The 54,295-nt window shown below is 72.1% G+C and carries 55 protein-coding genes and 1 pseudogene (1 of these 56 cut by a window edge); 27 read left to right on the top strand and 29 right to left on the bottom strand.

The features are described from left to right. Positions 1 to 30 carry the final stretch of an ABC transporter permease gene (locus ABZX61_RS62265; RefSeq protein ID WP_355211829.1) on the top strand. Its footprint begins 1,296 nt before the window's first position, so only the last 30 of its 1,326 coding nucleotides appear in the window; its start codon lies beyond the left edge, outside the window; the stop codon is at positions 28 to 30. Here ABZX61_RS62265 and ABZX61_RS62260 read toward each other — a convergent pair. Then, positions 14 to 3,205: a BTAD domain-containing putative transcriptional regulator gene (locus tag ABZX61_RS62260; RefSeq protein WP_355211826.1), complete on the bottom strand. Its 3,192-nt coding sequence runs from the start codon at positions 3,203 to 3,205 to the stop codon at positions 14 to 16. The genes ABZX61_RS62265 and ABZX61_RS62260 overlap by 17 nt on opposite strands. 173 nt (positions 3,206 to 3,378) lie before the next feature. Here ABZX61_RS62260 and ABZX61_RS62255 point away from each other — a divergent pair, with 173 nt between their 5' ends. After that, the gene (locus ABZX61_RS62255) at positions 3,379 to 3,867 is read left to right on the top strand and encodes a hypothetical protein (protein WP_355211823.1); all 489 of its coding nucleotides are present in this window, start codon (positions 3,379 to 3,381) and stop codon (positions 3,865 to 3,867) included. A gap of 119 nt (positions 3,868 to 3,986) precedes the next feature. Here ABZX61_RS62255 and ABZX61_RS62250 read toward each other — a convergent pair whose 3' ends face one another. Beyond that, positions 3,987 to 4,133: a hypothetical protein gene (locus tag ABZX61_RS62250; RefSeq protein WP_355211820.1), complete on the bottom strand. Its 147-nt coding sequence runs from the start codon at positions 4,131 to 4,133 to the stop codon at positions 3,987 to 3,989. A gap of 155 nt (positions 4,134 to 4,288) precedes the next feature. Between ABZX61_RS62250 and ABZX61_RS62245 the strand changes: the two genes are divergently transcribed. The 3 genes from ABZX61_RS62245 to mltG all read left to right on the top strand — a co-directional run bounded on the left by ABZX61_RS62245 (position 4,289) and on the right by mltG (position 6,057). Continuing rightward, a complete protein-coding gene (locus ABZX61_RS62245; protein ID WP_355211817.1) occupies positions 4,289 to 4,465 on the top strand; it encodes a hypothetical protein in 177 nt (58 codons plus the stop codon). A 150-nt stretch (positions 4,466 to 4,615) separates the two neighbouring features. Further along, complete coding sequence (locus tag ABZX61_RS62240; protein ID WP_355211815.1) at positions 4,616 to 5,128, top strand: SigE family RNA polymerase sigma factor; 513 nt, start codon at positions 4,616 to 4,618, stop codon at positions 5,126 to 5,128. Further along, complete coding sequence (gene mltG, locus ABZX61_RS62235; protein WP_355211812.1) at positions 5,125 to 6,057, top strand: endolytic transglycosylase MltG; 933 nt, start codon at positions 5,125 to 5,127, stop codon at positions 6,055 to 6,057. The genes ABZX61_RS62240 and mltG overlap by 4 nt, the downstream gene beginning before the upstream one ends. Here mltG and ABZX61_RS62230 read toward each other — a convergent pair. From ABZX61_RS62230 to ABZX61_RS62210, 5 genes are read right to left on the bottom strand one after another with little or no spacing between them, the layout of a single operon-like run. After that, positions 6,044 to 6,586, bottom strand: a complete 543-nt coding sequence (locus ABZX61_RS62230; protein WP_355211809.1) for a hypothetical protein — start codon at positions 6,584 to 6,586, stop codon at positions 6,044 to 6,046. The two genes, mltG and ABZX61_RS62230, sit on opposite strands and share 14 nt — an antisense overlap. Positions 6,587 to 6,610: 24 nt before the next feature. Further along, positions 6,611 to 7,795 carry an FAD-dependent monooxygenase gene (locus ABZX61_RS62225; RefSeq protein ID WP_355211806.1) on the bottom strand — a complete coding sequence of 395 codons (1,185 nt, stop codon included), beginning with the start codon at positions 7,793 to 7,795 and terminating at the stop codon, positions 6,611 to 6,613. Then, entirely contained in the window at positions 7,792 to 8,622 is an 831-nt protein-coding gene (locus ABZX61_RS62220) for an SDR family NAD(P)-dependent oxidoreductase (RefSeq protein ID WP_350741383.1), read from the bottom strand. The genes ABZX61_RS62225 and ABZX61_RS62220 overlap by 4 nt, the downstream gene beginning before the upstream one ends. Beyond that, complete coding sequence (locus ABZX61_RS62215) at positions 8,609 to 10,042, bottom strand: AMP-binding protein (protein WP_355211804.1); 1,434 nt, start codon at positions 10,040 to 10,042, stop codon at positions 8,609 to 8,611. Before ABZX61_RS62215 ends, ABZX61_RS62220 begins: the two co-directional genes overlap by 14 nt. A gap of 35 nt (positions 10,043 to 10,077) precedes the next feature. Beyond that, positions 10,078 to 10,581, bottom strand: a complete 504-nt coding sequence (locus ABZX61_RS62210) for an EF-hand domain-containing protein (protein ID WP_350741386.1) — start codon at positions 10,579 to 10,581, stop codon at positions 10,078 to 10,080. A gap of 217 nt (positions 10,582 to 10,798) precedes the next feature. On the opposite strand from ABZX61_RS62210, the gene ABZX61_RS62205 reads away from it, so the two are divergent. Continuing rightward, the gene (locus ABZX61_RS62205; RefSeq protein WP_355211801.1) at positions 10,799 to 11,857 is read left to right on the top strand and encodes a histidine kinase; all 1,059 of its coding nucleotides are present in this window, start codon (positions 10,799 to 10,801) and stop codon (positions 11,855 to 11,857) included. Beyond that, positions 11,854 to 12,492, top strand: coding sequence for a response regulator transcription factor (locus tag ABZX61_RS62200; RefSeq protein WP_350741390.1), 639 nt, complete (start codon positions 11,854 to 11,856; stop codon positions 12,490 to 12,492). The genes ABZX61_RS62205 and ABZX61_RS62200 overlap by 4 nt, the downstream gene beginning before the upstream one ends. A gap of 10 nt (positions 12,493 to 12,502) precedes the next feature. Here ABZX61_RS62200 and ABZX61_RS62195 read toward each other — a convergent pair whose 3' ends face one another. Beyond that, positions 12,503 to 13,321, bottom strand: coding sequence for a lipase family protein (locus tag ABZX61_RS62195; protein ID WP_355211798.1), 819 nt, complete (start codon positions 13,319 to 13,321; stop codon positions 12,503 to 12,505). A gap of 198 nt (positions 13,322 to 13,519) precedes the next feature. Here ABZX61_RS62195 and ABZX61_RS62190 point away from each other — a divergent pair, with 198 nt between their 5' ends. The 3 genes from ABZX61_RS62190 to ABZX61_RS62180 all read left to right on the top strand — a co-directional run bounded on the left by ABZX61_RS62190 (position 13,520) and on the right by ABZX61_RS62180 (position 19,953). Then, positions 13,520 to 16,618: a hypothetical protein gene (locus ABZX61_RS62190; protein ID WP_355211795.1), complete on the top strand. Its 3,099-nt coding sequence runs from the start codon at positions 13,520 to 13,522 to the stop codon at positions 16,616 to 16,618. A 3-nt stretch (positions 16,619 to 16,621) separates the two neighbouring features. Then, positions 16,622 to 18,661 (top strand): hypothetical protein, encoded by a 2,040-nt coding sequence (locus ABZX61_RS62185; RefSeq protein WP_355211793.1) that lies wholly within the window; start codon positions 16,622 to 16,624, stop codon positions 18,659 to 18,661. A gap of 68 nt (positions 18,662 to 18,729) precedes the next feature. Further along, entirely contained in the window at positions 18,730 to 19,953 is a 1,224-nt protein-coding gene (locus ABZX61_RS62180; protein ID WP_355211790.1) for an aldehyde dehydrogenase family protein, read from the top strand. Here the strand turns inward: ABZX61_RS62180 and ABZX61_RS62175 are convergent. From ABZX61_RS62175 to ABZX61_RS62165, 3 genes are all read right to left on the bottom strand, one after another. Beyond that, positions 19,943 to 20,830, bottom strand: coding sequence for an alpha/beta fold hydrolase (locus ABZX61_RS62175; protein WP_355211787.1), 888 nt, complete (start codon positions 20,828 to 20,830; stop codon positions 19,943 to 19,945). The two genes, ABZX61_RS62180 and ABZX61_RS62175, sit on opposite strands and share 11 nt — an antisense overlap. 3 nt (positions 20,831 to 20,833) lie before the next feature. After that, complete coding sequence (locus tag ABZX61_RS62170) at positions 20,834 to 23,545, bottom strand: AAA family ATPase (RefSeq protein WP_355211784.1); 2,712 nt, start codon at positions 23,543 to 23,545, stop codon at positions 20,834 to 20,836. 66 nt (positions 23,546 to 23,611) lie between these two features. Next, a complete protein-coding gene (locus tag ABZX61_RS62165; protein WP_355211781.1) occupies positions 23,612 to 23,833 on the bottom strand; it encodes a hypothetical protein in 222 nt (73 codons plus the stop codon). A gap of 187 nt (positions 23,834 to 24,020) precedes the next feature. Here ABZX61_RS62165 and ABZX61_RS62160 point away from each other — a divergent pair, with 187 nt between their 5' ends. Beyond that, complete coding sequence (locus tag ABZX61_RS62160; protein ID WP_355211778.1) at positions 24,021 to 24,479, top strand: hypothetical protein; 459 nt, start codon at positions 24,021 to 24,023, stop codon at positions 24,477 to 24,479. A 7-nt stretch (positions 24,480 to 24,486) separates the two neighbouring features. Here the strand turns inward: ABZX61_RS62160 and ABZX61_RS62155 are convergent, their stop codons facing one another. The 6 genes from ABZX61_RS62155 to ABZX61_RS62130 form a co-directional block, all read right to left on the bottom strand. Next, a complete protein-coding gene (locus ABZX61_RS62155; RefSeq protein WP_355211776.1) occupies positions 24,487 to 26,058 on the bottom strand; it encodes an ABC transporter permease in 1,572 nt (523 codons plus the stop codon). Further along, a complete protein-coding gene (locus ABZX61_RS62150; protein ID WP_350741410.1) occupies positions 26,055 to 26,945 on the bottom strand; it encodes an ABC transporter ATP-binding protein in 891 nt (296 codons plus the stop codon). Before ABZX61_RS62150 ends, ABZX61_RS62155 begins: the two co-directional genes overlap by 4 nt. Beyond that, positions 26,942 to 27,571, bottom strand: a complete 630-nt coding sequence (locus tag ABZX61_RS62145) for a TetR/AcrR family transcriptional regulator (protein ID WP_192783476.1) — start codon at positions 27,569 to 27,571, stop codon at positions 26,942 to 26,944. The genes ABZX61_RS62150 and ABZX61_RS62145 overlap by 4 nt, the downstream gene beginning before the upstream one ends. A gap of 178 nt (positions 27,572 to 27,749) precedes the next feature. Further along, positions 27,750 to 28,379: a Rid family hydrolase gene (locus ABZX61_RS62140; protein ID WP_355211773.1), complete on the bottom strand. Its 630-nt coding sequence runs from the start codon at positions 28,377 to 28,379 to the stop codon at positions 27,750 to 27,752. 14 nt (positions 28,380 to 28,393) lie between these two features. Continuing rightward, positions 28,394 to 29,983 (bottom strand): flavin monoamine oxidase family protein, encoded by a 1,590-nt coding sequence (locus ABZX61_RS62135; protein ID WP_355211771.1) that lies wholly within the window; start codon positions 29,981 to 29,983, stop codon positions 28,394 to 28,396. A 122-nt stretch (positions 29,984 to 30,105) separates the two neighbouring features. Next, complete coding sequence (locus ABZX61_RS62130) at positions 30,106 to 30,567, bottom strand: hypothetical protein (protein WP_350741416.1); 462 nt, start codon at positions 30,565 to 30,567, stop codon at positions 30,106 to 30,108. A 175-nt stretch (positions 30,568 to 30,742) separates the two neighbouring features. On the opposite strand from ABZX61_RS62130, the gene ABZX61_RS62125 reads away from it, so the two are divergent. Then, on the top strand, positions 30,743 to 31,462 hold the full coding sequence (locus tag ABZX61_RS62125; protein ID WP_355211768.1) for a hypothetical protein: 720 nt from the start codon (positions 30,743 to 30,745) through the stop codon (positions 31,460 to 31,462). A gap of 145 nt (positions 31,463 to 31,607) precedes the next feature. Here the strand turns inward: ABZX61_RS62125 and ABZX61_RS62120 are convergent, their stop codons facing one another. After that, positions 31,608 to 32,078, bottom strand: a complete 471-nt coding sequence (locus ABZX61_RS62120; protein ID WP_355211766.1) for a MarR family winged helix-turn-helix transcriptional regulator — start codon at positions 32,076 to 32,078, stop codon at positions 31,608 to 31,610. A gap of 141 nt (positions 32,079 to 32,219) precedes the next feature. On the opposite strand from ABZX61_RS62120, the gene ABZX61_RS62115 reads away from it, so the two are divergent. Beyond that, entirely contained in the window at positions 32,220 to 33,185 is a 966-nt protein-coding gene (locus ABZX61_RS62115) for a nitronate monooxygenase (protein ID WP_355211764.1), read from the top strand. 13 nt (positions 33,186 to 33,198) lie between these two features. Here the strand turns inward: ABZX61_RS62115 and ABZX61_RS62110 are convergent, their stop codons facing one another. Then, positions 33,199 to 34,884 (bottom strand): aromatic amino acid ammonia-lyase, encoded by a 1,686-nt coding sequence (locus ABZX61_RS62110; protein WP_355211761.1) that lies wholly within the window; start codon positions 34,882 to 34,884, stop codon positions 33,199 to 33,201. 186 nt (positions 34,885 to 35,070) lie between these two features. Between ABZX61_RS62110 and ABZX61_RS62105 the strand changes: the two genes are divergently transcribed. From ABZX61_RS62105 to ABZX61_RS62090, 4 genes are read left to right on the top strand one after another with little or no spacing between them, the layout of a single operon-like run. After that, on the top strand, positions 35,071 to 35,457 hold the full coding sequence (locus ABZX61_RS62105; RefSeq protein ID WP_355211758.1) for a PadR family transcriptional regulator: 387 nt from the start codon (positions 35,071 to 35,073) through the stop codon (positions 35,455 to 35,457). Beyond that, complete coding sequence (locus ABZX61_RS62100; protein ID WP_355211756.1) at positions 35,454 to 36,188, top strand: RDD family protein; 735 nt, start codon at positions 35,454 to 35,456, stop codon at positions 36,186 to 36,188. The genes ABZX61_RS62105 and ABZX61_RS62100 overlap by 4 nt, the downstream gene beginning before the upstream one ends. After that, positions 36,185 to 36,556: a hypothetical protein gene (locus tag ABZX61_RS62095; protein ID WP_355211753.1), complete on the top strand. Its 372-nt coding sequence runs from the start codon at positions 36,185 to 36,187 to the stop codon at positions 36,554 to 36,556. The genes ABZX61_RS62100 and ABZX61_RS62095 overlap by 4 nt, the downstream gene beginning before the upstream one ends. 8 nt (positions 36,557 to 36,564) lie before the next feature. Then, entirely contained in the window at positions 36,565 to 36,879 is a 315-nt protein-coding gene (locus tag ABZX61_RS62090; protein WP_355211750.1) for a hypothetical protein, read from the top strand. 16 nt (positions 36,880 to 36,895) lie between these two features. On the opposite strand, the gene ABZX61_RS62085 is transcribed toward ABZX61_RS62090, so the two are convergent. Further along, the gene (locus ABZX61_RS62085; protein WP_355211748.1) at positions 36,896 to 37,867 is read right to left on the bottom strand and encodes a hypothetical protein; all 972 of its coding nucleotides are present in this window, start codon (positions 37,865 to 37,867) and stop codon (positions 36,896 to 36,898) included. A gap of 2 nt (positions 37,868 to 37,869) precedes the next feature. Further along, positions 37,870 to 38,073 carry a hypothetical protein gene (locus ABZX61_RS62080; protein WP_355211745.1) on the bottom strand — a complete coding sequence of 68 codons (204 nt, stop codon included), beginning with the start codon at positions 38,071 to 38,073 and terminating at the stop codon, positions 37,870 to 37,872. A gap of 144 nt (positions 38,074 to 38,217) precedes the next feature. Between ABZX61_RS62080 and ABZX61_RS62075 the strand changes: the two genes are divergently transcribed. The 3 genes from ABZX61_RS62075 to ABZX61_RS62065 all read left to right on the top strand — a co-directional run bounded on the left by ABZX61_RS62075 (position 38,218) and on the right by ABZX61_RS62065 (position 41,055). Next, positions 38,218 to 38,649 carry a hypothetical protein gene (locus tag ABZX61_RS62075; protein ID WP_355211742.1) on the top strand — a complete coding sequence of 144 codons (432 nt, stop codon included), beginning with the start codon at positions 38,218 to 38,220 and terminating at the stop codon, positions 38,647 to 38,649. A gap of 76 nt (positions 38,650 to 38,725) precedes the next feature. Continuing rightward, positions 38,726 to 40,240 (top strand): helicase HerA-like domain-containing protein, encoded by a 1,515-nt coding sequence (locus ABZX61_RS62070; protein WP_355211739.1) that lies wholly within the window; start codon positions 38,726 to 38,728, stop codon positions 40,238 to 40,240. A 164-nt stretch (positions 40,241 to 40,404) separates the two neighbouring features. Further along, entirely contained in the window at positions 40,405 to 41,055 is a 651-nt protein-coding gene (locus ABZX61_RS62065) for a DUF6069 family protein (RefSeq protein WP_355211736.1), read from the top strand. A 57-nt stretch (positions 41,056 to 41,112) separates the two neighbouring features. Here ABZX61_RS62065 and ABZX61_RS62060 read toward each other — a convergent pair whose 3' ends face one another. Beyond that, positions 41,113 to 42,180 carry an alkene reductase gene (locus tag ABZX61_RS62060; protein WP_355211734.1) on the bottom strand — a complete coding sequence of 356 codons (1,068 nt, stop codon included), beginning with the start codon at positions 42,178 to 42,180 and terminating at the stop codon, positions 41,113 to 41,115. Positions 42,181 to 42,342: 162 nt separating this feature from the next. Here ABZX61_RS62060 and ABZX61_RS62055 point away from each other — a divergent pair, with 162 nt between their 5' ends. Further along, positions 42,343 to 42,876: a MarR family winged helix-turn-helix transcriptional regulator gene (locus ABZX61_RS62055; RefSeq protein ID WP_355211731.1), complete on the top strand. Its 534-nt coding sequence runs from the start codon at positions 42,343 to 42,345 to the stop codon at positions 42,874 to 42,876. Here ABZX61_RS62055 and ABZX61_RS62050 read toward each other — a convergent pair. Further along, the gene (locus tag ABZX61_RS62050) at positions 42,842 to 43,312 is read right to left on the bottom strand and encodes a nitroreductase/quinone reductase family protein (protein WP_355211728.1); all 471 of its coding nucleotides are present in this window, start codon (positions 43,310 to 43,312) and stop codon (positions 42,842 to 42,844) included. The two genes, ABZX61_RS62055 and ABZX61_RS62050, sit on opposite strands and share 35 nt — an antisense overlap. Next, a complete protein-coding gene (locus tag ABZX61_RS62045) occupies positions 43,309 to 43,737 on the bottom strand; it encodes a PPOX class F420-dependent oxidoreductase (RefSeq protein WP_350741448.1) in 429 nt (142 codons plus the stop codon). Before ABZX61_RS62045 ends, ABZX61_RS62050 begins: the two co-directional genes overlap by 4 nt. Before the next feature lie 69 nt (positions 43,738 to 43,806). On the opposite strand from ABZX61_RS62045, the gene ABZX61_RS62040 reads away from it, so the two are divergent. Then, on the top strand, positions 43,807 to 44,304 hold the full coding sequence (locus ABZX61_RS62040; RefSeq protein ID WP_355211725.1) for a MarR family transcriptional regulator: 498 nt from the start codon (positions 43,807 to 43,809) through the stop codon (positions 44,302 to 44,304). A gap of 21 nt (positions 44,305 to 44,325) precedes the next feature. Here ABZX61_RS62040 and ABZX61_RS62035 read toward each other — a convergent pair whose 3' ends face one another. Continuing rightward, positions 44,326 to 45,276 carry a helix-turn-helix domain-containing protein gene (locus ABZX61_RS62035; protein WP_350741451.1) on the bottom strand — a complete coding sequence of 317 codons (951 nt, stop codon included), beginning with the start codon at positions 45,274 to 45,276 and terminating at the stop codon, positions 44,326 to 44,328. Positions 45,277 to 45,427: 151 nt separating this feature from the next. On the opposite strand from ABZX61_RS62035, the gene ABZX61_RS62030 reads away from it, so the two are divergent. Further along, the gene (locus ABZX61_RS62030) at positions 45,428 to 45,835 is read left to right on the top strand and encodes a DUF6010 family protein (protein ID WP_355211722.1); all 408 of its coding nucleotides are present in this window, start codon (positions 45,428 to 45,430) and stop codon (positions 45,833 to 45,835) included. Positions 45,836 to 45,843: 8 nt separating this feature from the next. Here ABZX61_RS62030 and ABZX61_RS62025 read toward each other — a convergent pair whose 3' ends face one another. Then, positions 45,844 to 46,992, bottom strand: coding sequence for an acyl-CoA dehydrogenase family protein (locus ABZX61_RS62025; RefSeq protein ID WP_355211719.1), 1,149 nt, complete (start codon positions 46,990 to 46,992; stop codon positions 45,844 to 45,846). Between the two features lie 84 nt (positions 46,993 to 47,076). On the opposite strand from ABZX61_RS62025, the gene ABZX61_RS62020 reads away from it, so the two are divergent. The 4 genes from ABZX61_RS62020 (at position 47,077) to ABZX61_RS62005 (ending at position 52,686) form a co-directional block, all read left to right on the top strand. After that, positions 47,077 to 50,649 (top strand): serine/threonine-protein kinase, encoded by a 3,573-nt coding sequence (locus tag ABZX61_RS62020; RefSeq protein ID WP_355211716.1) that lies wholly within the window; start codon positions 47,077 to 47,079, stop codon positions 50,647 to 50,649. Between the two features lie 129 nt (positions 50,650 to 50,778). Further along, complete coding sequence (locus ABZX61_RS62015) at positions 50,779 to 50,946, top strand: hypothetical protein (RefSeq protein WP_355211713.1); 168 nt, start codon at positions 50,779 to 50,781, stop codon at positions 50,944 to 50,946. 90 nt (positions 50,947 to 51,036) lie between these two features. Then, entirely contained in the window at positions 51,037 to 51,375 is a 339-nt protein-coding gene (locus tag ABZX61_RS62010) for a hypothetical protein (protein ID WP_355211711.1), read from the top strand. 69 nt (positions 51,376 to 51,444) lie between these two features. Beyond that, entirely contained in the window at positions 51,445 to 52,686 is a 1,242-nt protein-coding gene (locus ABZX61_RS62005) for an MFS transporter (protein WP_355211708.1), read from the top strand. Between the two features lie 180 nt (positions 52,687 to 52,866). Here the strand turns inward: ABZX61_RS62005 and ABZX61_RS62000 are convergent, their stop codons facing one another. From ABZX61_RS62000 to ABZX61_RS61990, 3 genes and pseudogenes are all read right to left on the bottom strand, one after another. Further along, positions 52,867 to 53,397, bottom strand: coding sequence for a hypothetical protein (locus tag ABZX61_RS62000; RefSeq protein WP_355211705.1), 531 nt, complete (start codon positions 53,395 to 53,397; stop codon positions 52,867 to 52,869). Between the two features lie 82 nt (positions 53,398 to 53,479). Next, positions 53,480 to 53,980: an NUDIX domain-containing protein gene (locus tag ABZX61_RS61995; RefSeq protein WP_355211702.1), complete on the bottom strand. Its 501-nt coding sequence runs from the start codon at positions 53,978 to 53,980 to the stop codon at positions 53,480 to 53,482. Between the two features lie 93 nt (positions 53,981 to 54,073). Next, a pseudogene (locus ABZX61_RS61990) lies at positions 54,074 to 54,295 on the bottom strand (transcriptional regulator); the annotation flags it as partial.

Genomic DNA, 54,295 nt, shown 5'->3' with positions numbered 1-54,295 from the left:
GTCGGAAGGCGCGTCATCCGCGCGGCGTGAGGCCGTAACGGGCCGGGGAGCGCTCGGTCAGCTCCTTCACCCTGCGGTGATCGTACGGTGCGCAGAGCCGTTCGGCCGTCCTCATGGCCTGTTCCGCCGCTTTCCTCGCGGCCTTCCGCCGCCCCCCGTGGGCCAGGACGAGGGCGCGGGCCCAGCCGATGCGGGCCGCGGCGCCGGGGTGGCGGGACTGGAACCCGGCCAGGTGCCGGTCGAGCCGACGCGCCGTGGCGGCGTCCGGGGGCAGGGACACGAGCAGTTCGGCCAGCCCGGACCAGCATTCCAGCAGGCCGCGCCGGCCCGCCGGCAGGCGGGCGGCCAGCTCCAGCACCGTGGTCAGCGCCTGTCCCGGGCCGATCCGCCCGAGGCGGGCCGTGGCCGTGAGCAGGCGCATCTCCTGGATCACCGGCATGACCGTGCCGTCACGCAGGCCGAGTCGCTGCTCGTGGGCGCGGCGGCGGTCGGTCGACGCGCGGGCCGCCGCCAGCACCTGCCCGATCCGCTCCGCGCTCGTCCCGTCGAGGCGCAGCAGCGCCTCGGCCTGGCCGATCAGGCACCAGTGGCGGCCGATGTCGTCGCCGCCCACCCGCCTGGCCGCCTGCTCCGCCGTGGCGGCGAACAGCTCCGCCGCCTGCTCGAAGTCGCCGCGCCACAGGGCCGTCTCGGCGAGCATCCCCGCGCAGTTCTCCGCCACCCGGGGGTCGACCGTCCTGGCCCGGCACTCGGTGAACGACGCGCACGCCGCCTCGAAGTCCCCGGCCGCGAGCAGATCCAGGCCCCTGGCCAGGCGGGCGCGGCTCGCCGGCTCCGTCGGGTGGTCGATGTCGCTCAGCGATCGATCGGCGAGGGCGCCGTAGCGGGTGGCCAGGCGATGTCGTCCGGCGACGCGGGCGATGGTGGCGAAGTTCGCGTACGCCTCCGCGCGCAGGGCCGCATCCGGCGTCCGATCGGCGGCGTTGAGCTGGCGTAACGACGCGGCCAGCATGGTGAGCAGGTCCTGCTGGTGGTAGGCCAGCCGCGCCAGGAACGTCAGTGCCTGCGCCGCCTCGGCCTGTGCCGAGGCCCCTGAGCGACGGATCGGCAGGACGCGGTGGAGGACCTGGCGGGCGGCGGCCGCCAGGACGGCGGCGGCGAGGCCGGGGCGGGATGTCGGGAGCGGCTCGCCTATCGTGTCGAGCGCCGCCCTGGCCAGGCGGGTGGACTCGCGCTCCCTGGCCAGCTGGTGCTCGCTGACGCCCGCCATCCGCAACCAACGCGCCCGAAGGTACGGGGCCTCGCGCGTACGGGCGAGGTGCCGCAGGACGATGGCGCCGGACTCCTCGTACAGACGCAGGCGCAGGCACAGCACCCAGTAGCGGTCGAGGAAGCCGGGCCGGCCGGACACCGCCCAGGCCAGCCGGATGTTGTCCAGCTCCACGCCCAGCACGCGGGTGACCTCGGCGTCGGAGGCGTCCTGGAGGGCGGCGGCGTGCCGGTCGAGCAGGCGGGTGAAGTGGGCGGCGTGCCGTTCCCGCACCGCGCGGCGCTCCCGGGGGTTCAGGTGTCCGGCGGCGAACTGCCGGATGACGGGGTGCAGGACGTAGCGGCCGGATGGGGTGAGCTGGATCATGCTGTGATCCACCAGGTGGACCAGGACGCGCGGCGTGGTCCCGGCCACCTCCAGCGCGGCCCGGAGCGTGCAGCCGCCGCTGAAGACCGACAACGCCGCCAGCGCCGCTCGCCCGGCCGGGTCGAGCAGCCGCCAGGAGGTCTCGAAGACCGTACGCATGCAGGCGTGCCGCGACCGGGCGGCCGGCCCGTCGGCCGACAGCAGGCCGGCGTCCACGCCGAGGCGCTGGGCCAGCTCCGCGAGCGGCACCGCGCGCAGCAGGCCGGCCGCCAGCTCGATGGCCAGGGGCAGGCCGCCGATGGCGGCGCAGATCGCGGCGACCGGGACGGCGTGCGGGCGGGGGTCGAAGGCCGGTTGCGCCCGGACGGCCCTGGACGCGAACAACGCCTCAGCCTCCGGGCCCGGCAGGCCCGCCACCTCGAACGTCACCTGTCCGGGCACGTCCAGGCGGCGTCTGCTGGTCGCGAGGATCCGCACCCCCGGAGCGGTGCGCATGATGCGGGCGATGACCGGGTCGACGGCCGGCAGGTGTTCGAGGTTGTCCAGTACGAGGAGCTGATCGCGGCCGGACAAGGCGGCCAGCAGCAGGTCAAGGGCAGGGCGCTGCAGGGAGAGGTCCACGCCGAGACGCCGGGCCAGCGTCGTGACGGCCGCCTCCGGGCCCACCCCGGCGAAGGACACGAACGCGCACGACGACGTGGCGGCGGCGATGGCCAGGCGGGTCTTGCCGACGCCGCCGGGGCCGAGCAGGGTCACGAGGCGTTCGCGGGCCAGCAGCGCGCGCAGTTCGCGGATCTCCGTCTCCCGGCCGAACAGGTCGGTGCGGGGCACGGGCGGCGCGGCGCGGACCTGCCGGTCGACGGGCGCCGCCTGCAGCGCTCGTACGGAGGTGACGAGCCGGCGGCGGACGGCCGCCGTCTCCGGCGCGGGCTCCACCCCCAGCTCGTCGGCCAGGCGCCGCCGCAGGTCGTCGTAGCAGGCCAGCGCCGCGCCCCGGTTCCCGCCCCGGGCCAGCGCCGTGATCAGCAGCCGGTGCGCCTCCTCGTCGTACGGATCCAGCCCGGCCACCAGCCGCGCCAGCCGTACGAACTGGTCGGGCGGCGCGGAGCCGGCCCGCAGCAGGAGGTCGCGCAGCAGGAGCCGGGTCCGCCCGCGCTCCGACTCCACCCAGCCGCCGAACGCCGGGGCGTCGCAGAACCACACGCCGTCCATGAAGTCGCCGCGCCACAAGCGCAGCGCCTCGGCCACGGTCGGCGTCTGGGCCAGGCGCCCGTGGTCGACGAAGCAGCCGTCGCCGGCGCGGAAGCGTACGTGGTCGCGGGTGATGTCCAGCCACCCGCCCACCTCCTTGCGCAGCTCCGACAGCGCCAGGCGCAGGCTGCCCCGGGCGTTGGCGTCGGGCCGCTCGCCCCACAACAACGCGGCCAGCTCCGAGCGCGGTCGCGGCCCCGGCGTGGCGGCGAGGTAGCAGAGCAGGGCGCGCGTCTTGGCGGCGCGGATGTCCACCGGCCGCCCCGCGACGGCCAGCTCCGGCGGACCGAGCAGCAGCAGGGTCAGCGACTCTCCCATAGAAGCAGCACAGTAGGCGCGCCCCGGCCGCGCGGCTGTGCCAAAAGGCGCATATGGAACGTGCTCTGCATCACTGACCTGGGCTCTCACGATCCGCTCACGCTGCCGGCCCCACTCTGATGACGCGTTTCGCGACAGCAGCGGAGCACACCTCACACCGTAGGAGAAACAGGATGCGCACTCAGAAACTGATCCCCGCGCTCGCCCTGACGGCGACCCTGGCCGTGCCGACGGCGCTGGCCGTCGCACCGCCCGCCGGCGCGACGGCCAGGGCCGCGACCTGCCGGGTGGAACTGGACTACATCGACTCGAACAACGTGGACGAGTCCGACAACGTGGACGAGATCCGGATCAACCTGGGCGGGATCATGTATCCCGCCGGCAACAACTGGGTCAACATGTGGGCCGGCTCCCGTGCCTACACCGCTTCCTTCGGGAGCCCGAGCGCCACGATCAGCTCCTCCGGCTCGGCGCTCTACAGCCTGCGCGAGGTCACCCCGCCGTGGGTCTCCGGCGGCACCACCCTCGGCACGATCACCGCGCAGGGCTCGGTCTGCGCCACGCTCTCCACGGGGCAGTCGGTCGGCCTGGTGAAGACCATCACCGGCACCGACGACACCTACTACTCCTACTACATCAGGCTCGTGATGACCGGCCTCTAGCCTCCCAGCGGTGACGGGTCAGGCGTGAACGTGAATGGTCGTACCGGCAGATACATAGTGATCCACTGTCGACGATCAGGAGCTTCACCGTGCGTAGAGGAGCCAGAGCGGCCGGGGTGTTACTGCTGACCGCGGCCGCGCAGGCGGGGCAGCAGCGCGGCCGGGGCGGAGGCCCGGAGCGTCACCTTGATCACGGGCGACCGGGTGACCGTCGTGGGCCCGGACACCGCGCTCGTCGAGCGGGGCGAGGGCCGCGACGAGGTCATGTTCCACACCCGCCGGGACGCGGGCCGTGGTGACGTTCACCCCTGCGCTGGACGCGGAGAGCGCCGCGCCCGCGGGCCGGCTCTTCACCGTGCCGTTCTCCGTGCGCCCGCAGCCGGGCGGCTCGGGGTGACGCCCTCGGGAGACGACCGTCGAGGTGTCCTACGATGACGGCGCCATCTGGACGAAGGCGGAGGTGAGAGGCTCACGGGTGGTGCTGCGGCATCCCGTGGGCGACGGATTCGTGTCGCTGCGAGCCAGGTCCGGCGACACGGCGGGGAATGCGGTGGAGCAGACAGTGATCAGGGCTTACCGGATCGTCGCGACGGGCTGAGCCCATAGGGACCACGTTCAGAGCTCGCCGCCCCGACGCCATCGGGGTGGGCGAGCCCTTGGGCGTCGGGACGGCGAGAAACCTGGGCCGTACCGGCATAGATCGACACGCCGCTCGCGTCCTTGCCCGTGAACGTCGCGAGGAGGACGGGTGGATCCAGGATTTGAGGCGGACTTCCGAAAGTTCGTCGTCGACCGATCAGGGGCGTTGTTCCGCACCGCTTACCTGCTGACCGGTGACCGGCACGCCGCCGAGGATCTGGTGCAGTCGGCCCTGGTCAAGACGGCCGCGAAATGGCGCAGTCTGCGCGATCCGGCCGCCATCGAGGGATATGTCCGCCGTACCATGTACCACGAACAGGTGAGCTGGTGGCGGCGGCGGTCACGCGTCGCGGAGGTGTCCACCGGACGGCCGCCCGAGCGGATCGACGCCGGGCACGCCGACGTCGCGGACCTTCGCCTGGTGATGCGCGCGGCCCTGGCCCGGCTCACCCCCCGGCAGCGGACCATGCTCGTGCTCCGCTACTTCGAGGACCTCTCCGAGACCGAGATCGCGCGCCTGCTCGGCGTCCGCGTGGGGTCGGTACGCAGCCAGATCTACCGCTCGCTGGAGCGCCTGAAGAAGACGGCACCTGAGCTGACCACCGTGAGGGAGTTCGGATGAACATCGAGAACCTGCTGCGCGAAACCCTCTCCGACATGGCCGACGAGGAGCGGCCGCCCGCGCCGGACCGGTTCCTGCGGCCCCGCGAGCGCCGCCCCCGTCGCCGCGGCCTCGCATTGGCGGCGGCGACGGCCGTCGCCGCGCTGGCGGCGGGATCCACCCTCGTGGTCCAGCAGCTGTCGGCGCGGGCCCCCGGTGACGACGTGCCGCGCCCGGCCGTCTCGATCCAGGCGGGGGTCACCGTCAACGTGGCGGCGGGGATGCGGCTCTCGCAGCTCTTCAAGCAGCTGTCGCAGCTCACCGGCAGGCCGGTGGCGGAGTTCGAGCGGGCCGCCAAGGACGGTACGGCGCTCGGCCTGCCGTCCTATGCCGGGCGGACGCTCGAAGGGTTCGCCTTCCCCGGCACCTACGAGTTCGCCCCTGCCGCGAGCCCGGCCGAGATCCTGCGGCCGATGGTGGCCCGGTTCGAGGACGCCGCCGAGGCCGCCGACCTGGTCGACGGCGCCAGGCGGGCCGGCAGGACGCCGCTGGAGATCGTGACCATCGCCGGCATCGTCGAGGCCGAGGCGGGCAGGGACGAGGACATGCCCAAGATCGCCCGGGTCATCCACAACCGGCTGGACCGGAAAATGCTCCTGCAGGTCGACAGCACGGTCCTGTACGGCCTGAACAAATACGGCCCCGAGGCGACGCTCAAGGATGTCCGGAGCTCGTCGCCATACAACACCTACCGGCGTCCGGGCCTGCCGCCCGGCCCCATCGGCAACCCCGGGGCCGAGGCCATCAGGGCCGCGCTGCACCCGGCCCGCGGCTCCTGGCTCTATTTCGTGGCGATCGACCCGAAGAGTCGCATCCTGAAGTTCGCCACCACCGAATCGGAGTACGCCGCACTGGTCGAGGAGCGCCGCAAAAATCTCAAGGGCAGCTGACCGGCCCGCCGGTCGTCGCGGGGTCGAAAAGGTCGGGATTGAAGGTTTCCCGGATGAAGAGCGCCGGCTGAGCGCTGTCGGGGTCGATGATGAGGTACCACCTGGAGACGGCGGCGCGTCCGGGGCCCCACGTGTCCAGTCCGAGTCCCAGCGGATGGCGCTCGTGCGGCTGGGGCAGGTGCCGTCCCAGCGGAGCGGCGCACGAGCTCAGCAGGTGCTCGGCCCAGGGCAACCGGCCGAGCGGGGCCAGGACGAGGTTGCGGGAGACCTGGTGGCGCGCGACAGCGAGCGTGGTGCGGCGGACCAGGACGGGAGCCGCGGCGGGCAGGCCGAGCGGCGCGGCGGCCTCGGGGCAGGTCCGGTCCACAGCCGCGCGGGACACCTCCACGGTGTGGACGTCCACGCGCTCGTCCAGGAGGCGTTCTAGCTGGCAGGTGGTGCTGCCGGTGTGGGAGAGGAGGGCCTGGGTCCGGGGGTCGGTGAAGATCTCGACGCTGACGGACTGCGGCGTGATCGTTCGGGGCATCATGGGGAACCTCGCAGGGACGAACGTTCAGTAGAGGCTGCCGGGGATCCCGGCGTCGCGCGGTCCGAAAGGTTTGCGGTCGAGCCAGGTCCCGGCGCGGGGCAGCACCCGGGCGGCGAGGGCGGCGGCCCGCTGCGCGGCCTGGCGGTGCGGGCCGGCGGCGGTCAGGTGGGCCAGCGCCTTGCCCGCGGCCGCGCGGTTGCGCTGGGCGGCGGCCCGCCTCACCCGGTCGTACTCGGCGAGTGCGCCGAGGGCGGCCTCATGACCGATGCCGGCTTCGACGATCGCGTCGACGGCGGCGGCCGCGTCGGCGACGCCGGAGTTGAGCCCGCGCGCGCCGAAGGGCGCATAAAGGTGCGCGGCCTCCCCGGCCAGCAGGACCCGGCCTTTGGTGAAGGTCTCCGCGACCGCCTGGCGGAACAGGTAGTGGGAGGACCAGGTGACCTCGCAGGCATGGCCGGACGGCAGCAGGGGCCGGAGCCAGGCGCAGGGGTCGGCGGCGAGCGCCGCGGGATCGTCACGGGCGCGGCACTGCAGGTCCACGCGGTGGCCGCCGGTGAAGGGGATGATGAGCACGTTGCGGCCCGCGGCCCGCGGATGGCGGTAGTGGAAGATCCGCTCGGCGGGCAGCGGCCGGTCGGGATCGTCGGCGACGTCCGCGACGACGAACGCGTTGCCGCCGGCGTCGCCGTCCATCAGGATGCCCAGCCGGCGCCGCACGATCGATCCGGCCCCGTCCGCCGCGACGACGAACGCGGAGTGCCACTGCCTGCCGTCGGCCGCGCGGATCAGGACGGAGGTGTCCAGGAGGGTCACCTCTTCGGCCGGCGCGCCCCAGGAGAAGCTGACGCCGGCCCGCACGGCCGCCTCGCGGAGCAGCTCTTCCACTCTGGGCTGCGGGAGGCTGACGAACGGCGCGAGCCTGGGATGCACCGGTTCGTAGCGGCGATGATGGACCCTTCGCCCGGCCCAGTACGTCCGGCGTCCCGGCCACACCAGGCCCTCCCTCACCAAGTGGTCGGCGAGGACGGGCGAGGCCGTCGCGAGGGTCTGGATCGTCTGCCGGTGCAGGAAGATCGCCCGGCTGCCGGGCTTGGGCGCGGTTTCGGGCAGGCGTTCCAGCACGTGGGCGGGCAGTCCCCGGGCGCGCGCCAGCAGGGCGGCCGACAGCCCCACCGGGCCCGCGCCCACGATGAGCGGTCCGTCGATCATGACATTGCCCCCTCGGGCGGACGTACCCTGCTCAGCGCGGCCCGCGCACGTGCGGGCATGGCCACCGCGAAGCCTCCGTCGACGGGTATGTCGGCCCCGGTGACGAAGGAGGCCGCCGGCGAGGCCAGCCACGTCACCACGGTCGCGACCTCGTCCGGGCTCGCCCAGCGGCCCAGCGGCACCAGGTCCAGGGCCGACTCCGACAGCGCGGGGTCGGCGACGTAGGCGCGGTTGACCGCGGTGTCGATCCACGCCGGGCTGACCGCGTTCACCCGCACCCCCTGGGGCCCGAGCTCGCCCGCGAGGGCCTGGGTGAGGTGCCGCAGGCCGGCCTTGGCCGCTCCGTAGGCGGCGATCTCGGGCCAGGGCCGGGCCACCGCGATCGACCCGATGTTGACGATGACCCCCTGGCCCCGTTCGGCCATCGCCGGCGCCAGCCGCCGGACGAAACGGAAGGCGCTGGTGAGATTGAGGTTGTGCACCCGCTCCCAGCCGTCGTCGCGGACGTCCAGCACCGACGCCTGGAAGACGGGCCCGCCCGCGTTGTTCACCAGGATGTCCACCGTGCCGAGCCGTTCCTCGACGGCGGCGCACGAGGTCTCGATCTGGGCCGCGTCGGTGACGTCGCACTCGGCCACCACGGCCCGGCGGCCGTGTGACCGTACGGTCGCGGCGACCCCTTCAAGGTCCTGGCGAGAGCGCCCCAGCACGGCCACGTCCGCCCCCGCGTCGGCGAACATCCGGGCGACGGCCGCGCCGATGCCCCGCGAGGCCCCGGTGACGAGCGCGGTTCGGCCGTGCAGCCGGAGCCGGTCATTCAGCGACATGCGGATGTCCTCCGGAGGTCGTCAAGGTCAGGGCACGCTTGTCGACCTTGCCGTTCGCGGTGAGCGGCAGGCCGGGGACGAGGACCACCCGGCGTGGCAGCTTGTGGGCGGCCAGCAGTGCCCGGCAGTGCCGGATGATCTCTTCGGAGGCGGGGGCGGCCCCGTGCTCCGCCACCACCCACGCGCACGGGATCTCGCCCAGGACCGGATCGGGCACCCCGGCGACCGCGACGTCACGAACCGCCGGATGCCCGCGGATGGCACGTTCCAATTCGGCGGGGAACACCGAGTAGCCGCCGCACAGGACGACGTCCTTGATCCGGTCGACGATCCGGACGCGCCCGTCGGCGGCGATGACGCCGACGTCGCCGGTCCGCAGCCACCCGTCCACGCCGATCGCCGCGGCGGTCTGCCGGGGCGCGTTCCAGTAGCCGGGGGTGACGATCGGGCCGTGCACCTGGAGTTCGCCCTGCACGCCGGGCGGCGCCACGTGCCCGCCCGCCTCCACCCGCAGCCGGACGCCGGGCAGCGCCGTTCCGGCCGTGCCGTGGCGGCCGGCCAGCTCCGGCGCGGCCAGCGTGGCCATGCCGCCCAGCTCCGTCATCCCCCATCCCTCCACGTACGGGGCGCCGGTGCGGTCCTCCCAGGCCATGGCCAGCTCCTCCCCCGCGCATTGGCCGGCCGAAAGGCCGCACCGCAGCGAGCGGGGCATCCGTCCCGCCGGCTCGGACAGCAGCCGCCGGTACATCGTCGGCACGCCCGCCACCACCGTCGCCGCGTGCCGGGCCGACCGCTCCAGCATCGTCTCCACGTCGAAGCGCTCCAGCAGGATCAGGCCCGCGCCGCTGCCCAGCGCCGCGTTCATGACGTTCGTCCCATAGGTGTGCGCCAGCGGCAGCGCCGTCACCACCCGATCCCGCGGCCCGAGGCGCAGGCGTGCCGCCAGGTTGTCGCCACCCGCGCGAACCGCCCGCCGCGTCTGGATCACCCCCTTGGGCGACCCCGTCGTCCCCGAGGTGTAGGCCAGGCATGCGGCACCGGCCGGCGCCGCATGCCTGGGCCCGCGCTCCGGTGCCATCCAGTCCCGGGGGATCGCGCCGTCCGGGCAGAGCAGCACCTGGTCCGCATACGTATCGGCCAGCGCCTCGGCCCGGTCGGCGGACACGAACAGCGCGCGCATCCCGCTGTCGCGGACCACATGGGTGATCTCCGCGACGGCCGACGCCGCGTTGAGCGGCACGCAGCACGACTGGAGCCGGGCCAGCGCCAGGTACGTCACCACCCACTCGCAGCCGTTGGGCAGGCACAGCCCGACGAGATCGCCTCGTCCGATCCCGCAGGCCGCGAGCCTGGCCGCCCGTCCGTCCGCCAGCGCGGTCAACTCGGCACGGCTCACCGTACGATCGCTGCACACCAGCATGAGAGCACGGTCCTGTCTCTACCGGGATCAGCTCGTCAGATCAGGTCGTCGGCGCTGGTGTAGAACTTCCGCAGGAACTCGGCGAAACTGCCCGTACTCACCTGGCCGGTCCCGCCGCCGTCCAGGTCGTCGAAGAGCTTCGTCGAGTACGTCAGCGGGAAACCCCCGGCGCTGTGGAGGCCGAGGAAGTGGTCGCGCTCGATGAGGCCGTCGTCATCCAGGTCGCAGACGGTGGACACCGCCGCCGCGTACGCCTCGCCGTGCTCGTCGAACCAGGAGTCGGCGTGGGAGAACGCGCGATATTCCTCGAAGGTCACCTGCCCGTCCTGGTTGCGGTCGGCGGCTTCGGCCAGCCCTTCCCAGAAGAGCCGGCACCCTTCGGAAAGCGCCTCGGCCTTGGGGGAGCCGGCGGGCACGCCCAGCACGCGGCAGACGCGCGAGGCGAAGAGCTCGAAATCGGCGGACGTCAGCGTGGTGCTGCCGTTGACGTCGAGGAGGTCGAAGCGCATCCGCAGGCGGTGCGTGGCGGAAAGGGACATGGGGGTTCTCCCTTCGGTTCGTGATCCCGGTGATCACGTGATCGACTGGTCTGCCGGTCCTGCCCCGACGTGGCGCCGCGACAGGTGAGGGATGGGGACCGTCGACTGGGGGTCGACAACCCTGCAACTACCCTAAGCCACGATCACACAACCCTGTGTAGCAGATCGAGATTGGCGGCGAAGTTGACGACGGCGGCGATGAGTAAGGTGAGGACTCATGTCGAGGTATGCGCTTGTCGCCGCGGTCGTGGCCGCGGACACGGCGCTGTTGTGGCTGGACGGGACGCAGGGGCTGCCGCTGGCCGCGTACGCCGCGGCGTACGTGCTCACCATGGCGGCGGCGGACCGCCTGCCGTTCGCGTCCTTCCTCGCGGCGCTGGCGCTGGCGGTGCTCACGGGCGCGTCGCTGGCCCTGCTCGCCTGCACCGGTTTCCAGGCCGGGCAGCGCATCTCCACCCGCCGGGACGTCGTCGTGACGGCCGGCGCCTTCACCGCGTACGTGTGCGTGCTCCTGCTGGTCGAGGAGCGCTCCCCCGGCGACCAGGATCCGTGGATCACCCTGGCCCGCGTCGCCCTGCTGACCGCGCTGCCGCTGCTGGCCGGCCGGTACATGGCCCAGGAGCGCGAGCACCTGCGCCGGGAGAAGGCCCTCGTCGCCGAGCAGGAACGGCTCCGCGAACGGCTGCGCATCGCCCACGACATGCACGACTCGCTCGGTCACCTGCTCAGCCTGGTCTCCGTGCAGGCCGCCGCGCTGGAGGTGGGCCAGTTGCCCACGGAGCAGCGGCGGGCGGTGTGCGGCCTGGCCGACACCGCACGCGCCGCCGCGGCCGAGTTGCACGAGGTGGTCAACGCGCTGCGCGGCCATGACGTCCTCGGCCTGGAGGAGATCGAGGGCCTCGTCGCACGGTCCCGGGCGGCGGGCGCGTCGGTGGCGTTCGAGACGTCTGGCGAGGCCGTCCCGCTCATCGACCCGAGGGCCGCCCACGCCGCCTACCGGGTCGTCCAGGAAGGGCTGACCAACGCGGTCAAGCACGCGTCCGGCCTGCCGATCACCGTGTCGCTCGACTGGCAGCCCGACGCCCTCCTGATCTCGGTGGCCAACCCGGTGCCCCATCGTCGGCCCGCTGCCGGCGGCGGCGGGAGCGGCCTGCGCGGGCTGACCGAACGCGTCACCGCGGCCGGGGGCCTGCTGCGCGTCCACGCGGAGCCGCGCGAGTTCCGGCTCGTGGCGATGCTCCCGCTGGTGCCGGCCCTCGCGGGGGCCGCCGCGTGATCAGGACGCTGATCGCCGACGACGAGCCCCTCATCACCGCCGGGATCCGTACCGTCCTGGAATCGGCCGGGGACATCGAGGTGGTGGCCGTCGCGGGAGACGGACGCGAGGCGGTGCGGGCCGCCCACCGGCACCGCGTCGACGTCGCGCTCCTGGACATCGCGATGCCGGTGCTGGACGGCCTGGCCGCGGCGGCCGAGCTGACGGGGCCGCGCGTGGTGCTCCTCACCGCCTTCGGCGACGAGGCCAACGTACGGCGGGCGGTACGGCAGGGCGTGGCCGGCTTCGTCCTGAAGACGTGCACCCCGGACGAGCTGATCCGGGCGGTCCGCGCCGCTCATGCCGGGCATGCGTACCTGTCGCCGGCCGTGGCGCGCCAGGTGCTCGACATGGCGGCGCCGGGCGCCGGCGAGCGCGAACGCGACGCCGCAGGCCGGCTGGCCGCGCTCACGGCGCGCGAGGCCGACGTCCTCGCCCTGGTGGCGCAGGGCCTGTCCAACGCCGAGGTCGCCCGGCACGTCCACATGACCGAGGCCAGCGTGAAGACCTACGTCAGCCGCATCCTCGCCAAACTGAACTGCGCCAACCGGGTGCAGGCGGCCCTGCTGCTACGCGATGCGCAGCTCCCTGGCTGAGGCTCGGGGCTCAGCGTAGGTTGGCGTCGAAGTTCGCCAGGTAGGCGTTGATGAAGTGGTCGCGGACGCCGTCGCCGCCGGGCGCCAGCAGGTCTGCGGTGCGGCCCTTCAGCCGGTCGGCGAGCCCCGCCGCCAGGGGCATCTTCTCCCGCAGCTTGCCGTTGGCGTCGAAGTAGCGTTCCTCGGCCACGTGCTGGAACAGCGGCGGGGGCGGGAGCTGGGCGACGACGTCGTTGTTGTTGACGAAGCGGAACATCCGGCCCCGGAACGCCTCGTCATAGGCGGCGGCCAGCAGCGGGCAGCAGGTGCGGGGCTGGCCGAAGGTGTAGACGCCGTCGGCGAGCAGGCTCGGGTCCTCGAAGTAGGTGCGCGCCGCCGCCAGCATGGCCAGGGCGCCGCCCAGGCTGTGCCCGGTGAACCAGAGCGACTGCCCGTCGGCGCGCCAGTTCTCCAGCGTGTCCAGCATGCCGGAATGCACGACGTCCAGGGCGCGGTAGAAGCCGGAGTGGATCATGCCGGTCCCGGCGGCGTACGGCGTCAGCAGCGTGCCGGCGTCCGACAGCCAGTCACGCAGTTCCTCGGGCTGGGTGCCGCGGAACGCCACGACCATCATGCGGCCGTTGGCCGCGATGTAGGCCTGCGTGTCCACCAGCGGGAACGGCGGGGTGTGCGGCACGCGGAAAAAGGTCACCCGGTCGAAACCCCAGTCGTTCGCCGTGGCCCTGACCCGCTCCTCGTCCTTGTAGGCCAGCTCGGCGGCGTAGGCCAGACAGCGCGCCTGCGCCAGGCTGTAGCCGGTGGCCCTGTGATCGAAGCTGATCATGGTCATGTGTCCCCCTCGCCGCTGGTGGGGGGAGGTGTCAGCTCACATCTATCACGCGGTGTCGGACGGGTTTGCGGTGCCACGCCCGATCCGGCCCACCCGTCCTGTCCCCGGCCGGAACGGCATGGAACGCCTTAGTCAGCACAGGCGAGACGCCGCGCGGACGCGGCGCCTCGAAACACGGGGGCGGAGGAAAACAAGCCCATGGAAAATCTCTTCCGATTGATGCTCACCCGGCCGGCCGTGGCCCAGGACCCGGAGACTCCCAGCGTCCCGCTGGCCCAGGACACGCCGTTCCAGGAGGCGCTGCGCGAGGCCGTCGGGGCGGCCCAGCGGCGTACCGCCGTCGAAGCGGCCGCCACCGCGTACGTGGCGGGGCCGGAGTTCATCGGCGACCCGGCGGACACCCCGCTGGGCGCCGAGCTCGACCAGCTCGCCGGACGCCTCGACGAGATGGAGGACGTCGACGTGTCCGCCTCACCGGAGATGGTGCGGCAGGCCATCGACGACGTGTTCGGGATGAGCCCGAACCAGGTGACCGGCCTGGAGGACTTCCAGAACGCGGTCAGGAGGCTCAAGGACAGCCTCGTGGCGATCAAGGTGCTGCAGGAGGAGCACGCGCGGCCCATCGAGCAGCTCGCCCGCCAGCTTCGTACGGCCGAGGTCATCGTGCGCCACGCCGACGACGACAAGTTCCCCAAGGACCTGCAGGAGCTGCGCCGCTGGCGGCGGCGCTCGCTCCGCCTGCCGTTCGACCTCGGCCTGACCTCCAGGCTGTCGACCCGCGAGGCTGAGGAGGCGGTACGGGGCCGGCGAGAGGAGGCGGTGGCCGCGCGCCGCCAGGAGGTCGACGACCTGCTGGCCCGGCACGCGGACCTGCGGACGGCGCTGGGCGAGCTGGCCCAGCTGAACGCCGAGCACTTCCACGTCACGTCCCAGACGACCAGCGCCCTCGTGCAGCCGCCGGACCAGGTACGGCTGACGAACGTGGCCACCGCGCTGAGCGCCTTCCACGGCAACCTGCGCGAGCTGGTGGCCCCGACCCCGATCATCGGCGAGGCGGAGACGGGCACGGACACGCCGGAGACCTCCGACGTGGTCAGCGCGCCGGTGGCGCAGTCCCTGCTGCAGACGCCCGCTCCCGTGCTGCGCGGCCGCACGGAGTTCCGGCCGACCCCGACGCCCGAGGTCGGGTTCGTGCTCCTGCCGACGGCCGGCGGGCAGCTGTCCGAGGCCACCCGTACGGTGCTCACCGAACGCGGCCTCGACCTGACCGCGGTGCCGCTCGACCGGCTCAGCAACCGCCTCGAAGCCGACCTGGCGGCGACGGTGAACCAGCTGGAGGCGCTCGCCGGACATCCGGTGCGGCAGTCGTTCCTGCGCGTCGGCGAGGCGCTCGTGACCGTGCAGACCCCCGTCACGACCGGCTGGGGAACGCTCGGGACCGGCGGCACCGTCCCGCTGCCGCCGATCCCGCTGGACGGCCGCGTCCCGCACACCAAGGGCGAGGTCGCCCCGGCCGGCATCGCCGACCTGCTCGTGATCAAGCAGCAGCTGACGGGCTACGAGTCGGCCGACGTCGCGCACATCGAGAACGTGCTGCGCGGCGAGCACAAGGTGCGCGACCACAGCCGCCGCGACACCACCGAGCTGATCACGATCAACGAGCAGGAGACCAACACCAGCGAGGACCGGGACCTGCAGACCACCGACCGCTTCGAGATGACCAGGGAGACCGAGCAGACGGTCAAGGAGGACGTCGCGCTCAAGGCCGGGCTGAACATCTCCGGCAGGTACGGCCCGGTCGTGGAGTTCTCCGCCAGCGCCGAGGGCTCCATCGCGCGCAGCAAGCAGGAGGCCACCCGGTCGGCCGCCACGTTCTCCCAGGACGTCACCGAGCGGACCTCGCGCAAGATCGCCGAAAGGGTGCTGACCCGTACCCAGCTGACCACCACGACCGAGACCATCGAGAAGAACACCCACGAACTGGACAACACCCGCAGCTCCCAGAACGTCTCGGGCGTCTACCAGTGGGTCAACAAGGTCTACCAGGCCCAGATGTTCAACTACGGGCTGCGGGCGATGTTCGACTTCATGGTGCCCGAGCCCGCCGCCTTCCTCATCGCGGCCATGCGGCAGACCAACGCCGCCGCCCGCAACCTGATCAAGCCGCCGGACTTCCCGCTCAACCCCGGCCAGATCACCGAGAGCAACTACCAGTACTGGGTCAAGCAGACCGGCGCGACCGACGTCGCGCCGCCGCCCGAGCTGTTCAAGACCAAGTCGCTGGACTTCAAGGCCGGCGGCGGCGACAGCGACACCAACTACAACCACTCGGGCCAGATCAGCATCGACGAGGGCTACCGGGCCGTGTACGCCAGCGTGGGCGTCGTGCGCAACATCTGGGAGAGCGACAACTCCGTGGACGTCGTGGTCGGGCGGCGTACGCACCGGATGCCCGACGGCAACTGGCTGTGGACCACCGCGCTGGACGACGAACGCGACTCGGTCGCCGTGGGCATCGACACCTTCCACCTCTCGCAGGTCGCGGTGGCCGTCGAGGTCAAGTGCCAGCGCACCGACCGGGCCATGGACAAGTGGCGGCTGGAGACCCACGCCAAGCTGGAGACGGCGCACAAGGCGGCCGTGGCCGACTACGAGGAGAAACTGGCGGCGCTGCAGCTGCGGGCAGGCGTGGACATCCAGGGCCGCAACCCGGCCGCCAACCTCGCCCTCATGCAGACGGAGCTGAAGAAGAACTGCGTCAGCATCCTGACCGACCAGCACTACGACCTGTTCGACTCCATCGAGATCTCCCCCGCCAACGGGCTCCCGGAGATCAACGTGTTCGAGGCCGCCGGCGAGGGCCCGTACGTGCGCTTCTTCGAGCAGGCCTTCGAGTGGGAGCACATGACGTTCGTGACCTACCCCTACTTCTGGGGACGCAAGGACCAGTGGGAGGAGCGGCTCGGGTTCGACGACCCGGATCCGGCGTTCGCCGACTTCCTCCGTGCCGGGTTCTGCCGGGTCTCGGTGCCGGCCCGGCCGGGCTTCGAGGGCGCCATCGACCACTTCCTCACCTTCGGCGAGATCTGGAACGGCGGCCCGCTGCCGACCATCTCCAACCCGCTGTACCTGCCCATCGCCGACGAGATCGCCGAGCGTCTCGACCGTCCGGGCACCGAGGTCCCCCAGGGGGACCCGTGGCTGGTGCGGGTGCCGACCTCGCTGCTGAAGCTGCGCCAGGACGACCAGCTGCCCCGCTGGGAGCAGGACTCCGACGGGGAGTGGGTCGAGGTCTAGGACATGGCAGATCCCGTAGTGCCGGCCATCCTGGCCGGCCCCCTGCTCACCGGGTACGTCGAGCCGGGAAAGGGGCGCGGCGTCCTGACCTTCCACGCCGACATCGCCGACCCGGTCCGCGGCGCCACCTTGGAGATCACGCTCACCGCGCCGCCCTGGAACCGGACCGGCCACCAGCCCTTCACCTGGCGATACCTGCCGCCCGCCGGGGAACGGACCTTCCCCGTCATCTGGCTCGCGCTCGCCCGGCAGGTCACCGTGACCACCAGACGCATGGGCGGCACGGCCGCCGACCTCCTGGGGGTGCTCGGCCCGCGCTCTCCCCTGGTCGAGATCGTCCGCCCCCAGGACGACGACCTGATCCCCCAGCCCGACCAGTCCGTCATCGAGCTGTGGCGGCTGCTCCCCCAGCCGTTCACGGTCGGCCCCTTCGCCGACGACGAGGCCGGCCGCCGGGGCGACTTCTTCGCCCAGGCGATCACGGTCAACGTGACGACGAAGCCGCTCGGCGTGGTCATCAGGAACGTGCTCAACGGCTACGTGGTCACCATCGACATCGACAACCGGCAGGCCGGCAGGCCGGCGGCCTTCGTCTACGACATCGTCGTCCATTCGCACGAGGACGAGGACAACGTCTTCGGCGACCGGGTCGTCGTGCGCGTCGTGCACACGCACAACGTGATCGTGCACGCGGCGGCCTCGCCGGACATGGCCGGGTTCATCGATGTGCAGACCCTGCGGCTGGACGACTCGTTCATCCCGCGCTTCCCGCCGCAGGGAACCGTGCTCGACAACACCACCTTCCAGCCCAAGGAGGTCGAGGTCCACTTCGCCCCGGAACACCAGGGGCTCATCTTCCTCTTCGAGCTGGCCATCCAGTTCGTCCCGTACATCAACGTCCTGTACGACCTGTCGCAGATCGCCTTCCAGCTCGCGACCGGCAAGGACTTCTGGGGCAACGAGGTGACCGGCACGCAGATCCTCGCCTACGGCGTGCTGTCGGCGCTGCCCTTCGCCAAGGCGCTGCCCCGCGCGGTCCTGCAGTCCGTACGAACCGAGCTCAAAGCGACCAAGCTCGCCAAGGTGCTCGAAGAAGACGTGATCCGCGAAGTCGGGCGCGTCGCCGAACGCGAGTTCCTCGAGGCCGTCGGGAGCATCGACGTCAAAGGCGCGACCGACCTCGCCCGGACGCTCACCCGCTTCGCGGCGGGCAAGCTCTCGATGGATCAGGTGCTCAGGCGCTTCCACGACCTCGTCGGCAACGCCTACCTGCGAGAGCTGGACCGGCGCATCGTGGAACGGCTCCTGACCAGCAACTTCAAGACCTTCCGCAACCCCCGCCTGGCGGCCGGCTTCAACGCCTTCACCAACAGGAAACTGTCCCGGGGAATCGCGCAGAGCCTCGACCCGGTCTCGTGGGCGCTCAGCCAGCGAGGCAAGTCCCGCTTCATCAAAGAACTGGAGAGCGAACTCGGCACCGACTGGGCCGAAACACTCAAACGAGCCAAGCAGACCGACAGCCGGCTGCGCCAGCTCAGCGCCGCCGACATCGCACACTACGACCGGCTCGCCGGACGCGTCGAGGACTACCGGACCCTGGCCAAGCTCAACCGCGGCCGGGGCGACCTGTACGAGGTGGACCACATCCTCGAACAGCGCTTCTGGCGCAACGACCCGCGCGTGCAGACCGCGTTCAACGAAAAGGGCGAGGGCATGGCCATGGTCATCCCCAAGAACCCGGCGATCGCCGCCAAGATGCCCGGCAACGCCATCGCCTATGTCCACTCCCTCAAGACCCGCCTGCTCACCGAGCTGATCCCGAACGGACGGGAGGCGGAGTTCACCGTCCAGCAGATCTTCGACGCCCACATGTGGGTGCTGGAGTCGTTACGGGTCGACCGCTCCGTGACGGTGGGCGATCGCCTCCTCGGCGACTTCCGCCTCTTGGCCAGGTCCCGGGGAGAACGGCTCGAACTCCGTATGCCCACCGCCGCGACCTTCACCCGGCAGGGCGGGTGGCCGGTGCTCGTAGGCGTTCAATAAGGGGATTGTTGAACGATGCTACGATCGACTCCACCTCGCCCCCGCGCCCCACCGGCGAAAGGACACCCTTGGCCAGCTCCACCGACAACGCGGTGCGCACCTGCGCGATCCGGGCCCGACAGAGCTCCCCGGCTCTCGAACGCGCGACGGACACCGACATCGACACCGCGCTACGCGGCATGGCCGAGCGGCTGCGCACCGCACGAGGCACCCTCGTCTCCGCCAACGAGGAGGATCTCGCCGCAGCCGTCTCCGCCGGAATGTCACCCGCCCTCCAGGACCGCCTGCGCCTCACCGGCGCACGGCTGGACGGCATGGCGGCGGAACTCCACACCCTGGCGGACGTGCCGCACGAGCCCCGCGACAAGGTCCTCGAAGAACGCCCGGATCACCTGACCCTGCTGGAACGCCGCCGGCCCGTCGGCGTGATCGGCGCGAACTTCGAAGCGCGTCCCAACGTCACCCTCGACATCGCCTCCCAGTTCCTCAAATCACGCAACGCGGGCGTCCTGCGCACCGGCTCGGCCGCGCTGCGCTCGTCCCGGGCCATCGTGGAGCACGTGATCGCGCCGGCCCTCGCCGACGCCGGCCTCGACCCGGACGCCGTCCAGCTGGTGCCGAGCGAGGACCGCTCGGCGGCGTACGCGCTGGTGTCGCTGCCCGAGCTCATCCCGCTGGTCATCCTGCGCGGCAGCGGCGACAGCACCCGCGACCTCGGCCGCGAGGCCGCCCGGCACGGCGTGCGCACCCTCGCGCACGCCGACGGCGGCGGCGTCCTCTACATCCACTCGGCCGCCGACGACGACACCGTCCACCGGCTCATCGCCGGCAGCCTCGACCGGCTGGGCGTGTGCAACCGGCTCAACCTGCTGCTCATCGACCGGTCCTGCTACGACGAGCGGCTGCCCGGCGTCCTCGAGGCCCTGAACCGCCTGGGCATCGGCGCGTCCCTGCCCCCGCACGCCCACCCGCGCGGGTACGAGTGGTCGCTCGACCCGGAGCGCGCGGCCACCGTGACCGTCGACGCCACCGACGGCCCGCTGCACGCGGCCAGGATCGCCAACGAGGAGACCTCCGGGCTGGCGGCCGCCGCGGAGTTCATCGACGCCTACGCCGGCTCCGGGGTGTTCTGGAACTCCACCACCCGGCTCCTCGACGGCTTCAAGCTGCTGCGGCTGCCGGAGACCGGCATCAACATCGACCGGGTGCCCGGCCCGCGCGGCCCGGTGAGCTTCCGGGACCTGTACCTGCGGCAGTACGTGGTCGTGCCGAGCGGGCGGCTCACGTCCTGACTTCGGAGGTGTGCGCGAGGATGGCGTCCGCCAGTTCCTCGTGCACCTCCGGCGGCAGCGTGTGTCCCATGCCCTCGACCATCATCAACCGCGCTCCCGGGATCCCCTCGGCGATGATCACACCATGACCCGGCTTGGCCGGCTCATGAGTGCCCTCGATCACCAACGTCGGCACCTTCACCCGATCCAGCACACCCACCGGCTCGAAATCCGGCTGAGCCATCGCAGCCAAGCGGTGATTCACCACCGCATCCAGATCCCGGGCGCGGTCAAAGATGCGCTCCTGCAGACGACGAGCAGCGTCCTCGTCGAACGGCAACCCCGTGCCATGCAGCACCCGCTGCTCAGCGATCATCGCCTCGATCCGCTCACGCCGATCGGCCGGCGGCGGACTCGCCATCAGCCCCTGGTAGTGGGCCACGAACTCCGGCGCCGGCCCCGGCAGGCTCCCCTCCGGCTGAGGCCGGCCCATCAACGCCCGCATGATCACCATCCCCTCACCCCCACCGAGCGGCGAAGAACCGATAACCGTCAGCGAACGCACCCGCCCCGGCCGCTCCACCGCGATCAACTGCCCCAGCAACCCACCCGCCGAATGACACACCAGATGCGCACTCTCCAGACCGTGCGCGTCCATCACCCGCAGCACGTCGTCCTTGATGTCGCCCCAGGTGTACGGCTCCCTCTCGAAATCCACGGTCGCCGACCTGCCGGTGTCGCGGTGGTCGTACCGGACCACCCGACGGCCTCCAGCGCTCAGCCGACCCACGAACTCATCCGGCCACAGGATCCCCTGCGACATCGACCCCATCACCAGCAGAATCGGCTCGTCAGCAGCCGCGCCGAACTCTTCACTCCAGATCTCCACGTTTTGCATGACTCAGAGCATGCCGCCTCCGGCTACGGGCGCCTTCTGTAGAACTACCAGCCGTGCCAGATCCGTACGGGTACCGATGCCCAGCTTCGGATAGATCTTGTACAGGTGGTACTCAACCGTGCGCGGGCTCAGGAACAGCTGCGCGGCGATCTCCTTGCTGGACAGGCCGTCGGCGACCAGGCCCGCGATGCGCAGCTCCTGCGGGGTCAGCACGTCCAGCGCCGGGCCGCGGGCGGGCTCGGCGCTCTCGCCCGCCGCCCGCAGCTCGCCGTGCGCGCGCCGCGCCCACGGCTCCGCGCCCGCCCGCCGGAACGTCTCCAGCGCCGCCCGCAGATGCGGCCGCGCCTCGCCGGGCCGGTGCGCGCGGCGCAGCCGCTCGCCCAGCAGCAGGGCGGTCCTGGCCGCCTCGTACGGGTTCGCGTGCAGCCGCAGCGCCTCCTCCAGCTCCTTTTCCGGCAGCTCCTTTTCCGGGCCGGCGCCGACCAGGGCGCGGCACCGGGTCAGCAGGGCGCGCGACTCCGCGGTGGCCGCCTGTGCCGACCAGCGCTCGTACGCCTCCAGCGCCGCCCGCGCCGCCTCCAGGTCGCCCGCGCCCACGGCCGCCTCGATGCGATCCGGCGCCGAGCGCCACACCACCGTCGGATGCCCGGCCCCCGGCCCGGCGGCCGTGATCGCGGTGAACCGGTCGTGCGCCGCGGCGAAACGGCCCGTCCCCAGGTCCAGCATGGCCAGCGCGTACGCGGCCACGCCCGCGCGCAGGCCCACGCGGTGCGGGATCGCGATGGCCAGCGCCTCCTGGGCGTGCCTGCGGCACGTCTCCTCCTCGCCACGCAGCGCCGCCAGCACCGCGAGGTTGGCCAGGTGCGCGGCCACCGTGTTGGCGTACCCGGCCTCGCGGGCCAGCTCCAGCCCTTCCTCGGAGATGGCCTGGCTCTCCGCCAGCCGCCCGGCGATCCGCTCGCCGGTGGCCACGAACTCCAGCACCACCGGCAGCTGCCCCACCATCCCCGACACCCTGGCCACCCGGCCCGCCCGGGCTACCAGGTCGACCGCCAGATCGGCCTCACCCAGGTAACTGGCCGCCGCCGTCGCCCACAGGAACCCGGCCGCCTCCGTCAGCTCCCCGGTCCTGCCCAGCGCCCGCCTGAGCATCCCGTGCCCGGTGCCGTCGGAGAGCATCAGGCCGATGCCGGCCAGCACGTCGCGCAGGAATCCTTCGGGGAAGGCCGCGGCCCGCCGGCCGATCTCGGCGATGGCGGCGGTGTCGCCCACGTACGAGGCCGCCTCGGCGGCGTCGGCCAGCATGTCCAGGCTGTCGCCCGTGGCCAGGATCCGCACCGCCTCGGCGGCGCTTCCGGAGTTCAGCTCGAACCTGCCCCGCAGCTGGGCGATCTCCATCTCCAGCGCGCGGTCCCCGCCCGCGTGGTCGCGGGCCTCGGCCAGCAGGGACTCCGCCTGCCCCGGACGGCCTCCGAGCCAGGCGGCCATGGCGGCGTCCTTGAGCCTGACCGCCCGGGTGTGCGGCGCCGGGGTCAGCTCGGCGGCCCTGGCCAGGGCAGTGGCGGCGTCGCCGTACCCGCCGCGGTCGCGGGCCCGGGCGGCGGTCTCGGTGAGCGCGGCGGCGACGCTCTCGTCCTGGCCGAGCACGGCCGCCGCCAGGTGCCAGGCGCGGCGGTCCCCTTCGGACAGCCCGGCCAGCGCCTCGTGCGCCGCCCGGCGGGACGCCGGCGCCGCGGCCTCGTGCACGGCCGAGCGGATGAGGGGGTGACGGAATCGTACGGACGCGCCCTCGACCCGCACCAACCCGGCGACCTCCAGCTCATGCAACGCCGCCCGCCCTGTCTCCGCCGCCCCGGCAGCCCCCAGCCCGTGCGGCGCCGGCCTGCCCGCGCCGATCCGCGCGGCGGCGCGCAGCACCAGGTCGAGGTCGCTTTCCACGGCGGCGAGCAGGGCCACCAGCCGGGCGTCGTCCGGCAGCGCGGCCACCTGCTCACCGAACAACTGCGTGCCCCCGGGCAGCGGATCGGGCAGCGGCTCACGGCCGGCGAGCTGTCCGGGGCCCAACCGCCGTACGATCTCGCGCAGGGCCAGCGGGTTGCCACCGGTGGCCGCCACGAGCTCCCGCTTGACGGCGGGCGGCATCGCGGCGTCGAGCAGTTCGGCCGCCGCCGGCTCCGGCAGGCCGCCGAGCCGCAACGGCCGCACCCCCTTCACCGGCGCGTCCCCGCGCACGGCCAGCAGCATCGCGATCCGCTCCGTGGCGAGCCGTCTGGCGGCGAACAGCAGCGCGTCCGCCGAGGCCCGATCCACCCACTGGAAGTCGTCGACCACGCAGACCAGCCCGTCCGGCGCGGCGGCCTCGGCCAGCAGCGACAGCACCCCGGCCGCCAGCAGGAACCGGTCCCCCGACGCGCCCCCGCCCAGCCCGAGCGCCCCGCGCACGGCCTCGCGCTGCGGCTCCGGCAGCGTGTCCAGCAGCCCGGCGACCGGCCGCAGCAACTGGTGCAGCGCGGCGAAGGCCAGGTCGGACTCGGGCTCGACGCCGGTCGTCCTGAGCACCCGCATGGAGCCGCCCCGGGAGGCCGCCAGGTCGAGCAGGGCCGTCTTGCCCACGCCTGCCTCGCCCCGCAGTACCAGAGCATCGCCCGCGCCCTCGCGGGCCCGGGAGATCACGTCATCGATGGCGGCGATCTCCGCCGATCTGCCAAACAGCACAAGCGCCCACTGTATGCCCAAATCCGGACATCCTCGGCGGGCCTGCCGCGCGCCGCTGCCCGGGCCTCAGGGAGCGAGGGACGCGGGCGTCGGCTGGTCGGAGGACGATGATGCCGTGCTCTCGGCAGGTTCGTCGCGCGCGAGCTCGGGCGAGGTATCGGAGCACTGTCCCCGGCAGTAACCGTTGGTGACGATCAGCCGCCCCCGGGCGGGCGTGTAGGCGCTGTCATGCGCCGTGACGATCACGCCCTGGCAAGTGGAGCAGATGAGCGGCTGGTCGGCTGTCATGAAAGCCCTTCCGGAGGTCCTCGAGCGAACGGTGGACCCGAGACTCCTGCCGGCAGGACCGTCTCGGTCGTGGGACCTACCCTGCCCGACGCCACCGACAATATTCTGGCCGCCACATTCGGCCCGGAATGGGTGTGTACTTGAGACGCCCCGAAACCGGCACCCCGACCGCCCTGGAGAAGTCGTCATGACCACGCCCGAGCCCATCACGACCTGGCGCGACGCTCGCTTCGACATGCCCGTCAGCCGGCAGCTGGAGCGCTACGACGCGTTGGCCGCCAAGGACGCGGCGGCTCGCGCCCGGGTCGAGCTGGTGACCCGGGGGATCTACGACCCCGACCGGCACGGCGCCGACGACCGGCCCGCGCTCACCGTGGCCGAGCACCTCGAGCTGCTGGCGCTGGCGGAGTGCATCGCGCGCACCGTACGCCATCCCGCCCACGTCCATCACGCGCTGCAGGCGGGCGCCACCTGGGCCGACATCGCGCGGATCGTCGACTCCGACGAGCTGACCGTCCGGCGGGACTACCAGCAGTGGGCCGACGACCAGCACGACCTCCACCAGAGCTACCCCCACCTCGGCATGACCGCCGACGAGTACGCCGCCGCGACCGCCAGGGCCGGCCAGGGCGCGACGGGCGCCTGAGAGGGGATCAGGCGGACGGCACCAGGTTGCGGCGGCGCAGGAACGCCAGCCCCGCCGCGGCCAGGGCGACGGCCACCGCGGTCAGCCCCAGCAGCGGCGCCACCGCCGACGAGGTGCCGCCCAGCAATATTGCCGGCACGTGCACGAACGGCGACAGGTTCAGGACGATCCCGGTGGCCAGCTTGAACTCCGCCAGCAGATCCACGACCAGGAAGAGGCCGAGCGCGGTCCAGCTCACGGCCACCGCCAGCCGGGGCAGCAGGCCGAACAGCAGCGTCGCGATCCCGACCACGGTCCAGACCGCGGGCAGGTACGCCAGCGTGGCCCCGGCGACGCGGGCCACGTCGCCGTCGTAGGTGAGCCCGGCCGCCGCGCCCAGCACGGCCAGCAGCAGCGCCGGGCTCACCACAGCGAACACCAGGTGGCTCAGCGCCCAGCGCAGCCGGCCGACGGGGGTGGACAGCAGGAGCTCGGCCCGGCCCGCCGCCTCCTCGCCGCGGGCGCGCAGCGCCGACACCAGCGCCGCCCCTGTGACGAGCTGGCTGAGCACGTACATCACGAAGGTGAAGAACACGTCCGAGATGCGGGCACCGGCGCCGCCGACGGTCGCGGCCAGCTGCTGGAACTGCGGCGTGTCCAGCTGGCTGTCCAGGCCGCGCGCCGACACGCCGAGCAGCGCCCCCAGCAGGCCGAACCCGATCGCGAAGCCCGCGAGCGTGCTCCGGTGCAGCCGTCCGGCCAGGCCGAACGCGCCCGGCAGCCCTCCGGTGGCGGGCCCCTGGCGGATGGGCATCAGGCCGCCGGCCACGTCGCGCCGGGTGGACAGGACGAAGGCGGCCGTCGCCACGGCGGCGACGGCCACCGCGATCAGCCCCAGCACCCACCAGTGGTCGCCGGCGTAGGGCTTGGTCAGCCGGACCCAGCCGAACGGCGTCAGCCACGCCAGCCAGCCGATGCCGCCGGTGTCGGCCAGCGAACGCAGCGCGAACAGCAGGCCGCCGACGGCGATCGCGATGCCGCGCGCCGTACCGGATGACGCGGTGAGCTGCGCGGTGACCGCCGCCACGGCCGCGAACGCCCAGCCGCCCCCGGCGGTGGACAGCCCGAACAGCAGCGAGGAACCCGCGGGCAGGCCGCTCGCGATCAGAGGGACCACCGACAGCAGGCCCAGCAGCAGGTTGGCGGCCAGCACGACCGCGAGCGTGGCGGCCAGCGGGGCGTGGCGGCCGATGACGCCCGACGACAGCAGCTCGCGCCGGCCGGTCTCCTCCTCGACCCGGGTGTGCCTGGTCACCAGCAGGATGCTGACCAGGCCGCCGATCAGCGCGAGGGACGAGCCGAGCGTCCAGGCGGTCAGGCCGCCGACGCTCGCGTCGTAGATGTGGCCGCGCATGGCCAGCTGCGCGGGGTTGCTCGCCGAGGCCGCCGCGAAGGCGTCGCGGGCGGCCTGGTCGGCGTACAGGTCGCCGGTGGCGGAGGCGATACTCGCCGGCAGCAGCGCGCTGATCGCGATCCACACCGGCAGCAGCACGCGGTCCCTGCGCAGGATGAGCCGGATCAGGGTCAGGGTGCCGGTCATGCGGCGGCCCCCTCGTAGTGGCGCAGGAACAGCTCCTCCAGCGTCGGCGGCTGCGTGGTCAACGTCCGCACGCCCGCCCTGGCCAGCTCGGCGAGCACGGCGGTCAGCGCGTCGCCGTCCACCTGGCAGCGCAGCCGGGCGCCGTCCACGGTCAGGTCGTGCACGCCGGGCAGCGCGGCCAGCCCCGGCGCGGGCCCGATCAGCTCGGCCGTCACCGAGGTGCGGGTGAGGTGGCGCAGGTCGGCCAGGCTGCCGGACTCGACGGTACGGCCGGCGCGGATGATGCTGACGCGGTCGCACAGGGTCTCGACCTCCGACAGGATGTGGCTGGACAGCAGCACGGTGCGGCCGTCGCGCTTCTCCCGCAGGACGCAGTCGTTGAAGACCGCCTCCATCAGCGGGTCCAGGCCCGAGGTCGGCTCGTCCAGCACCAGGAGTTCCACGTCGGAGGCGAAGGCGGCCACCAGCGCCACCTTCTGCCGGTTGCCCTTGGAGTAGGTGCGGCACTTCTTGCGCGGGTCGAGCTCGAAGTGCTCGAGCAGCTCGGCGCGCCGCCGCGGGTCGAGGCCGCCGCGTACCCTGCCCAGCAGGTCGATGACCTCGCCGCCGGTCAGCGAGGGCCACAGGGTGACGTCGCCGGGCACGTAGGCGAGCCTTCGGTGCAGCTCGGTGGCGTCGTGCCACGGGTCGCCGCCGAGTAATTCGATCCGGCCGCCGTCGGCGCGCATCTGGCCCAGCAGGATGCGGATCGTGGTGGTCTTGCCCGCGCCGTTGGGGCCGAGGAAGCCGTGCACCTCCCCCGTGCTGACGGTGAGGTCGAGCCCGTCCAGGGCCCTTGCCTGGCCGAAGGTCTTGACCAGGCCGTCGGCGCGCACTGCGGCGTTCATTGTTGTCCCTCGAACTTCTCCAGCCCGGTCCGCGCCTGTTCGAACAGCTCGCGGCCGAGGAATTCGGGTCTGATCAGGTCGAGCTGGGCCTTGCCGACGCGCAGCGCGCCCTGCGGGGCGTAGAGGTCCGTGCCGAGCGCGCGGGAGACGTGCTCGTGCAGCACCGTGATGCCGAGCTTCATCGCCGTCAGCACGGTCGCGCGGGCGCGGTGGTCGGCCTCGGAGTGCTGGTCCTCGTTGGCGAGATGCTGCTCCGTCACGGTCACGAGGTCGTCGAACATGGTGGCCGCCGCCGGGGAGCCCTCCACGAGCGCGCGGCCGAGGTACTTCATCAGGGGCGGCGCGGTGCGGTGGACGTTCTCGATGAACTCGGGCTTCTCGAGGTTGCGGTCGGTGACGCCGGCGGTGACCTGCTCGCGCACGTAGCTGAGGACGTACTCGTCGCAGGCCTGCCTCAGCGCTTCCTTGGTGCCGAAGTGGTGCTGCACCAGGCCGGGCGAGACTCTGGCCGCCTCGGCGATCCCGCGGATCGTGGTGGCCTTGACCCCCTGCTCGGCGAACAACGCCATCGCGGCGTCGCGGATGCGGGCACGCGTGGTCAGGTCCTCTTCAGAAATTGGTCGCACGTCCAGCATTCTATACAGTTGTATTGGTTGCCATGCAAGCGTTCAACCAATCGGGCGTCGGAGGCCGGTGGCGGGAACGATGAAGGCGCCGCCTCTCTTCAGTGCGTGAGCAGAGGCGGCGCCTTCATGTTTCTTCCCTTGGACAACAGAGCCCACACCAGCCTCGGCAGCGCCGAGGTCAGTGCTTGTAGGCGGCGACGACCTCCACTTCGACGAGCCAGCCCGCGACCGGGAGGTTGGCGATCTCGATCGTCACGCGGGCCGGGCGGGCCGGGTTGACCTCCATGGGCGGGGCGGGCGGCGCGGTGCCGAGCGGGACGGGTACGGGCCGGCCGGTGGCCAGATCCGTGTTGGCGAAGAACTGGCGGTAGGCGCGGTTCCAGCCGGCGAAGTCCGCCGACTCGGCTCCGGGCGGCTTCTCCAGGTAGGCGCGCATGGAGACGACGTCGGCCAGGCCAAGCCCGGCCGCGGTGAGGTTGGCCTTGACGCGTTTGAGCACGTTGAGGGCCTGGGCCTCGGTGAGGGTGACGCCTGGAGGAAGGGTTCCGCCGGGGAGGTCGACGTAGCGTTCGGGAGAGTCGGCGGGGGCCGCGGGGTTGCCCGCCGCCGGTCCCAGGCCGCTGGCGGTGTACGTGGCCACCTGCTTCCCGAGCGCCACTCCGTCGGCGATCGCCGGGTTGGTGCTGCCCTCGGGGAGGAACGGCCTGACCTCCTGCGGCCGGGGCGACCAGGTGGGGGTGGCGGCGGCCGTACCCGTGCCGAGGACGAGGACGACGGCCGCGGGGAGGGCGATGGTGCGGATCTTCATGCGGAGGTGTCCTCTCAGGAGGTGCTCAGGACGCGCTGGTGCAGCTCGGTGACGACCTTGCGGGCGGACTCCAGGGCTCCCGACTGCCAGGCGATCATGTAGCTCAGCCAGTCACCCGCGAAGTACACGTGCCCGGCGGGCTTGCCGAGCAGCTGGTACGCGCCCTGCCGGGACGGCCAGCCCACCCACGCACCCTCGATGTGCGGCTGGAGTTTCCAGGCTATGGACACCGACGACGCCAGTTCGTCGCGATATTTCGCACCATGGATCTTCATGCCCTGCTCGATCGCGCGGCGCTCGCGCTCGGCCGGCTTCAGCGCGGCGTACGCGTCGGCCTGGGCGCCGAAGTTGTAGTAGCCGACGACCATGCCGCGCGAGCCGCCGTACCCGTAGGAGGGATACCAGATCGTGCCCAGGTCGAGGTCGGTGGCGGTGACGCCGCCGTAGATGTCCTCGTCGACCTCCCACCAGCGGCGGCGGTACTCCAGGCCGATCTTGCCCGCGTTCGCGGCGGTCGGGGTGGCGAGGGCGGCCTGGACCTCCGGGCCGAGGTTGTGCGCGGTTCTGGCCAGGATGTGCGGGGGCATCGCCGCGACGCACAGGTCCGCCTTGATCTTCTGGGTACGGCCGTGGCGGTCCTCGTACTCCACCTCCACGCCGTCCGGCAGATCGGTGATCCTGGTGACCTTGGCGCGCAGCCGGATCCGCTGCCGCCCGATCTTGCCGGCGAAGGCCCGCGGGATCGCGTCCATGCCGCCCACCGGCTGGAACATCAGCATCGCCTGGTCGTAGCCGAACTCGAACGCGAACCGCTGCCCGACTCCGCTGGCCAGCACCTCCGACAGAGACGGCACCGGCCCGAGGGCCGTGCCCGGCTGCTCGCCCGCGCCCGGGTTCACGCTGTGGCCGCGGCGGGTGCCTCCGGAGTACTTGAACCCGCTCGCCTTGTCCCCCACCGCCCCGAAGCCCGACAGGAAGGAGATCAGCCGCTCCTTGTCCTGCGCCGTGAGCGCGGCGTCCAGCGCCCCCGCGTCGGTCGCCCGCGACAGCAGTTCCGAGACGTACCCGTACACGTCGGCCTTGGCGGTGCGCCAGCGGACGGGGGCCCGCATGTTCTGGTGGTAGATGTACGCCTGGGCGTTGGAGTTGGTGAAGACCTCCAGGTCCACGCCGAGCTCGCGGCAGTAGTCCATGGTGACCATCCACTGCGCCAGCCGGGCCGGCCCCGCGTTGAGGTAGACGCCGTCACCGAACTTCGAGACCTGCGTGGAGCCGTCCAGCTCGGTCACGCGGTCGCCGCCGCGGATGGTCCAGTTGCGGCCGCCCACCCGGTCGAGCGCCTCCAGAATCGTGCAGTCGTAGCCCGCCTTGCCCAGCTCGTACGCCGTGGCGAGGCCGGCTATCCCGGCGCCGAGGATCACGACCTTCTTCGCAGAGCGCCCGGTGAGGGAGAAGTCGGACTGCTGCGGCGGGTCGAAGGTCCCCTTCGCGGACGCCTCGGCGGTCGGCGCGAGCCCGAGCGCGCCCATGGTCGCGAAGAGCGCGCCTGCCCCACCGGAGACACCGACGGCGGACAGGAAATCGCGTCTGCTGTACCCCAACACATACCTCCAAGATTTTGCTGGAGGTGAGTCTTGATGCGTTTTGTTGCCGTTCATCCGTCGGTGTGTTGTTTGTGCGTTGCAAGCAGATCATCGGGTTTGTAGTGAAAAGTGAGGTTTCAGGGTCAGCCTCGGCTGGAACAGCGGGCGTAGAGGTCACGGGCGCTGGCGTGCAGGAGCTGGCCGGACTCGCGCCGCATGCCGCCGACCGGCCAGGCCGTGCCGAGCACTTCGACGGACATGAGGTCCGCGTACAGGCGTCGTCCCTGTGCCCGTACGTCCTTGGCGACCGCGGGGTCGACGAGAGCGATCATGGCGGCGGCGTACATCCATCGGGATCGCCACCGCGCCAGGGCGACGCCGCGCTCGTGCCGCGTCGTCGCGTCGCGCATGCCGGTACGGACGTCCTCGACCGCCGCGGCCAGATCCAGGGCGGCCCGGCGAGCTCGTTCCCGGCGGACGGTGCGCCGCCGGGTCCGCCCCCGGATCAGCGCCGAGCAGGCTCCCAGCACCACGATGCCGATCAACGATATCCCCGCAGCGCCCCACGGTGCGGCCGCGTCCGCCCCAGCGGTGTCTCCAAGCATGTCCGGACCATATGGGCCGCGAGCCCAACAGCCGATCAAGCCCGGCACTTGCCGCGCCCAAGATGCTCATAGCGGCATTGACCATGAACACCATCCCCAACACTGGGGAATGCCCGGGCCGCCGCCCCGCCCGACCATGAAGGAGTTCGCACCACTAACAGGGGGAGGCAAACCCGTGACAAGCATCTCGACCCCGGCCCGCCGCCAGATCGAGCGGTTCCTGGAGTTCTCCGACCACGTCGGCGGCCTGAACGAGGGCGACGTGCTGGCGCTGCTCCGCGACCGGGGCATCACCACGCTGGAGGCGCTCGTCAGCAAGGCCGTCAACGCGCCCCGCTCCGCCCCGCCCATCCAGATGGACGCCGCCCAGGCGCTGAGCAGGCCCGCGGCCGTCTCGACCCAGCCCATCACCCACCCTGCGCCCGCCATGGCGGTGGTCGTGGACGGCGTCGAACACGACCCTCGCGACCTGTCGCGGTTCGACGGCCGTCCGCTGACCTACATCTACGGCACCGAGCGCCTGGTCGCGCTGACCGACGACAGCGCGCTCAACGGCGCGGCGTGGGCGGCCTCGCAACTGCGCGCGGCCGACCCCCGCCCTGCGACGCAGGGCCAGGTCCAGATGTTCGAGCACGTGGACTACGGCGGCGACTGGTTCTGGTGCGGCGCCCGGCAGGCGCACAACGACCTGACCAGCGTCCACCACGGCCCGCTCCACCTGCACGACTGGAACGACGTCATCAGCTCCATGGGCAGCACGAACAACTCCGTCCGCTACTACGAGCACATCAACTTCAGCGGCAGCTCCCTGTTCGTCCAGCCCTTCGCCGACATCCCGACCCTCGTCCCCAGCGGATGGAACGATCGCATCTCCTCCGTCTGGAACCTGGGCTGACCACCCGGCCGCGGCAGCAGGACGGCACCACCACCTGCCCGCGGCCGACCGAACCCCTCCGCCCCGGTGAGCCGTAGCGAGAACGCCGCCGGGACCCGCGAGCCCGCTCTGCGCGAGCGGGCTCGCGGCTTTCCTCAGCAAGGTCCTACTGGCGCTGCTGCCCCAGCAGTTTGGCGAGGATCGCGCTCAGCTGGTCGCGCTCGTCGCCGGTGAGAGCGTGGAAGGTGTCGTCGAGGAACGCCGGGATCGAAGCCTGGGCGGCGGCGAGCCGTCGCCGCCCAGAGTCGGTGATGGTGACGGCGTAGGAGCGCCGGTCACGCGGGTTGCGCTCCCTGCGGACGTGGCCCTCCCGCTCCAGGTCGTCGCAGACGCCGACCATGACGCTGCGGTCGATCCGCAGCTCCTCGCTGAGCGTCTGCTGGGAGCAGGGGCCGACGGCGTCGAGCATCTGGAGCACGAGATGCTGACCGACCCCGAGCCCTTCCTCGGCGGCGTGCGCGTCGGCGGCGCGGGCCACGGCGGACGAGGCCCGGCACAGCGCGATGTCCAGCCGCTCGGCGGCGAGTCGCGGGAAATACGCCGCCCCACGGTCCGTCGTCCTGGTCGTCGCCGCCATCGCTCTCCTTCCGAGTGAGCCGCCAGTCTAGCGCACATCCATCTCCTCTCAGATCGTTTGACATAAGATGATTGGCTGGCAAACGGTCTGCCTGCCGCCCGCTGTCGCCGCCGATGAGCGATGATGGCGATCATGGCATTGATGACGGAGTTCACGGAGCTGTTCGGGGTACGGCATCCGATCGCGCTGGCCCCGATGGGCGGCTCGGCCGGCGGGGCGCTGACCGCGGCCGTCTCCAACGGCGGCGGGCTGGGGCTGCTGGGCTCCGGAAACGGAGACCCGGACTGGCTGGCCCGTGAGCTGCCGATCGTCACGCGGAGCACCGACCAGCCGTGGGGTGTCGGTTTCCAGGTCTGGGCGACCGACGCCGGCGCGGTCGAGCGGGTGCTGGAGCACGGCCCCAGGGCGGTGATGCTGTCCTTCGGCGATCCGCGTCCGTTCGCCGAGCGCGTCCGGGCCTCCGGCACGATGCTGATCATTCAGGTCACCGACCTGGAGGAGGCCCGGCAGGCGATGGACGCGGGCGCCGATGTCATCGTGGCGCAGGGCACCGAGAGCGGCGGGCACGGGGCCCGGCATGGACGGTCGACGCTGCCGTTCGTACCGGTCGTGGTGGACCTGGTGGCTCCGGTGCCCGTGCTGGCCGCGGGCGGGATCGCCGACGGTCGCGGCGTGGCCGCGGCGCTGGCTCTGGGCGCCGCCGGGGCGCTCATCGGCACCCGATTCCAGGCCACCGCCGAGGCCCTGGTCGACCCTTCGGCCGCCAGGTCGATCGTCGAAGGCCGCGGGCAGGACACCAGCCGCAGCCGGGTGCTGGACATCGCCCGCGGCTCCAAGTGGCCCTCGAAGTACACCGCCCGCACTCTCGGCCACCCGTTCATCGATCGATGGCTGGGCCGGGAAGCGGACCTGGCCGGGGATCCCCAGGCCAGGCAGGACTACCAGGACGCCGTGGCACGCGGGGATGTGCCCGCGTTGCCGGTGTGGGCCGGCGAGGCCGTCGATCTCATCACCGACCTGCCGCCCGCGGCCGACCTCGTCGCCCGCCTGGCCGCGCAGGCCGAGAACGCGCTGGCCCGCGCGGGGAGAAAGCAGCCGGAAAGCTGAGCGGCTTCCGGCGTCAGGCGGCGGCGGTCGGTACGAGGCGGCGGTTGCGCACGAGCCAGATGGCGCGCTCCAGGTCGGGAGTCATGTAGCGGTCGTCGCCCAGAGGGGTGATGTGCTGCCGGATCTCCGCGTGCAGGGACCGCGTGACGGCGCCGAGCGGCAGGCCCTCCATCTTCTGCGCGATGAGGTCGATGCCCTGGGCCGCCATCATGTACTGGACGGCCAGGACGACCCCGAGCCGGTCCAGGTTCTGCTGCAGGTTCCTGACCGAGGCCATCGCCATCGTGTTGTGGTCCTCCTGCCCGTCCTTGACCGGCCGGGACAGCGTTCCCGCCGGCGTGGCCCTCACCTGCATCTCCGGGACCAGCGCGGCGGCCACCGTCTGCACCTGCACCATGCCGGAGTTGAGGCCGACGGTCCCGCCGGCGAGGTTGGCGGGCAGGCCGTAGCTCCACTTGGGCGACAGCAGCCGCCCCGACAGCTCCTGCGACAGCACCCCGACGTCGGTGATCTCCGCGTTCAGGGTGTCGGCCAGGTGCCCCATGATGGAGGCGTCCCAGTTGCCGCCCATCACGAACTCGTACCCCTGACCGTCCCCGCGCAGGAAGACCAGTGGGTTGGAGGTCGAGGAGTTGGCCTCCCGCACGAGTGCGCGGCGCGCCTCGGCCAGCGCGTGCCGCAGGCCGGCCAGGATGTGCGGCGCTGCCCGCACCGACACCGCGTCCTGGATGCGCGGCTCGTAGTTCGCCGGGTCGAGGCGCTTGCGGCCCTCCTCCGTCATCCAGCCCGAGCCCGCGACCATCGCGCGCAGCCGCGTGGCCACCGCGTCCTGCTCGGGGATGTGGCGTTCCTTGTGGGTACGCGCGTCGAGCGAGCCCTGCTCGGCCCTGGTCGCCTCCATGAACAGGGCGAAGGCTCCCTCCGCCTGGTCGGCGAGCGTGGTGGCCCGGTAGACGGCGTTCATCAGCACGGCGGCCACGACGGTGCTGCCGCTGATGATGGGCAGCGCCTCCCCCGCCTGGAAGACGAAGTCCCTGGGCAGCCCGGCCTGCGGCAGGATCTCGGAGGCGGGCCCCTCCCTGCCCAGGTAGCGTACGGGCGCGTTCTCGCCGGCCGCCGCGAGTCCCGCGGCGGCCTGCGGCTGGAGGTCCCCGGTGCCCAGCGACCCGATCTGCGGCATCCGCGGGATGACTCCGGCGTTGACCATGGACAGCAGGCGCTGCGGCACCTCGGGCCGCACCCCGTACGTTCCCCTGGCCATCTGGTTCGCCTTGAGGATCAGGGCCAGCTTGGCCACGTTGTCGGGCAGCGGCTCGCCGACGCCCGCGGCGTGGGAGCGCAGGACGTTGTGCTGGAACTGCTCGGCCTGTTCGGGCGTGAGGGGGCGGTCCTTCAATGGCCCGAGCGCCTGGTTCCAGCCGTACACGCGCTGGTTGGCCAGGGCGGCCAGCGCCCCCTGCCGGGTCTGGTTCATGGTCGCCGGCACGGTCGCCGCGAGCTGTGCGGTGACGGGGCGGCCCGAGAGAACCGCGAAGGCGTCCCGCAGCGAGAAGGAGCTTCCGTCCAGAACCAGGCTCAGCGGCCGCGGCGGCGGCGCCGCCGCGGGTGGGCGTTCGGGGGTGGCGACGGCCTGGCCCGGTACGAACATGGCGACGAGCAGGGCCGCACCCGCGGCTGCTCGTCCGACTCTGGTGGTCAACGTGTCCCCCGGCCTTCGCGACGCGGATCAGCAACGCTCCCTTTTAGACACGGCACGGGACGGCGTAGAAGACGGCTCGGCAATGGCGGGACAAATGCTGACTCACCCTCGACCGGTCCGTGACAGGCCGTCTTCGAGGTGACCCGATACCTTGCCACGCAAGGTATCGGGTCGTACTTTGGTCATATGCCTGAGGACACCGGGGCGACGCCGGGCTCGTCCACCGTCGCCCGTCTCCGCCGCGAGCTCGCGCGGGGCACGACCGAGCTGGCCGTGCTGTCCGTCCTCGACGTCCGCCGCCGGTACGGCTACGAGCTGCTGAAACTGCTGCGGCAGGCGGGTGAAGGGGTCCTGGAGGTCAAGGAGGGCACGCTCTACCCGCTGCTGCACCGGCTCGAGGACGCCGGCCACATCCTCGCGACCTGGGAGGCGGAAGGGCGGGCCAGGCCGCGCAAGTACTACGTCATCACCCCGGACGGTCGCACATACCTCGCCATGCTGCGGGCCGAGTGGAGCGGCCTGGTGGACGCCATGCGACAGCTACTCGACACCCTTGGCGAGGTGCAGGAATGAGCGACGAACAGCAGATCATCGACGACTACGCGGAAAGGGCCGGACGGCACCTGACCGGTCCGGCCCGGGAGAGGGTGAAGGCGGAGCTCGTCGATCACCTGTCCGACGCGGCGGAGGCGGGCGAGCTGGCCGAGGCCCTGAGCCGGCTCGGCACCCCGGAAGAGGCGGCGGCCGCCTTCGCCGAGATCGACTCAACGCCGCCCGCCCGCGTGGACGTGCGGTTCGTCGCCGTGCTGATCGACAACCTGCCGCTCGTCGGCGTCACGATCGCGCTGCTCGTCCAGGGGCTCGCCCGGACGGTCGGGCAAGGAGGCGGGTTCAGCCTGGCGTTCCCGCCCTTCGTGTACGTCAAGGTCGGCGGCGTCTGCGTGTCCACGGCACCCCAGGGGTGCGGAATCGCCGCCTACGACGCCGCCGGGCTGCTCTACACCCTGGGCGTGCCGCTCGCCCTGGCCTGGTCGATCGTCGGGCTGGGGCTGCTGGAGGCGTGGACCGGCACGACGCCGGGCAAGCGTGCCATGAAATTACGGGTGGTGACCGAGGCCGGGCTGCGCGTCCGTCCGGTCGCCGGCATCGTGCGCAGGCTCAGCCTGCTGCTGGGGCCGTTCGCCTGGCTGGACTGGGCTCCCGTCGTGTGGGGCGACCGGCGGCGGGTGCTCGATCACCTGGTCGCGACCAAGGTCGTCAACGCCCAGGTCACGACGTTTCCGCGGGGCAAGCGGGGGGGATGATTCCGAACCGTCTGGGATCGCGGCAACCGGGGGTAAGCGTGCCAGTTACTGGACAACAAGGGAGCTGGCTGTGGGCTCGGGACTTTGACGGGATATTCACCCATACGGTCACTGTTCAGGTCGCCAACCGCGACACTTTCGCGGAAATCGCGTTGTTCGACGACCGGGCGATGGACAAGGAACTCCATGTGGCGAAGTGCGCGATCACTCAGATCGTCAGCGCCGGCGGCGTCGAAAACTGGGACATCGGGCTGACCGGCGTCTTCAATCCAAACGCGTTCCGGAGGAATGTCACGAGCATCACGTTCGGGGCGCTGGCCACCAACTCGCGGGCCGCCGCGCGGTGGATGCTGACCTTCTGGTCTTAGGGGGAGTGATGGAGTTCCATGTCGATGCGCGGGAGGGCGAGGAGCCGCACCACCAGTGGTGCCTGGTGTACGAGGTCGAGTCGTCCCGGGTCGTCCACCTGCACCAGCACATCGCCATCAGCCCGGACGCGGCCCTGGCGAAGGAGCAGCTCGCCGAGGCGGCCCTGGCGCAGGTGCCGGCCGGTGTCCCCCGGGAGCGCCTTGCCGTCGCGCACCCGGATCCCGGCGTGGAACTGGGCCCGGACATGACCTACGTGATCGATCCGGAATCGGGCCGGGTGACCGCCAGGCCGGACGCGAAGACGTTCTACGAGACGCGCTGAGCCGGGTCCCGCGTGCTCATGCCGGTGCTGCGGCCGTGGCGGCGCGGAGCTTGCGCGGGTGCAGCAGCTTGGCCCGCGACGCCAGGATGCCGCCGGCGGACCCGGCGTCCCGGAGGGCGGCCGTGAGCCAGTCGACGCTCACCGGCTGGCCGTCGCCCTGCTTGATCAGCAGATCGCCGGCGGCCCGGGTGGAGCTCAACGCCCTCAGCCAAGGATGGACCCACGTGGGGACCGGGAAGGTGACGACATCGCCTCGATCGTCGCGCATGGTGACGAGCACCAGCGGGCAGTCCGAGCCGTGACCCACGGCGTGCAGGTCCTCGCTGGTCAGGCTGGCCAGCGTGGCCACGCTGGCGCCGGTGGCCTCGATCAGGGCGACGGCCACCGCTTCCGCCACGCGGCCGTCCGCGGCCAGCCGGGAGGCGCCGTGGCGCAGCAGTCGCCGCTCCTCGCGCGTGATCGTGGGCGACTGGGGCTCGTCGGCAGGCATGGAACCGCCGTCGCCCTGCCGGATCGCGCCGATCGACCAGGCGAACCAGTAGAAAGAGGACAGGGCGCGGTGCTTCCTCGCCACGGTCGCGCCGGAGAGGGCCCGGCCGGGGTTGCGTACACCGACGGTGAGTGCGCCGATCCGGGCCTGCTCGCAGTAGGCGTCCAGGTGATCGCCGGTGGCGGCGAGCAGCCCCAGGCCCGGCTCCACGGCCTGCAGCCAGCGCAGGAACCCGGCCAGGGTCTGCAGGCACGCCTGCCGCGTGGCCGTGCTCGGCCGGTCCAGCAGCCAGGCGGCCGCCGTCCGCCGGGTGTGACAGTCCAAGGCGTCGAGGAGCTCGACGTCGGCGCGGGGCCGCAATCCGGCGATCTGCCCGACGCCGGGCACGGCTTCCGCGCGCGGAGGCGGCGTCCCGGGCCCGCGACGGCGCGCGGCTCGGGTCCCGGCCGAGTCCTCGTCGGCCGGCGCGTCTGCTCCTCCGGCGGGTGCGTACGACATGCTCACCACGCGCGCGCCGGTGAGGCTTCGGCGCGGCGGGGTCGTCCCGCGCCGGTGGCGCACGGCAGAGCCGCATGGCCGCGCGTCGGCGACGCGGCCGGCGCGATCGCTGCCGCGGCCGTCGCGAAGACATGACCGCCGCAGCCGGCACTCAGACCAATCATCATCGTGTTGATCTTCTCATGGATGGAGACGCGCTGTCGCATGCGATCGTCCCACGGGCGGCCCTTCCCGAAGGCGTCTAAAGCGGTCTGCATGCGGACGTCAGGGTGCTGAAAGAGCGTTGCAGGCGCTCTGCCCATCAATGGTGACGCAAGCCTTCGTCAGCCTTCGTCACCCAGGAGAACCCGATGAAGCGCACCATCGGAACGCTGCTCGCCGCCACCGCCACCGCCGGCGCCCTCGCCGTAGGCGTCCCCGCTCTCAGCGCCGCCGCGGACGCCTCGACCGCGTCCTCCGCCGGCGCGCTCGACGGCCTCAGGCAGGCCCGGCCCTTCCTGTTCACCTACACCTTCAACGGTCACCTCAAGGTCGCCGGCGGCAATTTCACCGTCGACCGCCGCGTCTACCTGGCCGTCAAGTACAACACCGGCCGGGTGGCGTTCTCCAGGTGGGAGACCGCCCGGCCGCATGCCGTCACTCCCGGCGGGGCCGTCTACGTGGAGACGACGATCGCCGCTCCCTGCGCCGGGAGCAAGAACGGGTACGCGCAGGCGTACGACGAGGCCACCCGGACGTGGTCCCCTCGCCTGCAGGTGACGATCTGCCAGCGGATCGACTGACACTTGCCGCTCTTTTCCGTGACATATTCATCACAATGGGTAACAACATTGCGGGGATGCCACACGGGGAGAGCCGATGAAGGGATACGACGTCGAGGGACCGGCACTGGAACTCGGGGCCCTGGTGCGGGAGGACGGCACCGCCGACCCCTCGGAACAGATCCGCATCTCTCTCGGCATGCTGAACCGGCACGGACTGGTCGCCGGCGCCACCGGAACGGGGAAGACCAAGACCCTCCAGCTCATGGCGGAGCAGCTCGCGGCCCAGGGAGTCCCGGTGTTCCTGGCCGACATCAAGGGGGACCTGTCGGGGCTCGCCTCGCCGGGCACGACGTCCGAGCGCGTCACCCGGCGGGCCGCCGAGGTGGGGCAGACGTGGCAGCCCATGGCCTGCCCGGCGGAGTTCTTCTCCCTGGGCGGCCTGGGGACCGGAATCCCGATCCGCGCCACCATGACCGCCTTCGGGCCGACCCTGCTCGCCAAGGTCCTCGGCCTCAACGAGACGCAGGAGTCGTCGCTCGGCCTGATCTTCTATTTCGCCGACAAGCACGGGCTGCCCCTGCTCGACCTCAAGGACCTGATCGCGGTCATCCGGTATCTGACCGACACCCCGGAGGCGCTGAGCGGGATCGGCGGGCTGTCGGCGGCGACGGCGGGCGTCATCCTCCGGTCGCTGACCAACTTCGAGGCGCAGGGGGCGGAGGCGTTCTTCGGCGAGCCGGAGTTCGACGTGCGCGACCTGCTCCGGGTGACCGGCGACGGCAAAGGGATGGTCTCCGTTCTCGAGCTGCCCGCCGTGCAGGACCGGCCGCAGCTGTTCTCCACCTTCCTGATGTGGCTGCTCGCCGACCTCTTCCACGTGCTCCCCGAGGTGGGCGATGTCGACAAGCCGAAGCTCGTGTTCTTCTTCGACGAGGCGCACCTGCTGTTCGACGACGCGTCCAAGGCGTTCCTGCAGTCGATCACCCAGACCGTGCGGCTGATCCGGTCGAAGGGCGTCGGCGTCTTCTTCGTCACCCAGACGCCGAACGACGTGCCCTCCGACGTGCTGGCCCAGCTCGGCGCGCGCGTGCAGCACGCCCTGCGCGCCTTCACCCCCCAGGACGCCAAGGGGCTCAAGGCCACGGTCTCGACCTTCCCCGCGTCCTCCTACGACCTGGAGCGGCTGCTCACCGAGCTCGGCATCGGCGAGGCCGTGGTCACGGTCCTGTCGGAGACGGGCGCGCCGACCCCCGTGGCCTGGACGCGCCTGTGCGCGCCGCAGACGCTCATGGCGCCGTCGAGCCCGGACGTGGTCCAGGGCATCATCGCCGCCTCGCCGCTGCAGCAGAAGTACGGTACGGCGGTCGACCGCCAGTCCGCCTACGAGATCCTGTCCGCGAAGCTGGCCGAACAGCAGCAAGCCGAGGAACCCGCCGCCGAGGCCCCACGCGAGCCGGCGCGGCCCAAGGAGCCGGCGCCGAAGCGGTCCACGCTGGAGAGCGTGCTGGAGTCGAAGGAGTTCCGCTCCATGGCGCGGTCGGCGGCCTCCGCCCTCGGCCGGGAGATCACCAGATCCATCTTCGGCACCGCCCGCCGCGGACGGCGCTGACCCGGAGCACGTCCGGCCAGGCCGTCCCCGTCGGGCCGGCGGCGAATCGGGCCCGGAGGTGACTCACGGTGATCGGCTTGGAGCGGAAAGCGGCTTTACCCTCTTGACGGCGCGTGTAAGGTGCTCGAAGTGCCTGATCAGCATCCGCGACAAGGGTGATTCGCATGTCATACCCCTCCCACGATGGCTACGATCGCCGCCCGGCTCCGGCCCGGCCGAGGGTGAATCCCGCGCGAGTATGGGGAGGCGGCGTGGCGGCCGCCGTGGTGGCCGCACTGATCGTGGTGGTCGGAGTCATGATCAGCAAGAGGCTGCTCGGCATCCGCGTCCTCACCCCCGACGGGGCGCCCGTCTACGGCAGCTCGGCGACCACGGGATACGCGATCTCGGCCGCCGCCCTGGCGCTCATCGCCACGCTGCTGCTCTACATCCTCATGCTGTCGACCCCGGAGCCGAACAGGTTCTTCGGCTGGATCGCCGGGCTCGGCACCGTCATCATCACGCTCCTTCCGTTCATGAACTCCGCGGCCCTCATCCCGCAGATCGCCACGGCCGTCATCAACCTGATCATCGGCGTCGCGATCGTCTCGCTGCTGGCGTCGATCGGGCGTACGGCCATCGAGGAGGTGCCGGATCAGGGCTCGTACCCGTACGAGCAGCCCCGCGGATACGACCAGCCCCGGGGGTACGAGCAGCAGCGCGGATACGAGCAGCAGCGGTACGACCAGCCCCGGCACGAGCAGCCCCGGCACGAGCGGTCGCGCGAGTACGAGCAGCGCGGATACGAGCGCCGGGACCACAACCCGTACGACTGACCGCCCGGTCCGACCACCGGTTTCGGTTGCCGCAGAAGGCCTCGACCCGCGGGCGGGTCAGGTGAGGGCCGGGTAGTCGGTGTAGCCGCGGTGGTCGCCGCCGAAGAAGGCGGCCGGGTCGGGGGTGTTGTACGGGCCGCCGGCCACGAGGCGGGCGGGCAGGTCCGGGTTGGCCAGGAACATCGAGCCGAAGGCGATCATGTCGGCGGTGCCGTCCTCCACCAGGTCCAGCGCGTCGGGTCCGGTGGGGGCCGGATGGGTGAACGGGTTGAGGATGAGCGCGCCGGGCCAGTCCTTGCGCAGGCGGCGGGTCAGGTCGCGGTCCGCGCCTTCCACCAGGTGCAGGTAGGCCAGGTCGAGCGGGACCAGCCGGGCTACGAGAGCGCCGTACGTCTCCTCGACATCGTCCTCGGCGATGTCGTTGTACGGGTTGCCGGGCGAGAGACGAAGACCGACCCGCTGCCCGCCGATCGCCCCGGCCACGGCGGTGGCCACCTCGGCGGCGAAGCGGATGCGACCCTCGGCCGAGCCGCCCCAGGCATCGGTGCGGCGGTTGCTGTTGGGAGCGAGGAACTGCTGGATCAGGTAGCCGTTGGCGCCGTGGAGCTCCACCCCGTCGAACCCGGCGGCGATCGCGTTGCGGGCCGCGGCGGCGAAGTCGTCGACGGTCCGGCCGATCTCGGCCTCGGTCAGCTCCCTGGGAGTGACGAAGTCCTTGGGGCCCTCGTGGGTGTAGATCTGCCCCTTGGCCGGCACGGCGGAGGGGGCGACCGGGTGCAGGCCGTCGGGCAGGAGGCTGGGGTGGCCGATGCGGCCGGTGTGCATGATCTGCGCGAAGATCACGCCGCCCGCGCCGTGTACGGCGTCGGTGACCTTCCGCCAGGCCGCGACCTGTCCGGCGGAGTGCAGTCCGGGGGTGTCGGGGTAGCCCTGGCCGACCACCGACGGCTGGGTGCCCTCGGTGACGATCAGGCCGGCGCCGGCCCGCTGCGCGTAGTAGGTGGCCATCAGCTCGGTCGCGCCGGCGCCGGGGCCGTAGGCGCGGCTGCGGGTCATGGGGGCCATGACGATGCGGTTGGCCAGGCGCTTGCCGCCCAGTTCGTAAGAGTCGAATGCCGTTGGCATGATCACATTCCTTGTGGGGAGGTGCTACATAGCGTTACCTGTTCGAGCAAGTAAGTTCGCGGATCCATTCCGGGCGGCCGCGTGATCCATGTCACGCCTGGCGAGAAGCCGTTCCGATAGGATGAATGCTTGTTCGAGCAGCCACATTCACGGGAGAGGCCGATGGGCTCAGCGAAGAAAGGCGCCGAGATCGCGGCGACGGCCGCCACCCCGCTGCCGCCCTCCGTCCAGGCGGGCCCGCTCAACCACGCGATCATCCGTGTCGCGCGCCTGCACCGCATGCTCGCCGCCCAGCTCCTGCGCCGCGTCGGCCTCCACCCCAGCCAGGAGCTGGTCATGATGCAGCTGTGGGACCGCGGCCCCCAGCGCCAGACCGACCTGGTGCGCATGCTCGGCTCCGACGCCGCCACCATGACCCGCACCATCCAGCGCCTCGAGCACGCCGGCTTCGTCCGCCGCCGCCCCTGCGCCACCGACAGACGCGCCACCATCATCGAGCCCACCCCCGCCAGCCAGGCCCTGCGCCGCGAGGTCGAGAACATCTGGGCCGAGCTCGAAAGCAGCGTCGCCGGCGGCCTGACCCCCGATCAGCAGGCCGACGCGCTCGACGTGCTCGAACAGATCGAGGCCGGCCTCGCCCGCGCCACCACGCAGAGCACCCTCACTCCTGGCCGGATCGGGGTACCAGGCGAATGATCGGCAGTTCCCGGTCGGTCTTCACCTGATACTGGGCGAAACGGGGCGCGGCGGCGACGATCTGCTGCCAGGCCTGTTCGCGTTCCGCGCCGTGGAGCTGCTCGGCGACCACCGGCACCGTGCGGCCGTCGACCTCGATCCGCACCTGGTCGGGGTGGGCGGCGAGGTTGTAGTACCACGCCGGGTTCCCCACCGCCCCGGCCGCCGAGGCCACGATCAGCCAGTTGCCGTCCTTTCCGGGGAACCAGCCGACCGGTGTCGTACGCTCCAGCCCGCTCTTGCGGCCGACGGTCGTCAGGATCAGGGCGTTGAAGCCCATGAACGTCCCGCCGCCCTTGCGCCGGAGCCGTCTGGCCATCAGCGCGTTCAGCCATCGGAACGCCCGGCCGGCCGGCTGGCGGGCGCCCCGGGTCCCCGCGGGGGTGTCGAAGCTCATGCGATCTCTCCATCATCGGTCGGGTGGACGGTGCGGCGGACCTCGACCTCGCGGTCGTGGCCGAACGGCAGCCCCTCCAGGTTGAAGCTCCACGACACCGCGGGGGTGATCCGCATGTAGGACGCGAGCCCGAACTGGCCCTGGCGTTCGACGAGTTCGGCGTCGCCGTAGATGCGCAGGTAGCGCGGCGTCCACGGATCGGTCGAGGGCAGGTCGTCGATGACGAGGGCGACCTTGGTGTTCCCGTCCCGCACGTTGCGGAACTTCCTGGTCCTGTCCGGATCGATGCCGCCGACGTACACGTGCGTCCCGTCGAAGTCGAACCCCACCGGCACCACGTCCGGCTGGCCGTCGTCCGAGACGGTGGCGATGCGGGCCAGTCGCTGGGACCGCAGGTAGCCGATCTCTTCTTCGCTGAAAGACATGCTGAACCCGTTCGTTAACGGAGCGTACTGTATGCGGCATTAACTATATGCCCCATGTACCGTAGTGCCGTGAACAAGACGGCGCAAGCAGGGCAGGAAGACGCGACGGAGGCCCGCCATATCGGCGACCCGCGGACGGACGTCGCCACCGCGCTGCACCAGCTCTCCACCCTGGTGCAGGGCATCTACCTCCGCGTCTCCGAACGCCACGACCTGACCCCGGTCCAGGCCAGGCTCCTGTGCGTCCTGCTCGACGGCCCCCGGGGCATGGCCGAGCTCGCGCAGGTCTTCGGCGTGGAGAAGGCCGCGCTCACCGGCCTCATGAACCGGGCCGAGCGGCGTGGTCTCGCCCAGCGATCAGCCGTGCCGGGCGACCGGCGCGCGCTGCAGGTGACGCTGACCGACGCCGGTCATGATGCGGCGATGGCGTTCCATGCCGAGGTCAGCGTGGAGCTCGACCGTCTCGTCGCACCGCTCGCGCCCGACGTCCGCGAGCGCTTCGGCGACACGATGGCCGAGATCATCGAGAAGTGCCGGGGGTCGGGCGGCTGCGCCGGACACCGCTGACCTCCGCGGGCCCCCGAAGGCTCAGGAGGCGTTCGTCCGGAAGGAGGAGCGGTAGGACTGCGGCGTGACGCCGACGACGCGCTTGAACCGCTCCCGGAACGCGGTGGCCGAGCCGAACCCGGCCTGCGCGGCGATGCGTTCCACGCCGTGGTCGGTGTTCTCCAGCAGGAACTGCGCCCGTCGTACGCGTGCGCGCAGCAGCCACTGCAGCGGCGTGGTGCCGGTCTGCTCGCGGAAGCGGCGGCTGAAGGTCCGCTCGCTCATCCCGCCGCGCAGGGCCATCTCCGCCAAGGTCACCTCCTGGGCGAGGTTGTCCTCGATCCACGACAGCACCGGCTCCAGCAGCGACCCCTGGGGCACCGGCGGCTGGGCGTGGACGATGAACTGCGCCTGCCCGCCCTCCCGTTCCAGGGGCATCACCGACAGCCGGGCCGAGTCCGCGGCGACCGCCGAGCCGAAGTCGCGCCGGATGATGTGCAGGCACAGGTCCAGGCCGGCGGCGGCCCCGGCCGAGGTGAGGATCTGGCCGTTGTCGACGTACAGGACGTCCGGCCGCACGTCCACCCGCGGGAACTGCTGGGCCAGCCGGTGCGCCGCCGCCCAGTGCGTGGTCGCGCTCAGCCCGTCCAGCAGCCCGGCCGCGGCAAGGGTGAACGCCCCCGCGCAGATGGAGGCGATCCGGGTGCCGGCGGCGGCCGCCGCGCGCAGGGCGTCGAGCACCTCCGGCGCGGGTGGGGCGGCCCGCTCGGAGCAGCCCGGCACGACGATCGTGTCCGCCTCCCGCAGCGCCCGCAGGCCGTGCGGGGCGATGAGCGTGAAGGCGCCGCCGGCCACCTGCGGCGTCGCGGCGCAGACCAGGATCCGGTACGGGCTGCGCCCGTCCGCCAGCCGGGCCCGCCCGAACACCTCGATGGGCGTCGCCAGGTCGGCCGCCACCACATGGTCCAGAGCCAGGACCGCCACCGTGTGCATGAGGACACGGTAGGCGCTCACGGGTTCGGGCCGGATGGCGGGAACCCGTGGGAAATTGTCGATCCAGCCCATGGGGAGTCGTGGCCGCGCGCTCTAGCGTTGCGCTGCGAGAACCGGAGAACCCCAACCTCAGAACGGATTGCCACACCCCATGTCCGTCATCATGCCGATCGTCATCGGGCTGATCTGCGTTTCCCTCCTGTCCCTGATCCCCGAGCCGCATCGGCGCCAGGTCAACGCCGTGCTGGTCGGCGGGGCCGGCGCCGCCTACCTCAGCGGGGGCGGACTCGGGTACTGGGAGTTCGTCCTGCCGGTCGTCATGACCTACGTCGCCTACCGGGGGCTCGGCAGCTGGACCTGGATCGGCATCGGCTGGCTGCTCCACACCGCCTGGGACGTCCTGCACCACCTCCAGGGGAACCCCCTCCTGCCCTTCTCCGCCCTTTCCTCCTTCGGCTGCGCCATCTGCGACCCGGTCGTGGCGCTGTGGTGCTTCGCGGGCGGGCCGTCGATCGTCACGTGGGTCCGCACCCGCAAGGCCGCGACGCCTCAGGCATAGGGCCCCGGTCAGTCCAGCCCGCCGCGTTTGACCAGCTGGGCGGCGATGACGTTGCGCTGGATCTCGTTGGTGCCCTCGCCGACGATCATCAGCGGCGCGTCGCGGAAGTAGCGTTCCACGTCGAACTCGGTGGAGTAGCCGTAGCCGCCGTGGACGCGTACGGCGTTGAGCGCGGCTCTCATGGCGGCCTCGGAGGCGAACAGCTTCGCCATGCCGGCCTCCATGTCGCAGCGCGCGCCGCTCTCGTAGCGCTCGGCGGCGTGCAGGATGAGCTGGCGGGCGGCGGTGAGGTCGGTGGCCATGTCGGCGAGGTGGTTGCCGACGGCCTGGTGCTTCCAGATGGGCTTGCCGAAGCTCTCCCGCTCCTGCGCGTAGCGCAGGGCGTCGTCGAACGCCGCGCGGCCCACCCCCAGGGCCCGGGCGGCGACCTGGATGCGGCCGACCTCCAGGCCCTTCATCATCTGCGCGAAGCCGCGGCCCTCCTCGGCGCCGAGCAGGGCGGTGAGCGGTGCCCGGTGGTCCTCGAAGACCAGCTCGCAGCTCTCGACGCCCTTGTAGCCGAGCTTGGGCAGGTCGCGCGAGACCGTCAGGCCCGGCCCGTGTTCGATGAGCAGGATGGAGATGCCCTTGTGGCGCGGCCGCGCGGAGGGGTCGGTCTTGCACATGAGGGCGATCAGCTGGGAGCGGCGGGCGTTGGTGATCCACGTCTTGGCGCCGTTGACCACGTAGCCGTCGCCGTCCCGGCGGGCGGCGGTGGTCATGGCCTGCAGGTCCGAGCCACCGCCGGGTTCGGTCAGCGCCATGGTCGCGCGGATCTCGCCGGTCGCCATCCTGGGCAGGTAGTGGTCCTTCTGCTCCCGCGTGCCGAAGGCGAGGATGAGCTTGGACACGACGGTGTGCCCGCCCATGGCGCCGGCCAGGCTCATCCAGCCGCGGGCGAGCTCGGCGGTGACCAGGGCGTAGCACGGCATGGACACCGGAGCCTCGCCCCAGGGTTCGGGGATGGCCAGGCCGAAGATGCCCAGCCGCTTCATCTGCTCGATGAGCTTGTCCGGGTATGCGTTGGCGTGTTCCAGGTCGCGGGCGACGGGCCGGACCTCCCGCTCGACGAAGTCGCGGACCGTGTCGACGACGGCTTGTTCCTCGGTGGTGAGCATGGGTCCTGCGTCCTCTGCTGATCTTGTGGCCGGCGCCGAGCACCCCGCCCGAACCGGCGGCGGTGATCGGCCATCTAACGAACCATGACAGCAGACCCGCTGCGTCCGGGGGATCCGTCGAGGCTGGGCCGCTACCGGCTGGCGAGCAGGCTCGGCTCGGGCGGCCAGGGCGTCGTCTACGAGGGCTACGACGAGGCGGCCAACCGCGTGGCGGTCAAGGTCCTGCACGCGTACCTGTCCGGCGACTCTCCCCTGCGCCGCCGCTTCACCTGGGAGGTGACCGCCGCGCGGCAGGTCGCCTCGTTCTGCACCGCCCGCATCCTGGATCACGACCTCGAAGGCGAGCGCCCCCACATCGTCAGCGAGTTCGTCCCCGGCCCGAGCCTGCGCGCGGCGGTGGCGGAGGGGGCGCCGTTCTCGGGTGACCCGCTGCACCGGCTGGCCGTGGGCGTGGCCACCGCGCTGGCCGCCATCCACCAGGCGGGCGTGGTGCACCGCGACCTGAAGCCGGAGAACGTCCTGATGGGGCCCGACGGGCCACGAGTGATCGACTTCGGCATCGCCAGGGCGGCGGGCCTGTCGATGACCTCGACGGGCGAGCTGGCCGGGACCCCGATGTACATGGCGCCGGAGTTGTTCTCCGGGGGCCGGGCCGAGCCGGCGGCCGACGTGTTCGCCTGGGGGTCGGTGGTGCTGTTCGCCGCGACGGGGCGCGACGCGTTCACCGCCCCGACGACGATCGCGGTCATCAACCGGCTGCTCAACCACGACCCTGACGTCGATGTCCTGCCCGAGGGGCTGCGCGAGCTGGTTCGCGCCGCGCTGTCCAAGGACCCGGCCGCGCGTCCTTCCGCGCAGCGCCTGCTGCTGACGCTGCTCGGCGGCGGAGGCGAGCGCGCGACGCTGGCCGAGGGCGCCCAGGCCGCGGCAGGGGTGCGGCCTCCCGGCGGGCCGGCCGCCGACCCGGCGCTCGGCGCGGTGGCCGAGCGGTTCTACGCCGGGCTGCCGGCGTCCGAGCGCGAGGTGGCGCGCGATCTGCTGCTGCGGCTGGTGGACGTCCGCGACGGCGACGAGGCGCCACGTACCGCCACTCTGGACGAGCTGATCGAGGTACGGCACGAGGCCGCCGAACGGGTGCTCGCCGCGCTCGAGGAGGCCACGCTGGTCCGCCGCCAGGGAGACGGGGTCGTCATCGGCAGCGCCGCCCTGCTGTACGCCTGGCCCCGGCTGCACGAGTGGGTGACCGGCGACCGCGACGCGCTCGGACGCCACCGCGAGCTGGGCGAGGCCGCCCGCCGCTGGGCCCGTGGCGGCCGCCGCCCTGAGGACCTCCTCCGCGGCACCGCACTGCGCCACGCGCTGGACTGGACCGGCGCCACGCATCTGACCCTGAACACCACGGAGCGCGAGTTCGTCGAGGCGAGCAGGGCCGGGTCGGCGCGGCAGAGCAGGCTGCGGCGCCTGATCACCACCGGCGTGGCGGTCCTGCTCGTCGCCTCGCTCACCGCCGGCACCCTCGCCTGGCAGCAGTCGCTCAGGAGCGACGAGGCCGGCCGGCGCCTGACCGAGGAGCGGTCGCAGGCCGCGGCGCGGCGGGTGGCGCTGCAGGCGGACGCGCTGCGCGGGACCGACCCGGTGAAGGCGATGCTGCTCAGCGTGGCGGCCTACCGCATCGCGCGGGTTCCCGAGGCACGTTCGGCGGTGCTGAGCTCGCTCGCCCAGCAGGAGCAGTCGGTCTTCACGGATCCCGCCCCGGCCAACGAAGGGCGGGCGCTGAGCCCCGACGGGCGGACGCTGGTCAGCGCGGGCGCCGGGCGGGTGACCGTCTACGACGTGGCGACGGGGCGGGCGGCCAGGACCTTCGGCGGCATCGGCGAGGCGCCCGTCACCGCCGCGGTGGGTCCGGACGGTGACACGCTGGCGCTCGCGGGGGGCGGCAGGCTGGAGCTGTGGAGCCTGCGGACCGGGCGGCGGCTGGGCGAGGGCGGCTGGATGCCCGGAGGCTCGACGAGCTATGACGGCCGCCCGGCGAGCCTGGAGTTCAGCCCCGGCGGGGGCTACATCGTCGTGCGCGCCAACCTGGGCGGGCCGTACGTCGCGCTGTGGAACGTGGCGCGGCGGGCGCTGGAGAAGCAGGACGGCTACGTGAGCCACGCAAGTGTCGGCCCCGGCGACCGCTTCGCCGCCCTCGAGATCACCGAGCACGACACCGTGACGACGCTGCGGGCGTTGCCGGGAGGGGGAACTCCGGCGGGCGAGCGGCTCCCCGGCCGTGGCCTGCCGGGGCAGGTCACGGCCATCAGCCCCGACGGCGCGCTGGCCGCTGTGGGCGGGCGGAAGGGCATGACGCTGTGGAGCCTGTCCACCGGCACGCGGGACCGGCGCAGCTTCCCCGGCCCGGGCACCGAAGCCGTCTTCAGCGACGACGGCCGCTTCCTGATCGCCTTCGACAACTGGGCGGGCGGCCGCATCACCCTGTGGCGGCTGAGCGACGCGGCCCCGCTCCTGCGGCTCACCGTCGCGTCCAGGATCGTCGGGGCTCCGCGGTTCGGCCCAGGGAACCGTACGCTGAGCATCCTGGACGACGCCGGGCAGGTGACCACCTACGACATCAGCCGGCAGACCGGCCCTCGGCGCGTCGTGCCCGCCGGCGCTCTGCAGCCGCGGTTCACCGCCTCGGGGAGCCTGCTGCTCGCCCGGACGGGCGACGCCGTGCGCGGCTGGTCGGTGCCCGGGTTCACCGAGACCCGGCGGCTCGACGTCGGCAGGAAGGGCGAGCCGATCATGCGGGTCAGCCCCGACGGTCGCACGGTCGTCACGATCTCCTCGGAGGATCTCACCACGGGACCCACGTTCTGGGACGCGGCATCCGGGCGGAAGCTGGGTTACCTGGCCCTGCAGTCGGCGGACGTCAGGGCGGACATGCAGATCAGCCCCGACGGCCGGCTGCTCGCCCTCAGCTCGGCCATGGCCAACGACTACACCGGCGCGGGCGAGGTCGTGGTCGTCGACATCGCGCGGCGCGAGCGGGTCATGCGGTTCGGCCCGGTCGCGGGCGGCCCGCTGTCCTTCAGCTCCGACGGCAGGTTCCTGGTCACCGCCGACGCCGCGGGTGCCGACGTCATCGACCTGGTGACCCGCAAGGTGCTCCCCCGCGGGCAAGGCCCCGGGACGCTGGCCGTGGGGTGGATGGTCCTCGCGCCGAAGGGCCCGCTCGGCGCCTCGCCGTACGGGATCAGAGCGGTGGCCCTGTGGGACACCCGCACCTGGCGTACGACGGGTCAGGTGTTCAGGGTGCCGGGAGACGTCGTGGGGGCCAGGTTCTCCCCCGACGGGCGGATCCTGGCGGTCGCCCACGACACCAGGGTGACGCTGTTCGACACGGTCGCGGGCCGGCAGCTCGGCGCCGCCTGGACCGTGACCACCGGGGCGTTCGATCCGTACGAGCTGCACGACCTCATGCCGGCGCTCGCCTTCACGGCCGACGGCTCGGCCCTGCGCGTGGTGGGGCTCGACGGCGCGTTCCAGGAGCTTCCGGTCGACCCCGCGCCGGCCGTCCGGATCGTGTGCGAGCGGGCGGGCCGCCGGCTCACGCAGGCGGAGTGGCACGAGCACGTGGGATCCGACGTGAGTTATCAGGAGGTCTGTCCCGCTTAGGCGAGGGTTAGCCATGGCGGACTGGAGTGCTGGCTTCAAGCGTCCAAGCTGGACCGTGAGCTGATCGAACTGCGCCGGGACCTCCACCGCCACCCCGAGACCGAGGGTCAGGAAGAGCGAACCGCCGCGGTGGTCTCGCGGCCGGGCCTCGACGTCACCACGGGTGTCGGGGGGCACGGGGTCGTCGCGGTCCTCAGCGGCGCTCGTCGCGGCCGTACGGTCGCCTACCGGGCGGGCATGGACGCGGTGCCGCCGCGCGAACAGATCGGCGGCGGCACGCAGGCGGCTCATCGGTGACCTTCCCCGAGGTCCCGTTTCCCGCCACGGTCTGTCCGGAACGGGAGGGCCAGGCGATCAAGCGGTACCTTCAGCGGACGGCCGGGCCGGGTGCGCACGTTGCAGGCCGCGGTGCCGTTCAGTGGCGAGGACTTCGCGCTGTTCCTCGATCGGCTTCCCGGCACGTACACCTTTCTCGGCGTCCGGGCTCCCGGGGCCGCCATCGAGACCAGTTACCCGTACTTCGGCGCCTTCACCCCGGACGAGCGTGCCATCGGCCACGGGGTCCGCGCGACGGCCGGCTGGCTGGCCACGCGGACCCGCACGGCCGGCGGGGGCATCCCAGACCACCAGCACCGATATCGAATTGGTTATCCCCCTGGACACATATCGATATTGGACATGACCCGGCGGCCTCTGCTCTCCTCTTGCAGTGCAGATCGAGAATGAGGGGACGACCGAGCCGCAGTGCCCCGACGTCCTCCGGCAGGCATCGGGATCGTGAGAACGACCCGGCCCATGGCGCCGAGTACGTCCGCCCCGCATCCGAGCCGACCGCTCGCCGGGGACCCCGCGCCTCCGGTGCGCCCGCCGGGCAACGGCCGCCACGTGCTCGCCGTCGTCGTCGGAGTGCAGCTGGCCATCTCGATCGGGTTCTTCGCGGTGATGGCGCACCTGGTCACGTACCTGCGCCACGACCTCGGCCTGCTCGCCGGCACCATAGCCGTGGTGCTCGGGGTGCGCGTAGCGCTGCAGAACATGCTGTTCCTGCCGGCCGGCGCGATCACCGACGCGGTGGGACCGGCCCGCGCGGGAGCGCTGGCCTGCGCCCTGCGGGCGGCCGGTTTCGGCCTGCTGGGAGTCATCGACGGGCCGGCCGGGTTGCTCTGCTCGGCGGCGGTCCTGGCGGTGGGCGGGGCCCTGTTCCACCCGGCCGCCCAGTCCCTGCTTGCCGGGGTGCAGCCCGAACGGCGTGCGAAGGGCTTCGCGGCCTACGTCGTCGCCGGCCAGTTAGGGGCGGTGGCCGGCCCACCCGTCGGGCTGGCCCTGCTGGCCGGCGGATTCGGGCTGCTGTCCGCAGCGGCGGCGGGCGCCTGGGCGGTCGGCGCCGTACTGTTCCTGCTGCTGCCGGCCGAACGCGGCGCCGGCCGTCTCCACGTACGCAGGCTCACGGGTGGCGTGTCGGCGGTGCTCCGAGACCGAGACTTCCGGCGCTTCGCCATGACCGCCGCGCCGACGACGCTGCTCGCCGACCAGATCGTCACCGTGGTCCCGCTCAAGGAGGTCGGGGCAGGTTCGACGACCCTGTTCTTCTGCGTGGTGGCGGTCGCCATGGCCGCGGTCCAGCCCTGGTGCGCGGCCGGCGGGCGCGGCGAACGTCCCTGGGTGCTCAGAAGCGGCCTGGTCTGTGCCGGCCTCGGCTACCTGGCGCTGCTCGCGATGCCCTCCGGCGAGGGCGGACCCCTCGTCATCCTCCTGGTGGCCGCGGTGCTGCACGGGCTGGCCCAGGGGCTGATGCAGTCGGCGCTGTTCCAGACGGTCACGCGGTGCGCGCCGTCCGGACGGTTCGGGGTCTATTTCGGCCTGCTCAGCTTCGTCGCCGGGGTGGTCACGTTGGCCGGCGGGTTCGTGGTCGGCCGGCTGTTCGACGCCGGGGGTGGCGCGGCGGCCATGGCGCCGGCGGGGCTCGCGCTGATCGCGGTGCTCTCCGCCGCCGTCCTGCGGCTTCCCGCGAGCACGACGGGTCGTGATCTTCGCTGACGGCACCCGCACCCATTCGAGGCTGCGCGAGCTTGTCCCCGACTGATAGCGTGGGGATCGCGAGGCCATGGGAGGGCTTCCTTCTCACTTTTGGAAAAGTCATCTAGCCTTCCCGCTTTCCTCGCGTTCAGGCCGTGAGACATTCTGCGGGCTCCCTGCGAGCCAGGGGCCCGCAAGGGTCTATGGCCGCTCAGGCGCTTCCTCCACACTTCGCCGATGCCATTCCGCCAGCTCCACCAGCAATCCATCGGCGGCCCCACCGAACATCGCCGCGAGCGCTTGTTCGCTGTCCACCACCACGACGGTGTCGAGCAGGTCCGCCCGCAGCCTCGCCGCTCTCGGATCCCCGGCGCCGTCAGGGTCGAAAGCGGTGGCGGCCAAGAACAAACCGCCGACGCCTGCCAAGGTGCCGGCCTGGTGGGCCTGGGTGCCGAGCACCGCGGAAGCGTTCGCGGGCGCGGCAGGCAGTGCCGGCTGACCGTCGCGGAGCAGAAGCGCGAGCGGGCGGACGGGGACCGTTTCCCCTACCTCGCCGTCCGGCACATGGGCGCCGCCGTCGCGGCCGCGTGTCACACCGGACGGATATCCCCATGGCCGGCCGCTGTCCTGGTGCTGCACACTCGCGCGCGTGAACAGACCCCCCTCGGCATCGACGACAAGGTCTCCAGGCTGCCATCGCTCGCCATCGAGCGGTGCGTGCGTGTCCTTCATGGTGGGCAGGGTACGCCCCGACTACGACAAATGACCCGACAAGACGTCCGCATCCTGATCGGCATCCCGCTCATATCGGAGGTCAGCCGTCGACGAGGATCGGGTGGCGGGGCGGGCCTTTGGCAAGGAGGGCGGCCAACAGGTGCGGCAGCCCGGCGGGGCGCAGAAGATCGGCGGTCTCAGCCAGTTCTTGTGCCGTCCACCAGCGGTGGCCGGTGATGCTCGCCCTCTCGAAGTCCTCCATGCGGGTGGTGTCGATCTCCGAGATGGGAACGCGGGCCAGGTAGTAGCGCTGCCGGACCTCATAGGTGACGCCGCCCCTCTCCGTGGTCCAGGGGCGTCCTCTCCACACCTCCGGCCCCAGCGCCACATCCGCCAACCCGGTCTCCTCGCGCAGCTCACGCAGTGCCGCAGCTTGATGGCTCTCCCCGGGCTGGAGACCGCCGCCGGGGGTGTACCAGCGAAGCGTGCCATCGCGTTGGTCGCGGCTGGAGAACAGCAGGAGCCGATCGGCGTCGTCGATGAGAACGACACGTGCGCTGGGACGTGGGACCAAGCCATCCGCCGTTTCCACCACGATCATTGTCTCCCCTGAAAGCAATCCTCTCCAGCCCTTCGGTGCCCCCGCTCGTCGGATGTTCAAAGACCTGAGGTCCAGAGCTCTGGCCCCCCTCGATCACGTGGCCGCTCCTGGGCCTGGTAGCAGGTCGACGTCGCCGGCGTGCATCGGCCGGCCGCAGTGGGCGCAGCGCAGGTCGGTACGGCTGATCTCGCCGCATGCGTGGTGGCGGTAGAGCACGGGTGGTCCGGCCTGGCCGGCGAGCCATTTGTCGCCCCAGCCGGCCATGACCATGAGCAGGTCGATCAGTTCGGTGCCTTTGACGGTCAGGTGGTACTC

Source organism: Nonomuraea sp. NPDC003709 (genome assembly GCF_040610775.1).
Taxonomy (GTDB): domain Bacteria; phylum Actinomycetota; class Actinomycetes; order Streptosporangiales; family Streptosporangiaceae; genus Nonomuraea; species Nonomuraea angiospora_A.
The sequence above is the reverse complement of the archived record's forward strand: the minus strand, read 5'-3'. Positions and strand labels throughout refer to the sequence as shown.

Bases quoted from the DNA above. Each gene is read 5' to 3' on its own strand.
- ABZX61_RS62000 (WP_355211705.1), bottom strand. From the start codon at position 53,397: ATGAAGGACACGCACGCACCGCTCGATGGCGAGCGATGGCAGCCTGGA.
- ABZX61_RS62140 (WP_355211773.1), bottom strand. From the start codon at position 28,379: ATGAAGATCCGCACCATCGCCCTCCCCGCGGCCGTCGTCCTCGTCCTC.
- ABZX61_RS62205 (WP_355211801.1), top strand. From the start codon at position 10,799: ATGTCGAGGTATGCGCTTGTCGCCGCGGTCGTGGCCGCGGACACGGCG.
- ABZX61_RS62050 (WP_355211728.1), bottom strand. From the start codon at position 43,312: ATGAGCTTCGACACCCCCGCGGGGACCCGGGGCGCCCGCCAGCCGGCC.
- ABZX61_RS62250 (WP_355211820.1), bottom strand. From the start codon at position 4,133: ATGACCTCGTCGCGGCCCTCGCCCCGCTCGACGAGCGCGGTGTCCGGG.
- ABZX61_RS62190 (WP_355211795.1), top strand. From the start codon at position 13,520: ATGGAAAATCTCTTCCGATTGATGCTCACCCGGCCGGCCGTGGCCCAG.
- ABZX61_RS62055 (WP_355211731.1), top strand. From the start codon at position 42,343: ATGGGCTCAGCGAAGAAAGGCGCCGAGATCGCGGCGACGGCCGCCACC.
- ABZX61_RS62130 (WP_350741416.1), bottom strand. From the start codon at position 30,567: ATGCTTGGAGACACCGCTGGGGCGGACGCGGCCGCACCGTGGGGCGCT.
- ABZX61_RS62070 (WP_355211739.1), top strand. From the start codon at position 38,726: ATGAAGGGATACGACGTCGAGGGACCGGCACTGGAACTCGGGGCCCTG.
- ABZX61_RS62260 (WP_355211826.1), bottom strand. From the start codon at position 3,205: ATGGGAGAGTCGCTGACCCTGCTGCTGCTCGGTCCGCCGGAGCTGGCC.
- ABZX61_RS62225 (WP_355211806.1), bottom strand. From the start codon at position 7,795: ATGATCGACGGACCGCTCATCGTGGGCGCGGGCCCGGTGGGGCTGTCG.
- ABZX61_RS62020 (WP_355211716.1), top strand. From the start codon at position 47,077: ATGACAGCAGACCCGCTGCGTCCGGGGGATCCGTCGAGGCTGGGCCGC.
- ABZX61_RS62060 (WP_355211734.1), bottom strand. From the start codon at position 42,180: ATGCCAACGGCATTCGACTCTTACGAACTGGGCGGCAAGCGCCTGGCC.
- ABZX61_RS62080 (WP_355211745.1), bottom strand. From the start codon at position 38,073: ATGCGACAGCGCGTCTCCATCCATGAGAAGATCAACACGATGATGATT.
- ABZX61_RS62095 (WP_355211753.1), top strand. From the start codon at position 36,185: ATGATTCCGAACCGTCTGGGATCGCGGCAACCGGGGGTAAGCGTGCCA.
- ABZX61_RS62175 (WP_355211787.1), bottom strand. From the start codon at position 20,830: ATGCAAAACGTGGAGATCTGGAGTGAAGAGTTCGGCGCGGCTGCTGAC.
- ABZX61_RS62220 (WP_350741383.1), bottom strand. From the start codon at position 8,622: ATGTCGCTGAATGACCGGCTCCGGCTGCACGGCCGAACCGCGCTCGTC.
- ABZX61_RS62115 (WP_355211764.1), top strand. From the start codon at position 32,220: ATGACGGAGTTCACGGAGCTGTTCGGGGTACGGCATCCGATCGCGCTG.
- ABZX61_RS62195 (WP_355211798.1), bottom strand. From the start codon at position 13,321: ATGACCATGATCAGCTTCGATCACAGGGCCACCGGCTACAGCCTGGCG.
- ABZX61_RS62065 (WP_355211736.1), top strand. From the start codon at position 40,405: ATGTCATACCCCTCCCACGATGGCTACGATCGCCGCCCGGCTCCGGCC.
- ABZX61_RS62025 (WP_355211719.1), bottom strand. From the start codon at position 46,992: ATGCTCACCACCGAGGAACAAGCCGTCGTCGACACGGTCCGCGACTTC.
- ABZX61_RS62120 (WP_355211766.1), bottom strand. From the start codon at position 32,078: ATGGCGGCGACGACCAGGACGACGGACCGTGGGGCGGCGTATTTCCCG.
- ABZX61_RS62155 (WP_355211776.1), bottom strand. From the start codon at position 26,058: ATGACCGGCACCCTGACCCTGATCCGGCTCATCCTGCGCAGGGACCGC.
- ABZX61_RS62045 (WP_350741448.1), bottom strand. From the start codon at position 43,737: ATGTCTTTCAGCGAAGAAGAGATCGGCTACCTGCGGTCCCAGCGACTG.
- ABZX61_RS62075 (WP_355211742.1), top strand. From the start codon at position 38,218: ATGAAGCGCACCATCGGAACGCTGCTCGCCGCCACCGCCACCGCCGGC.
- ABZX61_RS62255 (WP_355211823.1), top strand. From the start codon at position 3,379: ATGCGCACTCAGAAACTGATCCCCGCGCTCGCCCTGACGGCGACCCTG.
- ABZX61_RS62085 (WP_355211748.1), bottom strand. From the start codon at position 37,867: ATGTCGTACGCACCCGCCGGAGGAGCAGACGCGCCGGCCGACGAGGAC.
- ABZX61_RS62230 (WP_355211809.1), bottom strand. From the start codon at position 6,586: ATGATGCCCCGAACGATCACGCCGCAGTCCGTCAGCGTCGAGATCTTC.
- ABZX61_RS62210 (WP_350741386.1), bottom strand. From the start codon at position 10,581: ATGTCCCTTTCCGCCACGCACCGCCTGCGGATGCGCTTCGACCTCCTC.
- ABZX61_RS61995 (WP_355211702.1), bottom strand. From the start codon at position 53,980: ATGATCGTGGTGGAAACGGCGGATGGCTTGGTCCCACGTCCCAGCGCA.
- ABZX61_RS62035 (WP_350741451.1), bottom strand. From the start codon at position 45,276: ATGCACACGGTGGCGGTCCTGGCTCTGGACCATGTGGTGGCGGCCGAC.
- ABZX61_RS62105 (WP_355211758.1), top strand. From the start codon at position 35,071: ATGCCTGAGGACACCGGGGCGACGCCGGGCTCGTCCACCGTCGCCCGT.
- ABZX61_RS62165 (WP_355211781.1), bottom strand. From the start codon at position 23,833: ATGACAGCCGACCAGCCGCTCATCTGCTCCACTTGCCAGGGCGTGATC.
- ABZX61_RS62100 (WP_355211756.1), top strand. From the start codon at position 35,454: ATGAGCGACGAACAGCAGATCATCGACGACTACGCGGAAAGGGCCGGA.
- ABZX61_RS62160 (WP_355211778.1), top strand. From the start codon at position 24,021: ATGACCACGCCCGAGCCCATCACGACCTGGCGCGACGCTCGCTTCGAC.
- ABZX61_RS62150 (WP_350741410.1), bottom strand. From the start codon at position 26,945: ATGAACGCCGCAGTGCGCGCCGACGGCCTGGTCAAGACCTTCGGCCAG.
- mltG (WP_355211812.1), top strand. From the start codon at position 5,125: ATGAACATCGAGAACCTGCTGCGCGAAACCCTCTCCGACATGGCCGAC.
- ABZX61_RS62090 (WP_355211750.1), top strand. From the start codon at position 36,565: ATGGAGTTCCATGTCGATGCGCGGGAGGGCGAGGAGCCGCACCACCAG.
- ABZX61_RS62030 (WP_355211722.1), top strand. From the start codon at position 45,428: ATGTCCGTCATCATGCCGATCGTCATCGGGCTGATCTGCGTTTCCCTC.
- ABZX61_RS62005 (WP_355211708.1), top strand. From the start codon at position 51,445: ATGGCGCCGAGTACGTCCGCCCCGCATCCGAGCCGACCGCTCGCCGGG.
- ABZX61_RS62185 (WP_355211793.1), top strand. From the start codon at position 16,622: ATGGCAGATCCCGTAGTGCCGGCCATCCTGGCCGGCCCCCTGCTCACC.
- ABZX61_RS62215 (WP_355211804.1), bottom strand. From the start codon at position 10,042: ATGCTGGTGTGCAGCGATCGTACGGTGAGCCGTGCCGAGTTGACCGCG.